We start from the raw sequence: 57671 nt of genomic DNA, 5'->3' as shown, positions 1-57671 counted from the left end.
AGGAGGAGAGATTTGAACTCTCGAGGAGCTATTAACCCCTGCTGGTTTTCAAGACCAGTGCATTCGGCCACTCTGCCACCCCTCCGCAGCAATGAAGCGTATAATAGAGATATGATTGAGTGTTGTAAATATCTAGAAGCTAAAAAAACACCTCCAACGACCTAACCGTTTACTTTTTACCCGCTTCGCGCTGTAATCCAACAAAGAGAGAGTTCGAATTGATATGGATAAAAATAAATAAACGTTATGTTAGCGAAACGGATCAATATGCGAGTAAAACAATAAATTAGGCTAAACCAAGCTCGTGAGGATATTACTGTCAAAATGAGATAGATGATGGAGACTAAAATGCAAGAAAGGCGCTATCTTTTCAGATAGCGCCTTTCTCTATATAGATGGCGGAGGAGGAGAGATTTGAACTCTCGAGGAGCTATTAACCCCTGCTGGTTTTCAAGACCAGTGCATTCGGCCACTCTGCCACCCCTCCGCAGCAATGAGCGTATAATACAGAGTTAAAAAAAAAGATAAAGTGTTTTACAGAATTAATCACATTTTTCAGTCAAAAGGCTTGTTTTTAACTTATTTGGCTATAAATTAACTACATCGTCATATTATGTCGGAACTTTAGGGTATACTAAGGCTCTAACTGGCAGTGTTTATTATTTAAGGAACAGACACAATGCAACAACGTACGATTCAGACTCAGTCGCAAGCAAGCGTACTCGCGACGAATAAGGTACTTAAAAATACCTATATGCTATTAGCGATGACACTGGCGTTTTCAGCGTTAGTTGCTGGTGCAGTGGTTACATTAAACTTACCTTCTCCAGGTTTCATCATTACCCTAGTCGGTGTGTATGGTTTAATGTACCTAACAGAAAAAAACCGTAACAACTCAATGGGTATTCTATTTGTATTCTTGTTCACTGGTTTCTTAGGTTATACCGTTGGCCCATTAATTAACCGATACATAGGTGCCGGTATGGGTGACATTGTGGTAATGGCATTTGCTGGTACTGCATTTACTTTCTTTGCTCTGTCTGCATATGTGCTAACAACAAAGAAGGATATGTCTTTCCTTAATGGCATGATGATGGCCGGTTTTGTGGTACTTATCGTGGCTATGATTGGTAACTTCTTCCTACAAATTCCAGCGCTTAGCCTCGCAATCAGTGCAATGTTCATTCTGTTTTCATCTGCTGCGATCTTGATGCAAACAAGCTCAATCATTCATGGTGGTGAAACAAGCTACATCTCAGCGACGGTCACTATCTTTCTATCACTGTATAATATCTTTGTTAGTTTATTACAAATTTTAGGTATTATGAGTAGCGACGACTAATCTCGTTGTTGCTAAATAGTGAAAAGCCTCGTTTGACGAGGCTTTTTTGTTTTCCCTCTACGGTTAGTTTAAAGCTATGTTAATTATCAACGAACAAGAGATCGCCACCGACAAACAAGGTTATTTACTTAACTCTGATGATTGGAGTGAAGCACTTGCGCCGCTACTTGCAGAACAAGAAAGTATCAGCTTAAGCCCGGCCCATTGGGAAGTTGTTCACTTCGTGCGTAACTTTTATCTCGAATACAATACTTCACCGGCTATTCGCGCATTAGTTAAAGCAATGGCGAAGAAACTCGGTGCAGATAAAGGCAACAGTATCTATTTATATAAACTGTTCCCTAAAGGCCCCGCGAAGCAAGCAACCAAGATTGCTGGCTTGCCTAAACCGGCTAAATGCCTTTAATTGGTACGTTATAAATTGGTATTAGATTAACAAGTCTCCCATTACATTAAATGATTAATGACGGGATTTTGTTCAATCAGAAACCAAAAAGCCCCGCTGAGTTATTCGCATAACTCAGCGGGGCTTTTTATTTAACTGACTTTTTATTCGCCGTCAGATTAACCCATGTGCGTTAGACCGCCCATGTAACCTCGTAGTACTTCAGGCACTTCAACACGGCCATCTTCTAACTGGTAGTTCTCTAGAATCGCAACAAGTGTACGACCTACTGCTAAACCAGAACCGTTTAGTGTGTGTAGCAGTACTGGCTTCTTGCTGTCTTTAAGACGCGTACGCGCATGTAGACGACGAGCTTGGAAATCTTCACAGTTTGATATTGAAGAAATTTCACGGTACGTATTCTGTGCCGGAACCCATACTTCTAGATCATATGTTTTCGCTGCGCCAAAACCCATATCACCGGTACATAATGTAACGACACGGTATGGTAAGTTAAGCTTAATTAAGATGTTTTCAGCATGCTGACGCATTTCTTCAAGTGCTTCGTATGATTTTTCTGGGTGCGCCAGTTGCACCATTTCTACTTTATCAAACTGATGTTGACGAATCAGACCACGTGTATCACGACCATATGAACCAGCTTCACTACGGAAACAAGGTGTATGTGCAGTTAGACGTACAGGTAGATCAGCTTCGTCAGTGATAGTATCACGCGCTGTATTTGTTACCGGTACTTCAGCGGTCGGGATCAGGCTTAGACCTTGACCTTCTTCTGTTGCTGGTTTGGTGTGGAACAGGTCGTCACCAAATTTAGGTAATTGACCAGTACCGTATAACGAATCAGTATTAACAAGGTAAGGCACATACAATTCTGTATAACCGTGTTCTTCTGTATGCGTATCAAGCATGAATTGCGCAATAGCACGGTGCATACGTGCGACTTGACCACGCATAACGATGAAACGTGAACCGGTAATTTTGACTGCATTTTTAAAATCGAGCCCGTTAAGCGCTTCGCCTACATCAACGTGATCTTTAATTTCAAAATTAAATTCTTTTGGTTGACCCCAACGCTTTAATTCTACATTGTCATCTTCATCTTTACCTTGTGGTACCGATGGATGTGGTAGGTTTGGTAGCGACAGTGCAATATCTTCAATTTTAGTCAGTAACTCAGCGAGTTCAGCTTTAGCCGCATCAAGCTCTTCGCCTAATTTTCCAACTTCAGCCAATAGTGGTTGAATATCTTCACCACTTGCTTTTGCTTTACCAATGGATTTCGAACGTACGTTACGATCATTCTGTAATTGTTCTGTACGGATCTGTAATGCTTTACGCTGTTCTTCTAATGATTTGATTGTATCAACGTCTAGTTCAAAACCACGGCTCGCTAAACGCTGTTTAGCTTCTTCTAAGTCTGCTCGAAGAAATTTAGGATCTAACATTCTTTACCTACTCTGCTTGTTTTATTTCGACCTGAGTACTATTTCCTTGCACTGGGTCAGAAAAATCTGTTGGTATTATTAACACGTATTATTTTAACGTGAATTTACACTTTCATCACGGTATTTATACTTAAATTACGGGTCTTTATGCTCGAAATACTAAGCGCATACCTAAATATGCAACAAAAATACACACTGTCACGTTTAAAGATACATTTAGCGCTGCTTTTAACCACTCACCTTGCTGCAATAACAACAACGAATCCATCGAAAATGTCGAAAACGTCGTCAATGCACCTAAGAAGCCTAAGCCGATAAGTTGGCGCCAAGGTTCAGCTGCAATAATGTTGTCATCAAGTAAGGAAAATAATACGCCCATCAATAACGACCCCAGAATATTGACAATTAACGTGCCATAAGGAAAGCCCTTACCCAGCACAGCGGTTGCAGTTTGGGCAATGAACGTTCTCAACATTGCGCCACTGGCACCACCAAGTGCAACAAAACCGTATAATGCTAAATTATTCATTGATAGTACCCTGCTTCATTTATTCGTTGATCGTACCGTTAATGATTAATAGCGTTTTCGAAGGCTATCGAGATCAAGTTGATGGAGATAATCGAGTTTTTGCTTAATTTGCTTTTCAACACCACGATCAACAGGATGATATAACTTAGTACCTTGTAATGCTTCCGGCATATAACATTCACCGGGTGCATACGCCCCCACTTCATCATGGGCATAACGATAGCCATCACCGTAACCCAGATCGGACATCAGCTTAGTCGGCGCATTGCGTAAGTGCATCGGTACATCAAAGTCTGGTTGTTCTTGTACTAACATTTTTGCTTGTGAGAATGCAGTATACACAGCATTACTTTTTGCCGCCGATGCCAGATATACAATGGCTTGGGCTATTGCTCGCTCGCCTTCATAAGCACCAACACGACTAAAACAATCCCATGCCGATACGGCAACTTGCATTGCTCTTGGGTCAGCATTACCTATATCTTCTGAGGCTATAGCCAGCAAACGGCGCGCCACATGTAGTGGATCACAGCCACCAGCGAGCATACGTGCAAACCAATACAAGGCAGCATCCGGTGATGAACCACGGATTGATTTATGCAATGCTGACATCAAATCATAATAAAGCTCACCTTTATTATCAAAACTATTTACTTTACGACCCACGACAGACATCAGCCTTTCAAGGGTGATTAATTTGCCTTGCCCTTCGTCTTCCGCCATATCATTTAATAGCTCGAGATAATTAAGGCTCTTTCTGGCATCGCCATCCGCTAACTCACAGAGTTTTTCTTTAACATCTGGCGCAAAATTAAATTTAACCTTGGCTAAACCACGTGTATCCGCTAATGCTTGATCGATAACTTGTTGGATCTCGTCAGCGGTTAACTTTTTCAGTACATACACACGGGCACGTGATAGCAATGCATTGTTTAATTCAAATGACGGATTTTCGGTCGTCGCGCCGATAAAGATAATGGTGCCATCTTCGATATGCGGTAAAAATGCATCTTGTTGGCTTTTATTAAAGCGATGCACTTCATCGACAAATAAAATGGTACGGAAACCTTGAATGGCATTATCTTTGGCTTTTTCTATCGCTAAACGAATATCTTTAATACCCGATGTAACGGCATGTACTCGCTCAACTTTGGCATCACAGTAATGCGCGATCATCTCTGCGATCGTGGTTTTGCCCGTACCAGGTGGTCCCCATAAAATCATCGAGTGCGCATGGCCAGCTAATAATGCACGATGTAAGGGTTTTCCTTCACCGAGAATATGGGTTTGGCCAATATATTGCGACATTTTTTCTGGTCGCATTCTGGCCGCTAGCGGTTGGAAATCAGGACTAAAATCAAGTGACATCGTATTATTCATTAGCGTTGGTCATCTATATCTGTATCTTCCGGGATATTAAAATTAAACAACGCAGGATCCATCTTGTTCATTGTCTTATGATTGGTTAAAGAAAATTGGCTATGTTGACCTTGCTGCTCTTGTACCGAGAATTGGGCGATTGCACCTTGCTTAAACTGTAAAGTAAATACCGCTGCGGTAGGATCATTTGGCGTGATCACGGTATAGACACCAGCTTGTTTTGTTACTCGATAACTTTCCCAAGCCGTTTGCTCTGATCCCGCAATAAGCATGAAGGGGGTATTAGCAATGGCATCTTTAAGTGAGTAAATACTAACTTGTTCAACAAACGGATTATACAACCATATACTTTCACCATCAGAAACAATTAACTGTTCGTCTGGTGACACGGTTTCCCAGCGAAATTGATTGGGACGCTGCAATTGCATCAAGCCCTGTGCAGTCGAAAGGTTATCTCCCTCAGCCGACGTTACTATTTGAGTAAAGTCAGCACTGAATGGCTTTAACTGAGCAAGTTGGTCTTGTAATTCTTGTTTTACACTTTGCGCATTCGTTAGCATAGACGCCGTCATTAATACTGCGGTTACTAAGATTTTTTTTAATGACATTTTATTTCTCATCCATTAATCCTTTGGTGGCGGTGGTGCCAGTACTTCTCGATTACCATTATTCCCTGGAGAACTGACGATACCTTGCACTTCCATCTCTTCGACAATACGGGCGGCACGGTTATAACCGATTTTGAATTTACGTTGTACGCCTGATACGGAACCTCGACGCGTTTGTGTTACATGGTATACAGCTTGGTCAAATAACTCATCCACATCGGATGAACCTTCAGCGACTTCACCCGGTAATAAGGTATCAGCCGTCTCTTCACCATTTAAAATTTCATCAATATAATTCGGTTCACCACGTAGTTTCCAATCTGCGACCACACGGTGTACTTCATGGTCATCGACAAATGCACCATGAACACGGATTGGTACACTGCTACCCGCTGGCTGATACAACATATCACCCATACCTAATAGTGTCTCTGCACCGCCTTGATCAAGAATGGTTCGTGAGTCAATCTTACTTGATACTTGGAACGCAATACGGCTTGGGATATTAGCTTTAATTAAACCGGTGATAACATCTACAGAAGGACGTTGCGTTGCTAAGATTAAATGGATACCAGCGGCACGGGCTTTTTGGGCAATACGTGCAATTAACTCTTCAACTTTTTTACCGACAATCATCATCATATCGGCAAACTCATCGACAATAACCACAATCGAAGGCAGTTTAATCAATGCTGGCGCGGTCTCGTCCATACTATCGCCCGGTTTCCATAATGGGTCGAGTATTGGCTGGCCAGCATCAATCGCTTGTTGTATTTTAGTATTAAAGCCAGCCAGGTTACGAACACCAACAGCTGACAATAACTTATAACGTCTTTCCATTTCACCCACACACCAACGCAACGAATTTGCAGCATCTTTCATGTCAGTAACAACTTCGGTTAATAAATGTGGGATACCTTCATACACAGAAAGTTCCAACATTTTTGGATCAATCATGATCATACGCACTTCTTCTGGCGATGCTTTGTACAGCAAACTCATGATCATCACGTTCACACCCACCGACTTACCCGAGCCAGTGGTACCCGCAACCAGTAGATGCGGCATTTTAGCTAAATCGACCACCACGGCATCACCCGCAATATCATGACCTAACACCACGGATGTTTTTGACTTGGCGTTAATAAATGATGGGCTAGACATCACATCAGATAGATAAACTGTTTCTCTATACTTGTTCGGTAACTCCAGACCAATAACCGATTTACCTGGGATCACTTCCACAATACGCACACTCATCGCTGATAATGAACGGGCTAAATCTTTCGATAATGCCGAGATCTTACTGACTTTAATACCTGGTGCTAAATCTAATTCGAAACGGGTAATAACGGGCCCAGGATGCACATCGACCACTTTCGCTTTAATATTAAATTCTAATAATTTCTCTTCGACTAAGCGCGCGACATGATCAAGCTCGGCTTGCGATATCGGATTGGCTTTTTTATTGGGTTTGTCTAATAACTCTAATCCCGGTAGTAAAGTAACTGGTTTTTCTTTAAATTGCAGTGGATTAGTTGATACGACTTGGTCACCAATAATTTCAAAACCATTATCAGTGCCGTTATTATTAATCTGGAATACCGGCGCTAGTGCTGGTTCCATCTGGTCTAACTCTAATTGTTGCTCGACAATAATAACTTCGTCAGCGCTGTCGTTATCAACATTTTGTCGATCAATGTTATCGGCGGCAATCATATTGTCACGAGTAAATTGATCATCATCATTAGGCTCAACATCTGATACGTCAAATGCTGATAGTGATGGTTCTTGTCGGGCAGCCGTAAATGACATATTCGTTACGTCATCAAGTTCATCTGCCGGTTGAACATTTACTGGCGGCGCAGCAATTTTTGACACGCTCAGATCATCGTGTTCTGTATCAACCACGGTTTCATTGACCTCGACTGGCGCTTGTCGATTGCTTAACGCGGTCACTTTATCAACGCTATATTGGCAAACATTAATCACCCCAGCGCCAAGCATATCAACGATTGTTAACCACGATATACCCGTTAACAGCGTAAAACCAATCGCGACAAAACTCAGTAAAATAAGCGTTGAACCTAATACTCCAAATAGCTCACTGATTGCCTGTTCAACGACATCACCAATTAAACCACCCGATGAAAAATAATACAGATCATCAAAGTTAACGGATGCCAATCCACACACACCGATAAGTAATAATAATGCGCCGATCATACGCAGACCAACGGTAAAAAAGTCTATTTCATCAAGCTGTCTTGGACGCCAAAATATAAACCAGGCTAATGACACAAATGCCACTGGTATTGCATACGCATAAAGGCCAAAGGTAAAAAACAGCACATCCCCGATCCAGGCACCGAATGAACCGGCGGCATTTTTAACGGGACCTTCCCAACTGGTTTGCGACCATGATGGATCGGCGGGATCAAAGCTCACTAATGCGACCATGGCATAACAAGCTATAAAGGTAGACAGGATAAATCCAACTTCAAAGACACGCTGGATACCGGATAGTGGCGCAAGATATTTGGATGGAATAGCTAAATTAAATTTGTTCATCTTGATTTATGACTCTTAAAGGCGACGATGTTACGTTATCTACTATACCCAACTTACTTCAAGATACGATATCAGCAAACCGAATTAAGGTAACTTGGGTATATGAGCTATCAACTTTAAATAAATGCTAGAAACAAAACAAGCGGCAATATGCCGCTTGTTGATTATTTATCACTTTATTTGCGTTAATCTAGGATTACGCTAAAAGATTATGTATAAACAGTGAAATTAACGCGTTTTAATAACTAAACGGTTACTTTGTTTAACTTCTTCCATAACAACATAGGTACGTGTGTCATTAACACCCGGTAAACGTAATAGCGTTTCACCAAGTAAACGACGATAAGCTGACATATCAGATACACGTGTTTTTAATAAATAATCGAAATCGCCAGATACTAAATGACATTCTTGAATTTCTTCAAGTTCTTGAACAGCTTTGTTGAATTGCTCGAACACATCAGCAGCACCACGATTTAAGGTGATTTCAACAAAAACAAGCAATGAAGCATCCAGAAATTGTGGATTTAGAATTGCGGTATAACCTGTAATATATCCTTGGCGTTCTAAGCGACGTACGCGCTCTAAACATGGCGTAGGACTCAAGCCTACACGTTTCGACAACTCTACATTGGAAATTCGACCGTCTTTTTGTAATTCATTAAGAATATTACGGTCGATTCGATCTAGTTCCTTCATTGGTCGAGTTTTTACTTCCATCATTATTGTTTCCACCCTTTTACATCCCAGTAAAACTTAGTTTTTCAAATAATCCATTCATTTGAATACGCCATAGTTAGAACCAACTTAAAGTGCTAGCTAAATTCTAACCAAGATTATAATAGCCTACAATAATTCAATTTACGAGGCTTATGTTACGTTTCCCCTTGTATAGAAAAACATAATATCTACAAAGCCGCTACCTGCATAACAATAGGCTAACATCGATGTTTTATATAAGAACCAGCGAAATAGACGTTTCGTTGGTCTAAGCAGACATTAACAGAACATTAATTCCATTGAAAGGGTGGATATGCAAAATATATAGCTGAATCGCGGTTTTCATTATTTTTGCATTATTATGCATTTTAAAAATATATTTTTACTCACCTATTTACCCCGCGCCACAAAGTTTTTACAATTGACCACAATTATTGGTATTAAAGGAATCATAATGAGTAATACAAAACACTGCCGTCTACTTATATTAGGCTCAGGTCCAGCAGGATACACCGCAGCAGTTTATGCTGCTCGTGCTAATCTAAACCCAGTATTAATCACAGGTATACAGCAAGGTGGTCAATTAACAACGACAACTGAAGTTGAAAACTGGCCGGGTGATGCAGAAGGGCTAACAGGTCCTGCACTAATGGAGCGAATGAAAGTACACGCTGAGCGCTTTGAAACTGAGATCATTTTTGATCATATCAACGATGTTGATTTATCAGCACGCCCATTTAAGTTAAAAGGTAACGATGTTGAATACACATGTGATGCATTAATCATTTGTACTGGCGCATCAGCAAAATACCTTGGTCTACCGTCAGAAGAAGCATTCAAAGGCCGTGGTGTATCAGCATGTGCAACATGTGATGGTTTCTTCTATCGTAACCAAAAAGTAGCTGTAGTTGGTGGTGGTAATACCGCGGTTGAAGAAGCGCTTTACCTATCAAACATCGCATCTGAAGTACATTTAATTCACCGTCGTGAAGAATTCCGTAGTGAGAAGATCTTAACTAAGCGCTTACAAGAAAAAGTAGCGAACGGTAATATTACATTACACCTAAACAAAACACTTGATGAAGTATTAGGTGATGATATGGGCGTAACGGGTGTACGCATACGTGATACACGTACTGACGAAGCAACTGAATTTGATGTAATGGGTACCTTTATTGCGATTGGTCACCAACCAAATACAGACTTATTCATCGATCAGTTAGACATGAAAGATGGTTACTTAAAAGTGAATTCGGGCACAGAAGGCAACGCAACGCAAACCACTGTCCCTGGTGTATTTGCTGCAGGCGACGTCTCTGACCACATTTATCGTCAAGCAATTACGTCAGCAGGAACAGGCTGTATGGCTGCATTAGATGCAGAACGTTTTCTTGATGGATTAGGCGATTAATCCGTTTATTCTGCTAAGGTGATACCCTAGGTATCACCTTTTTCAAGGCACTTTTTTCAAAACCTAACCTTTTTCAAGACCTCACCTATATGCCAATCTATTTACCAGAACTGAATGACGACTTAAGTTACTTCCCAGCAGTTAATACTGCGTTAGCTGAGCCCGATGGCTTACTCGCTATGGGTGGCGATCTCAATCCAGAACGGCTTGTACATGCTTATCGAAAAGGTATTTTCCCTTGGTTTGAAGACGATCAGCCTATTCTATGGTGGTCACCAAGTCAGCGTATGGTGTTAGCACCCGGTAAGATGCATATATCACGTAGCTTACGTAAGTCTTTACGTCGTCAAAGTTTTACCTTTTCGATCAATAATGCATTTGCAGAGGTGATTGAATCTTGCGCTGAACCACGTGATTACTCGAGTAATACTTGGATCACCGATACCATGCAAGATGCCTATTTACAACTGCATGAAATGGGCTTTGCACACTCTATTGAAGTATGGCAAAAGGGGCAACTCGTCGGCGGATTATATGGCTTGTATATTGGCGATATTTTCTGTGGTGAATCGATGTTTCATACCGTCACTGACGCCTCTAAAATCACCTTTATCGCGCTGCAACAACATCTGCTGAGTATTGGCTGTAAATTGATTGATTGCCAATTACACAATGAACACCTCGCATCATTAGGCGCAATTGAAATTAGCCGCGAAACGTTCATCAACCAACTCAGTAATAACAATAATAACAACACGACAGTCCAACAACAGCTATGGCAGCCTCAAGCGCTTGTATTAGACTTAATAGATAAGGCCAATACCTAGGAATCACAATATGATTAAAGTCGCCTTAACCCCACCAGTGCCTTGCAGCTACCTAAATGATCAACAAGAGCAAATCCTCGTTGTTCAAGATGAAGAATTACATGATCAAGCCGGTTATGAAGTTTTACTGCTTAACGGTTTTCGTCGCAGTGGTAATGATGTCTACCGACCGCATTGCCAAACTTGCCAAGCATGTCAATCAATCCGCGTTGATAGTCAGTTATTTAAACCAAGTAAAAGTCAGAAACGCTTACTCAACAAAAACAAGCACATTGAAATGCGGGTTAGCCACCAGCCACAATCAGATTATTATCCATTATACGAGCGTTACATAAATACCCTGCACAGTGATGGCGCTATGTATCCCGCCAGTCAGTCTCAGTATTATGGTTTTATTACTAGCGCCTGGTTAACACCAACGTTTATCGAGTTTTACCTTGATGACGTCCTCGTCGCCGTCGCTGTCACCGATGTGATGACAGATAGCATGAGTGCCATGTATTGCTTTTATGACCCTAAGTTCCTGACCTACTCCTTAGGTACCTATGCAATTTTACAACAACTAATTTTAGCAAAGAACACCGGCAAGAAATGGCTGTATTTAGGCTATCAAGTAGATCAATGTAGCAAGATGAATTACAAGGTTAACTTTAACCCACATCAGCGCTTAATCGCAGGCAAGTGGCAGGGCTAATATCGCCGAAGAGTCAATAATAAAGCGTTTTAAAAATAAAACGTAAATAACTTACCTATAATATATACAGACCAGTGTAAATCTGGCATCATCTTGCGGTCAAATATAGCTATTATAATTAAATTTTAAGAGGACTCATGGCAAAAGAAGACAGCATTGAATTACAAGGTACAGTTCTAGATACACTTCCTAACACAATGTTTCGTGTTGAATTAGAAAACGGCCACGTTGTTACTGCGCATATCTCTGGTAAAATGCGTAAAAACTACATTCGAATTCTTACTGGTGATAAAGTAACTGTAGCACTAACACCTTACGATTTATCTAAAGGTCGTATCGTCTTCCGTGCCCGTTAATCACGAGCCTCTAAAAAAACCAGCGTAAGGCTGGTTTTTTTAGGTCTACGATTTAATATCTTATAATCCACAGCCCAATATCTTGATTACAAGTCTTTATCGATCATTCAACATCAACGCGTAAAATTTCTTCTTCCTGCGCCGCTTTTTTCTCTCTGAATTGTTGCTTTAACACTGATTTTTTAAGCATGGCTATTTCACCATCAGTACCAATTGTAAAATGTTCAGGTTCGGTATTGAATCGTGACTGATACAGCATTACAGCTTGCAGTGAGCTATCTTTTTGTGCTGGAGTCAATACCACACCACTTTCCCATTTACCGAGCTCTACAGCCGTTTTAAGCTTTTCATATACTTCTGGTGTCATACTTTCAAGTAACTTATCAACTGACATCTTTACGTCCTTGGTTAATGCTCAGGGGCATCCCCTGCTATACTGCAACCCTACTATAAATACGCACACATTTAAACTACAACATCGTGCGTACATTGCTCGTTTAACAGAAACGAGTCGCTTGCTATAAACAAAAAAAGGAAGCCAATTGGCTTCCTTAATAACACAGTCTTAATCTTAATACACAGTTTGCTTATGCAAATTCGTGCATGTTGATACCAGCCATTTTTTGCATTACGCGCAATACTTGGCAGCTATAACCAAACTCATTATCATACCAAACGTATAATATAGCGCGGTTACCTTCAGCAATCGTTGCTAATGAATCAACAATACCAGAGAAACGGCTACCAACCATGTCTGTTGATACTAATTCTTTAGATGTACTGAAATCAATTTGATTGTGTAATGGCGAACTTAACGACATTTCTTGTAAGTAGCTGTTTAGAGATTCTCTTTCAACTTCTTTCTCAAGGTTTAAGTTAATGATTGCCATTGATACGTTTGGCGTAGGTACACGAATTGCGTTACCAGTCAGCTTACCTTTTAGTTCAGGTAGTGCTTTTGCTACAGCCGATGCTGCGCCAGTTGACGTTAATACCATGTTCATTGCAGCGCCACGGCCACGACGATCACCTTTATGGTAGTTATCAATCAAGTTTTGATCATTGGTATATGAATGCACAGTTTCAACGTGACCGTTCGCAATACCATATCTATCTTGGATTGTTTTCAGTACAGGTGTGATTGCATTCGTGGTACAGCTTGCTGCTGATACAATGTTATCTTCAGGTAAAATATCCATATGGTTAACACCATACACAATATTTTTAATGTCACCTTTACCCGGTGCTGTTAATAATACTTTTGCAGCACCAGGTGCTTTTAAATGCAGACCCAAGCCGTCAGTATCACGCCAGATACCCGTATTATCGACTATTAGTGCATTGTGAATACCGTGTGCTGCGTAATCGATTTGATCTGGACCATTTGAATAAAGGATCTTGATATAAGTACCGTTAGCAATGATTGCATTGTTTTCTTCATCAATATCAATCGTGCCATTAAACTGGCCATGTACCGAGTCACGACGTAATAAAGAAGCACGCTTCTCGATATCGCCAGGACCACCACGTACAACAATAGCACGTAAACGTAATAAGTTGCTTTCACCTGTTTTATCAACAAGTAAACGCGCAAGTAAACGACCAATACGGCCAAAACCGTATAGAACAACATCACGAGGTTCAGGCTGAGTATCGTTATTTAATGCCGGTGCTAATTCAGCACGTAAAAATGCGTCGATACCAGTAGAATCTTCATTATCAGCCCAATAGCGTACGGCCAAACGACCGATATCAATTTGAGAATTGCTAATTGGTAGTTCACTGATAATTTTCAGTAATGGGAAAGTTTCAGTAAAAGGTAAAATACGACCTTCATGACGTTTAACTACGCGGTGTGCTTTTTGGAGATCAATTGCTGTTGCATTTTGTAATGGGCGACCGTAAATTAATACTTCAACGCCCTTATTACGATATAGCTTTCCTAACAACGGTAGCATAGATTCTGCGAGTTCTTGGCTCTCTTGCCAGTCCAATAAATGACTTTCAAATGGCATCTTTTTTCCCTTTTAATCACAACTACATGTAAGAAACATTAAAACAACAGTCATATAACTATCGACTGACATTTAATCAATTTGATAGCGTAATCATACAAAAATAACCATTAATTTACCAATTAATCATGTCAATTAGGTCTTTTTTTACTTTTTAGCTTTCATTCAAAACACAAATATTTAACAATGAAATAGAAACGGCTTTACTTTTTCCGCTTGTTCACTTTGTAACCGAGCTGATGACCGTGGCGCTGAGCCCTTTTACTAATTTAAATCCCTCATTAGACAGTATGCGTTAATCTATGGTAGGGTTTCGTAATCACCTATTTTAGTGTTAGTTTTATGCATCGTTTACGCTCTATTAGTCGTTTAATTCCAGCGATTATTATTACTGGTTTATTAACATCATGTAGCGACCCTTACGATGCTGTAGCAATATGCGAAAACGATGGCGCTATTTGCGCCGATTTAAATACCGATAAATGGTGTCAAACAGAAAGAAATGACCTCATTGCCAGCCGTTTTGAGGCGCAGACAAATGCCAGCGTGCAAGCAAAATACGCGTTATTAACGGCGCTTAGCGATTACCAAGAGTGTATCAAGATAGCCGCGCTAATCGAGCCAAGAAAACACCCGGAATTAAAAACCCAGCGTGTATCAGCCATGTTAAGTACCTACGATGAGCTTATCGCATTAGAAAAACAGACGCGCAGTAGTAATAACCCCTATATACTCAATTATCATTGGGTATCGCATAATAACGAAGATGCAAAACAACGCTTTATCGCCTTGTCCAAGCAGCAAAGCTTCGATGATCCCGCGCTGTATTTCGCTATTGCTAACATTTATAACAACAATAGCGACAAAGCTATCGCTAATTTATTGAAAGGTATTGCTCTACTTGACGATAATGCGCAATTTAACAGCTCTCAATTAGACAACGCTCAATTAGGCAATTCTCGATTAGACAATAGCGCCATGACCACCAAACTGCTGTATGCCATTATCACGGCATACATGCATAAAAGAAATTACCAACTGGCTTATCTGTGGTCACAGGTGGCGCTAATCTCCGACATTAAAAATATAAACCTAAGTATTTTTAATAAGCATAAAATAACGACCAGCGAACAGCGTCGTTTAGATAAGCTAGCAGCAAAAATTGCAGAGCAAATAGAAGATAAGACATTTACTGCTAAAAGCTATGAGTATACGCTGTCAGCAATCGGGCTTTAACCTGGCGATTAAAACCCGTTTATAGTGATTATTAAGACAGTGATAATTGCTGAACACCACGAGCATCAAAGTAAGCCATTAGCTCTGCTGGTAGTTCATCATCCGCTTGATAATAACAAGCACACGCATGACGCTCACAGCTCAATAGAATAATACTGAGCAATTCAGTGAATTCATGATTCAGCCAAACGCCAGCATCCCCCACAGTTAACCACTGCTGCATGATAGATAGCGGTTGGTTAAGCACTAATCCTGTCGATTGCATCGCAGTAAAATCTATCAGAGCACGAAATGCCGCATAATTATCTTGGCGTAACTTATAGCTGTTAATGCCTTTGGCAACGATACCGTCGGTATTTTCTAATAGACAATGCGCTAACTGATAGTCTGCTAATAACCAAGCCGTAAATGAATCGTCATTGGCAGTGCTACTAGAAAAATCAACATGGCGTAATAATACGTCTGTAGGCTGGACATTATTCGCCGTGACGACTAACCATAAATAAAACGCATAATTATCACAATGCACATCTTGCCATTCTACGGTCTGCGTTTCTACTCGCGTCGCTGTCACACCATCAGCAACATAAGCTGCTAAATATTGTGCTAAATGCAGTTGATACAAAGCCGCAGTTGCGGTAATACTTTTCAGCGTTAAGGCAAATTCATCTTGTTTTTTTTCAGTATTAAACTGCTGTTGTAATTGTGTAAGTCGCGCTGATAAAGCAAGTGCGGCGTCAGCCTTATCAATGGTCACAGTAGACAAGCTAGACTGCGCGTGAGTCAATAATTGACTCAGCACCACATCTGTTGTCGGTAATGCAGTAACTGTTGTAGGCTTAATTACATTTGTCGGCGTTAAAACCGACGGAGGATTAAATATCCAGCTTTCGCCCAACGGTTCTTCACTGCCTTGATCCAAAATCATCAATTGATAAGCGCCAACAGCAAGCGGCTGCTCTAAACTTATCTGATAACTTTGCATTTCCATATCGTGTAAATGATAAATACCATTTAACGACCATTCGATTGGCGTAAACTCACCTGTTTCAACAACAACTTGATTCAATCTTACTTCCCAAATTAAATCTTCAGTCACGAATTCGATAGGTAAATGCAGATCAAATTGGATCATTGCAGATTGATCTGTAATGATCACAGGAGGCAATGCACGTAACCAAAATTGCTTAATTTCTTCTTCTAGTTTTACGTCTAATTCATCGGCAAAACCAAAATCAGCCAATGCTTGCGTAATTAGCGCTGTTGGTAACGCTTGTTCATCGCCATTGGCATTTAATTCAGTACAGCTAAGACCAAGCATTTGACCTAATTGCAGAATATGTTGTGCTGTCATTTGACACCTTAAATAGTGAACCTAGCGCTATTATACCCAATCAATATCAAGATGCGAGATCACCCGGTATCACAATAATATTGTTTCATGGTTTTTTACACGTTGTCGATACTCCACTCTTGTCTATACTCCACTAAAGCGAATATTTGTAGTATTCAAAAAAATGCTGCTTATTTAATTTCATATTTTAAAAAGACGATATAAATAAGACACTTAGTCAGAATATTGAATGAATTCAAATGAAACTAAATAAGGTTACAGGGAAATAATCATGCCAATAAAGCAACTAAGCATCTTAGTTTGTGATCTAGATTATTTAGTTTTTGTAAAAAGCTGTAATAAATAGAACAAAAAAATAGTCTAAATTGACATAAATCAGTTTATTTTCGTAAATTTGCAACAAATTGTGATTCACCGCATACATTTTAGTATTTATTCTTGTCTTTTCATCAAAATCTTGTAAATTTACAACCAAGCAGGATTATTAATTCAAACTTACATTTAATTTAATGGATACAAGTTATGACAATTAAAGTAGCAATCAATGGTTATGGTCGAATCGGCAGAAACGTACTTCGTGCATTCTACGAAGGTGGTAAAGAACAAGATCTAGAAATCGTTGCAATCAACGACCTAGGTGATTCAAAAATCAACGCTCACCTAACTAAATATGATACTGCACATGGTCGTTTCCCTGGTACTGTTGATTTTGATGCTGAAGCACTAATCATTAACGGCGACCGTATCAAGACTTTCTCAGAACGCAATCCAAAAGATTTACCTTGGGCTGAACTAGAAGTTGACGTAGTACTAGAATGTACTGGTATCTTCGCAAGTAAAGACGCATGTCAAGTACACCTTGATGCCGGCGCTAAGAAAGTTCTTATCTCTGCTCCTGGTAAAAACGTTGATGCTACAATCGTTTACGGCGTTAACCACGACATAATCACTGCTGACATGACAGTTGTTTCAAACGCATCTTGTACTACTAACTGTCTCGCACCAATTGCTAAACTATTAAATGATACTGTTGGTATCGTTAACGGCATGATGACTACTATCCATGCTTACACAAATGACCAACGTCTATCTGATGTGTATCACACAGATCTATATCGTGCTCGTGCTGCGGCAATGAACATGATCCCAACAAGCACTGGTGCTGCTGCTGCTGTTGGTCTAGTAGTTCCTGAACTACAAGGCAAATTCCAAGGTATGGCGGTACGTGTACCAACTATCAACGTATCTCTTGTTGACCTTACTTTCGAAGCTGGTCGTGATACGACGCCTGAAGAAATCAACCAAATCATCACTGATGCAGTAGCTGCGGATCCAATCCTAGCGCGTGCACTAGCTGTAAACAACGAACCACTAGTTTCTATCGACTTCAACCATGATGCACACACATCTAACTTTGATGCGACACAAACTAAAGTTCAAGGCAAACTAGTTAAAGTTATGTCTTGGTACGACAATGAGTGGGGCTTCTCTAACCGTATGTTAGATAATGCGGTTCTACTTATGAGCGCTAAATAATCAAACTTGATTAATAATTCAACGTTAATTGAATTATAATGCTAAAGGCGACCACTAGGTCGCCTTTTCTATGTTGGGGACTTTATGTCATATCGCAATACAATCACGGATCAAATTAAGTTAACTGAGCACATTAATTTAATCACCAGTAATGGTCTCAAATACCTTCATATTGCTCACCCAAAAGCCAATACCCGTATCAGCTTATTTGGCGCGCATCTGCTTAGCTTCACACCTGCAAATTCAGCGCCTGTTATATGGATGAGTGAGAGTGCTATTTTTAATGGTGTAAAAGCGATCCGTGGTGGTGTACCAATCTGCTGGCCTTGGTTTGGTCCTGCAAAGCAGAGCCCGACTGTACAGCCCCTAGCACAAACTAAAAATTTCCCCGCTCACGGTTTTGCCCGAAATAACCATTGGCAATTACTCGATAGCCACAGTGACGACGATACTTGCAAAGTGCGTTTACAGCTAACACCAAACCCTGAAATGAAACGATTGTGGCCACATGATTTTAATCTTATTGCTGAGTTTATTATCAGCGATACATTAACACTCAATCTAACCACTCTAAATACCGGTAGTGCTAGCTTTGATTATGGCGGCGCATTACACAGCTACTTCCAAATTTCACAGCCTGACGCAGTACAAATACATGGCTTAGATAAAAATAATCAAACATCACGTAAACTAGATAATAATGTCGATATTATTTGTGAAGATCCAGCGGCGACAATTACGTTAGCTGATGAACAGCTGCAGCATAAGATTATTATCGAGAATGAAGGTAATAATGCGATGGTAGTTTGGAACCCTTGGCAAATGGGTGCACAAGCATTGACAGATATGCCAGATGACGGTTATCAAACCATGTTTTGTTTAGAACCAGCTATCATTGGCAAAAAAGCGGTCACCGTAGCACCAGGAGCCAGCCATACACTCACCACAAAATTAAGTGTAACAGCCCTCTAGTAGCAGCAATATCAAGATGAGCACATAGCCTATCCACTAAGTGCTCAGCTTAAAATACTAGACATCATGTCACGCCACCATTATCGTTGCGCTAAGGGTATATCGATACTTTCATCCACCAACGAACGCGCAGCAAAAATAAGATTATCCACTTGTTGAGAAATACTGTACCTACTCATATCCTGCCCCGTTAACAAACGACCTAGCTCGGCAAGTTGACGACGTAAATGTTGGTCACTAAGCTCTTTTTCTTTATCATGTAGTGATATTTTCGATGCGACAGCATCTTTTATGCCACGAACCTGAGATTGAAAATCCAATGCAGTTAACTCTTCTGTGCCTAAATAGCTATTTAATGAGTTTAAATGATCGCGGTAATTTATCACTACGCGTTCCGCTGATGTTTCAATTCTTGATTTAACCCAAACAACTTCTTTAGCAATGCTAGCCGCTTGCTTTATCTGACGATAACTCGCATTTAACTGTTGTTGGATCACAGTATTATCACGCGGATCCTTTTCAATTAAACGTTCTAAACTGTATAATCCATTTAATGCTTTGTTATAGCTTTCAGGTACAAGTTCCTGATCGAGTAAATTAAACTCAGACGTAGGTAAACGTAATACTTTACGTTTTATCATATCGACCTCAAGGCTATTATAATCACGCTCTAGTTTGATTTTTTGGTGTTCTAAACCTAACCCAGTACCCCGACTCTCAATTAACCCAGCAAACTGGGTTGTCGAATCACGCAGTTTATCAAAACGTGCTTCAAAACCATCAACATCGATACTTTGAATAAATTCATCATGGTCACGAACGATGGATAATAACGGTTCAGTAATCAGTTTAGCTTGAAAAGCTTTATTCATACGTTGAACAAATAACGCTGATTCAGTTTCAATCTCTTCACTGCCCGAATTCGAAAACCAATTACCGCCATTCGGCGTATAGTCTTCATACATACTCAATAACGCTTCGCGTTTTTTAAGGGCTAGCTCAAAATTATTCGGGGCATAATAAGCAAGGTCCTGTTTATTACCTCGTTGATATAATATCTCTACGGCATTCATTGCAGCATTAACAGCATTCATTTCTTCAGACGCCGCTGCAGACATAGTAAAACTATCTCCACCGTCGGTAAAATCGGCCAACGAGACGCAACCAGAAAATAGACTCGTTACGAGTATAAGACTAGAGAGTTTGATCGATAATTTGACTTGTCGGTGCTTTAGTAATTGTCGTAGACTTGGTAATTGGCGTTTGATTGGTAATGTAGTGAGCATGAACATCATCCTTTTGTTCGAGACAGACTTGAATTAACAAGAACAGCATACGCTGCCAATATCAAAATTTGCGGTCTAACGAGGGATGAATGTGACAAGACGTTGTAAAACAGCACTTAGCTCAATACTAAGCAGGAAAGACGTATGAGCAGCATGTTCTACATATCTAATGCTACTCATACTTAACAATGATTAAACTAACGCATTCAGTAACGCTTTAATAGGATGGTTAAGTCGTATTTTATCGATTCGCTTCACCTGACTACGACAAGAATAACCAGTTGCCAAACAACGCGAAGCATCACGCTGTGATAACGCATGTTTCCAGCTTTGACCATAGATAGATTTTGATGCCGTTACATGCTTAGCATCATGCCCATAACTACCCGCCATACCACAACAACCCGTTGCCACCGTTTCTAACGCTAAGCCGAAGCCGTTAAATACCTGTTGCCACTCTTGTTCTGCCGTTGGCTTATTGGTCTTTTCAGTACAATGGGCGAACAGGTAATAGGATTCTGCTTTAGCATCTTGCCCATTACTCGCTTGACACTTAATCGCCTCACCCAAATGTACTTGCGCACTCTCCGTTAACAACCATTCTTGAATAAGCAGGACGCTAAAATCACCGCGTTTATCCGCTAATATTTGATTATATTCGTCACGATAACAAAGCACCAACGCCGGTTCAATACCCACCATCGGCATACCCAGATCATGCAAGGCATTCAAAAATTCAGCGGCTGTTTCTGCCGTTTTGGCAAACTTAGCTAAAAAGCCTTTTACATGTTGCGGTTTACCATTGGGCTTGAACGGTAAGATCACTGGCTTCAAGCCGAGTTTCTCAACTAAGGTAACGAATGTCTGCACTAATTCAGCTTCATAAAAACTAGTAAATGGGTCCTGAACAATTAAGACGTGTTTCGCTTTATCTTCAACGCTTAAACGCTGTAAAAATGCCAAGTCAAAACTTTGTGCATAATGCCCACGTAACGACTCTGATAAAGTTGGAGTGCTTAATAACGGAATATCTACCATGCCTATCGTATGTTTGGTTGCAGCTTGCAGCCAATTTTGATTTAACCAGAAATTAAAGAACTTCGGCATCGTTGCCATCATCGGCGTATAGCTTTCAGAATAGCCAACCGCAAAATCTTTAATCGGCCGTAAATAACGACTATGGTATTGATCAATAAAGCGCGATCTAAACTCTGGCACATCGACTTTAACCGGACACTGGATCGTACATGCTTTACACGCTAAGCAACCTTGCATCGCATCCATCACTTCATGCGAAAAGTCATAACGGCCGCGCGCTTTATTCCAACTGTTCTTTAAACGGGTGCTAAAAGTAGTTAGCCCCACCTTTTGTATCGTTAATTGTTGACCCAATTCCTGTTCAGTCATCTCATGACAAGACAGTTGACGTAACCATTCTCGCATCAGGGCGGCACGCCCTTTTGGCGAATGACGACGATCCCCGGTATGCTTAAATGACGGGCACATCGGACTTTTGGTATCATAGTTAAAACATAAACCATTACCGTTACAATCTATCGGCTGGGGAAAGTCTTCCCTCACCGAAACCGGAATTTGGCGATCAAATGCCCCGCGCTTTTTCGCATCCACAGACACGAGCTTGGCATCACTGTTAATCGGCGTACAGATCTTGCCTGGATTTAAGCGGTTATCAGGGTCAAAGGCGGCTTTAATTTTACGTAACTCGGTAAATAGCTCATCTCCGAAAAATTCGGGGCCATATTCAGAGCGGAAACCTCTGCCGTGTTCGCCCCACATCAAGCCTTTATATTTAGCTGTTAACGCCACGACTTTATCAGATATTTCACGTAAAATGACCTCTTGCTGAGGGTCGAGCATATCTAACGCAGGACGCACATGTAGCACCCCCGCATCAACGTGACCAAACATACCATAATGTAAGTTATAGCTGTCTAACAAGGCTCTGAATTCAACAATATAATCCGCTAAGTGTTCAGGCGGAACCGCGGTATCTTCAGCGAAGGCTAATGGTTTAGCTTGACCTTTGGTTGCACCTAACAGACCAACGGCTTTCTTACGCATGCCGTATATTTTCAATACGTCACTTAATTGATCACAAATCTGATAACCAATCACCCCTGCTTCACCCGCAGCCATTAGGCGGTCAAGCTCAGCAGTTAAATGTGCAATTTTTTGTTGCTGAATCTCACCATCATCTTCGGCAAATTCAACAAAGTTAATACCTTGCATGTCTTTATTTGGTATATCAGTGATCAGTGACTTTACTGAGTGCCAAACGATGTCTTGCTTGGCTAAATTTAATACCACCGAATCAACGGTTTCGACCGACAGTGCATCAGCTTTAATTAAAAATGGCGCATTACGCAGAGCAGAGTCAAAGCTGTCATATTTGACATTAACCAAACAGCGGTATTTTGGAATAGGGGTTAAATTAAGTTTCGCTTCACTAATAAAGGCCAGTGACCCTTCAGAACCACACAAGATCCGCCCGAGATCAAATTCATCCGTGCTTTTATCATAAAGGTGGACTAAATCATAACCGGTAAGAAAACGGTTTAATGGCGGAAAGGTGTCTGCAATTTTTTGCTGCTTATGCGCGATCGTATCAATAACTTGATGGCAAACCTTACCCAAATAATTGTTACTCTGAGCTTGCGCCTGCACTTGTTCAGCAGACTGGCTTGTTGTCACCAATTCGGTGCCATCCATTAATACTGCCGAAACAGACAGTACATGGTCACTGGTTTTTCCGTATTTTAATGACCCTTGGCCAGAAGCATCCGTGTTAATCATGCCACCAATAGTCGCGCGATTACTGGTCGATAAATCAGGAGAGAAAAAGAAACCATAGGGTTTAAGAAATTCGTTCAGTTGATCTTTAACAACACCCGTTTGAACTTGTACCCAGCCCTCTTCAACATTGATATCAATAATATTATTCATATGTCGAGACATATCAACAATAATACCGTCAGTGAGTGACTGGCCATTTGTACCGGTACCACCACCACGTGGAGAGAAGGTAATCGTTTTAAATTCGACCTGTAATGACAACGTCGTCATGATAACTAAATCTTGATGATTACGAGGTAATATAACGGCTTGTGGTAGTAACTGATAAATACTGTTATCGGTAGCAACCGCTAATCGACTGGCATACGACTTTTCAATATCGCCACTAAATTTACTTTGCGCTAACGCAGCCAAAAAAGCGAGATATTCTGATTTTACTGCATCCTGATAACTTAATTCGGGGATCATCATCCATTCCCTTGTGACAATTTTCAACTAAATACAGTGTAACATGAGTGAATTAATTACTCTCCCATAGATAAAGGCTAAATTCATCTCTCTATATAACGACTCTCCATTAGGCAAGGTATTCACCTAAAATTAACGATTTTAATGCCAACATACGTTTTATATAACATAATAGTAACATCAACTATTGTTTAGCTTGTGGTTTAAACCTTGAAAAATGCCATAAACGACATTTGCTACATAGCTTATACGTTGATCAAATCTGAGCTTAAATGAGGGTTACTTCATTGTCATCTCAGACAAAATCATTAGGAAATATTCAAAATGCGTGTTGCTTTAATAGCCCTTGCAGTGAGTTGTATTCTAATTAGTAGTGCAACCCAAGCCACTGAAACAGAACAGAAAAATAACACAGTCGTTAATCTACAGATAGCTCTTAAAAGTGTGCAATCTGAATATGACGTATTCAACGAATTACTCGCAGTGATAAATGATGATATAGCTATCGAGAAAAGCAAATTAACAAACATAAGAATGCAAAAAAAAATGCTTTCTCGGCAAACAGAAAAAGCCTTGGCCCAAATGAATGCCCAATATCAATTAATGATTGATAACCCAATGCAAGATATCACGACATCACAAAATAACTATCGCGCCGCAATTCAGCAGCAGGAACAAAATAATCTACTCATTAAAGGGGCAGTTACAGCCCTAGCGCAACTCAGCAAACAGCTATCCGAAAAGAATATTGAACGCATTAGACTACTAAATCAACGTGAAACAATCAGTGAAGAGATAAACATTGCACGTATTCATCGTTTGAAAAATGAGATACAAGAAACTCAATCAAAAAACATTAGCCAAAGCGTTAATTGTGATCTACAAGATTCATTCATAAAATGTATTGATCGTAGTAACCTATTGAGTAAGAAAGAGGTTTCGAATACGCATTTAAATACAGTATTTAACTCAGTAACAGAATCTAAGCTAGTCAGTGAATATAAAGCCAACTCCAGCGCGCATGTAAAACTGATAAGCCACAAAATATTAACAGGCGAATTCAGTGGGCAAGGTACTTATAGCTCGACTATACGGGTAACAATGCAAGGAGTATTACCAAAAAATGAAGCGTGTAAGCTATTAAATATTGCAATTCGTTATTGCGCGGCTCAAGCATCACAAATGGTACTACCCGCCATCAAAAAAGATCTAAAAGATAAGAAAGACATGTTATATCAACTCACTATTCGCTCTAACAAATACGATGATGAAGTGTTCATTAATGGCGTTAGGTATGGTTCTACTAAGCTTTCGGTAATGCTGTCGCCAGGTGTCCACCATGTCGTAATCAAAAAATCGAACTACATAGATTTTGAACAAAATGTTGAACTAAAAAACAACATGATGGTAAGAGCTAAGCTGTTAAAAGAAATAGTTTTACTGAAAGATGGTCAAGCAGTACAAGACTTATTAGCTTCTGGTGAACGCGGTCCAGAATTAATTTCGGTACCAGCAGGCCAATTAACAATATCGGTTGATAACACTAATAATCAAACAATCAAGGCCTTCTCTGTCGGTAAAAATCCGATCACTGTCGCTGATTTTAAACGTTTTGTTAACACCAGCAATTATATTACAACCGCAGAATCAGGCAGTGGTTGTGTGGAGTATGTTTACGGCAAAGAAACATATAATGTCAATTTAAACTGGCGTCAACCCGGTTTTGCGCAGACCGACGAGCATCCAGTTGTCTGTATCAGCTCTGCCGATACCAATGCATACTTAGCTTGGTTATCAAAAGCCACAGGTCAAAAATACCGTTTACCGAATAACGGCGAATGGGAATACGTAGCGCGTGCAGGCAGTAACGACAACTACTGGTGGGGTAACGATGCTGGTAACTCAAAAGCTAATTGCGCTTACTGTGGTAGCCAATGGTCGAATAAAAGCACCGCACCAGTACAATCATTTAAAGCCAATAAATTTGGCCTATATGATACCGTCGGGAACGTTTGGGAACTAACGAGTGGAAATGATTTAGTCGCAAGAGGCGGCTCTTGGAACTTCGCCCCAAAATTGTCACAAATTGATGTGCGCTTAGCATTAAAACCCGATTTCCGAGCTAATTACGTTGGCTTTAGAGCGCTACGCGAAAACTAAAATCAACTAAATAACAAACCTTGAAAGATATTGATTCAGATATAACTTAAACGCCCCCGTAGACAAAACCTAAATTAATATCCCTTATAACCACTCCCCATTTTAGGGAATTAAAGTCATACTTTCACAATTTAGGTGCATGATTACCGCTATATAGGCTAATTTGCCTACTTACACGCTGGTACTATACTTGCTTAAGTATATACAACCCTAGATGGATATAAGGTATGCAATATGAACTCACTATCAACCGTCCTACTCACTGGAACACTCATTCTTTGCACCTTGATTGGCTTATGTTTCCTCTTACTGCAAATGCAGCAACAGCAACATAAACGCCAGCAGTTACAACTCGACGGTTTAATTAAGCTCAATATCATACGTAAATTATTAACACGTATGCAGCAACATCGTGGCCTATCGAATGGAATTTTACACGGCGAAGTGGATCTAAAGCCGCGTTTAGGAACGGTAACAGAACAGATAAATCAATTAAATATAGAAATCATCGATATGTATCCTGATTTATTAGAAAATGAACGCTGGCAAGCCATGGCTGACCATTGGCAACGTTTAGCCATCGATTACTTCAACTTAAATACTCGGAATAATCTCGAACAACACAATAAGTTAGTGTTGAATTTACTCTACCTTATCAACGATGTTGCGTTTGATAATCAGCTACATCAACTCAATAATGATAAAAGCGAGTCAATCCAATTCTTATGGCAAGAGTTACTGTTTACCGCAGAAAGCATTGCGCAGATACGTGCGCTAGGCACAGGGATTGCGGCAGCCAAAGTATGTACACGCGCAGAGCGAATTCGACTTAGCTATCTTTGCCAATCGTTAGAACAAAGTATTAATATTCAAAACAATCCAGACTACTTATTAAAAATATCTCATTTGCTCAAAGTGATTAAGAGTGAAATTATGATTAGTCGACCAACAATAAAAGCGGATCGGTTTTTTAATATCGCGACCGAGTCCATCGATATGATTTTAGCCAACTTTGACAATCAACTTAACAATGTCGAATATCAACTGCACACATCGACAAGCATAAATAAGTACGTGGCATAACCAATAAAAAAGCCCCAAACCAGTACTAATGAACACTGATTTTGGGCTTTTCTCTATATCAAACTAAACTGGTTTAGACGCGCTTAATTTATTTAGCGTGTTTATCCGCTAGATATAACCAAGTACTTAATACTGTATCAGGGTTTAACGATACGCTGTCAATTCCTTGTTCAACTAACCAAGCAGCGAAGTCGTCATGATCCGATGGACCTTGACCACAAATACCCACGTATTTACCCGCTTTCTTAGCCGCTTTAATTGCCATTGACAACAATACTTTCACCGCGTCATTACGTTCATCAAACAAATGAGAGATGATACCAGAGTCGCGATCTAGGCCTAATGTTAATTGGGTTAAATCATTTGAACCAATCGAGAAACCATCGAAGTACTGTAGGAACTTATCAGCCAATAATGCATTTGAAGGGAGTTCACACATCATGATAACGCGTAAACCGTTCTCACCACGTTTCAGGTCATGCTCTGCGAGTAAATCAATCACTGATGCCGCTTCGCTTAATGTACGCACGAATGGGATCATGATTTCAACATTGGTTAGATCCATGTCGTTACGCACGCGTTTAATTGCTTCTGTTTCTAGCGCGAAACAATCACGGAAGTCTTCAGAGATATAACGAGATGCGCCACGGAAACCTAACATTGGGTTTTCTTCTTCAGGTTCAAAGAATTCGCCGCCCACTAAGTTAGCGTATTCGTTAGACTTAAAGTCAGACATACGCACAATTACTTTTTTCGGGTAGAACGCTGCAGCTAGCGTTGAAATACCTTCTTGTAACTTAGCAATGTAGAATTCAACCGGTGATGCATAACCTGCAATCATCTCATTGATTTCAGCTTGTAGCGCTGGCGATTGCTTATCAAAGTTAAGCAGTGCTTTCGGGTGAATACCGATCATACGGTTGATGATGAACTCAAGACGCGCTAGACCAACACCTTCGTTTGGTAATGCCGCGAAATCAAATGCACGATCAGGATTACCCACGTTCATCATTACTTTTACCGGAATCTCCGGTAAATTAGCCACTACTGATGAGGTTTCACGGAATGGTAAGATACCTTCGTAGATAAAACCAGTGTCACCTTCAGCACAAGATACTGTTAGCTCTTGACCATTTTTAATCAAGTCTGTCGCGTTACCACAACCAACAACAGCAGGAATACCCATTTCACGTGCAATGATTGCAGCATGACAAGTACGGCCACCACGGTTAGTGACGATTGCAGAAGCACGTTTCATGATAGGTTCCCAATCTGGGTCTGTCATGTCAGTAACTAATACGTCGCCTTCTTTCACTTCATCCATTTGAGAAATTGATGAAATAACTTTAGCAGGTCCAGCACCTATCTTACCGCCAATTGCACGGCCTTCTGTAACCACGGCTGATTTAGCGTCTAAGTGGAAACGCACCATGACTTGCTTATCTTCACGACTACGTACTGTTTCAGGACGTGCTTGAACGATATAAATCTTGCCATCAATTGCATCTTTCGCCCATTCGATATCCATCGCATGGCCGTAATGTTTTTCGATGATCACAGCTTGTTTCGCTAGTTCCATTACTTCTTCGTCAGTAATAGAGAACTGACGTGACTTGCTTGCTTCAACATCAACGATTTGTACTTGTTTGCCATGTCCTTCGTCAGCAGAGTAGATCATTTGGATCAGTTTGCTACCAATATTACGACGTACTACAGCAGGTTTGCCTTTAGCAAGTGTTGGTTTGTGTACATAGAATTCATCAGGGTTAACTGCGCCCTGTACAACCATTTCACCAAGACCGTATGAAGAAGTAATAAATACCACATCTTCAAAGCCAGATTCAGTATCAATAGAGAACATCACACCAGATGATGCTTCATCACTTCGCACCATGCGTTGAATACCCGCAGATAATGCCACGCCACGGTGGTCATAACCAGAATGCACGCGGTAAGAAATAGCACGGTCGTTAAAGAGTGATGCGAATACGTGTTTAATTGCAACAATGATGTTGTCATAACCACGTACGTTTAAGAATGTTTCTTGCTGACCAGCAAATGATGCATCAGGCATATCTTCAGCGGTTGCCGAAGAACGTACTGCAAATGACGCTTGCTCGCCTGCTTCACCAGCTAGTACTTCATAGCTTTGGGCAATAGCGGCTTCTAATTCAGGTTGGAAAGGTGTGTCGATGACCCATTGGCGAATAGTCGCGCCAGCTTTTGTTAACGCAGCGATGTCATCAACATTGAGATCGTCTAGTAATGCATAAATTTTATCGTTTACGCCACTTTGCTCTAAAAACTGATTAAACGCATCAGCGGTAGTCGCGTAACCACCAGGAACTTGCACGCCTGCGCCAGCTAAGTTACTGATCATCTCACCTAGAGATGCATTTTTGCCGCCAACTCGTTCTACGTCGTTCATTCCAAGTTTTTCGTACCCAATTACGTACTCTATCACGGCAGTTCTCCAGATTTAATCTATCTCAAAAATGATTTTAAGTGTGGGCGATATTCGATATTGCTCACATATTGTCAATGCAAAATAATCATCTTGCTTTCCTTAGTGTTTTTAATCATACACAGCTATTAATTTCAATGTAAGATACTTACTTAGAAAATTTCATCTGTTTATGAAAAGGATAGAGTCAATGCAAACTGTTTTTTATGTCTCTGATGGCACTGCGATCACCGCTGAAGTCTTTGGTCACGCGCTTCTAAGCCAATTCCCAATCGAATTTGACCAGCATACTTTCCCCTTTATTGAGACCGAAGAAAAAGCAAAATACGTTACTCAAAAAATCAACGAACACGTAGCGAAAACAGGACAAAAGCCACTCGTGTTTCATTCGATAGTTTCATCTGAAATAAGGACAATAATCGAATCAAATGAAGGCTATTCTCACGATTTTTTGAGTACATTTGTGGCACCGCTTTCTGAGCAATTAAATATCAAAGCAGAGCCGAAATCACACCGTACTCACAGCCTTAAAATTGATACTTATGATGCCCGTATTGAGGCAGTGAATTATGCCCTCGCCAACGATGACGGTATTAGCTGTAAAGATTACGACGATGCTGACTTAATCTTAGTCGGTGTATCACGTAGTGGCAAAACACCAACCAGTTTATACCTCGCATTACAGTTTGGGATCAAGACCGCCAACTACCCGTTTATTGCCGATGACATGGATGAGTTAAAGCTGCCAAAAGAATTAAAACGTAATAAACATAAAATATTTGGTCTCACCATTGATGTGAAACGTCTGCAGGGCATCCGTAGTGAACGCCTTGCTAACAGCACTTATGCGTCATTACGTCAATGTAAGTTAGAGATTGCGGAAGTTGAATACTTATACCGTAGCGAAAAAATCCCTTTCATTAACAGTACGTCATTTTCGGTTGAAGAGATCGCGACTAAGATCTTGGATAAGAAAGGCTTGAAACGTCGTATTTTCTAATTACGACGCCATTTTACTACACGCTTTATCATTTGACTAAGCGTGTAGGACTTGTCGTAACACACATCAATACTCAAATCTGGCTTCATAATACGTTTAACAGGCACCAGTTCCATAACTGAATTAGTAATAAAAACTTCATCTGCAGCAAGCACATCTGCAACAGTGTAATCTCCTGATTCAAGCGTCAATCCCAGACTATGCAACAAGTTTAAAATGTGTATTTTCATCACCCCTTCAACACCACTGCGTTTCGTGCTCGGGGTATAGACTTTACCAGCTGTCACCCAAAATACATTAGCAACAGAGGTTTCGATAACATAACCTTCAGTCGAACACACCAACCCATCTGCCATGTTATGGGCATCAAGTTCTTGCTTGATCATCACCTGATCCAATCGGTTTAAGGTTTTTAATCCCGCCAATGCTGGATTAACCGTTTGCTGGTAGTCACAAAGCATTAATTCAATGCCCGACTTCGCCAATTCACTGTAAGAGGGTGGCATAGGACGATTTTGTATATACCAATTAGCACTTGAGCAGCCCGTAGTACCGTAACCCCGACCGCCCTCGCCTCGAGTGATCGTGACTTTTAACACGCCGTCTTGTAATTCCAATGCTTGCTGAGTGATAGCAGCGACTAATTCATCCCATTGGTCAAACGTTATCGCTAATACCGCACACGCTTGTTGTAAGCGTGCTAGGTGTAAATCCAATAGTAGGGCTTGCCCGGCGGCCATTTTTATCGTGGTAAAGTGCCCATCACCAAAATTAAACCCTCGGTCGGAAATCGCCACATCTTGACTGCGAGAGCCATTAATAATCATGATTTATGCATCCAAGTTACGTTTTCCATTCAAGTTACAGTATGCTATTAAAGTTTAAGCTCTGATTGTATGTTCACTCTGGCTTGGCTGGCAATTAATTTCGATAACAAGGCGGAAATTGCGGTGAAATATCAGAGAAAATACCCGTTACCCCCCAATTATATAATTGGTTAGCGCGTGCCAAACTATTAACTGTCCACACGTTAACGCTATAACCGGCATCGGTCATGGCTTTGACTTGCTGTTCGGTCAAGCCTTTGTCATGAGGGTGAATAAAATCGGCACCGACATATTGCATCGAAGTTAGCCAATCATTAGGCAAGGGGGTTTTAAACAAACACCCTAAGCTTATTTCTGGCGCTCGGCGTTTCACTTCAGCTAATAACAAATGATTACGACTCGAGATCAGCAATTGCTGCCCTCCTTGCCAGTGATGATTAATATCGCGAATAATACCGTCAATGAGTCGATCAGTAACGGCTTTATCATTGCCTGATTTAATTTCTAAATTCAGGTTCATACCCGTCTCATTGGTGAACAATATTAATTCAACCAGCGTCGGAATACGTTCACCAACGAAATCCAGTGAAAACCATGCGCCAGCATCAATATTGTCCAGATCCGTGACTATTTTATCGCGTAATAAGCCATTATGATCACTACAGCGCTCGAGAGTTGCATCGTGACAAATAACCACCGTGCCATCACCTAACATATCCGCATCCGCTTCAATCCACGATACATTGTGGTATTCGGCTAATTGAAATGCCGCTAGGGTATTTTCCGGTGCAATGGATGACGCACCACGATGCCCAATCACCATTTTACCGGCATTTTCACTGGCGGATGGATGGAACTGAAATGTATTCGCTGTTATTTCAGAAATGTTATTTGTCATAAGGAAACCCTATTTAATTTTGACGAGTAATGACACACGTTGCGGTACAGTGGGCATAAAGCTTGCCTTCTGCATCTCGAATATCACCTTCCGAGATAACAACTGTTTTTGATACATTTAATACCTTACCTTTGGCGTGTAATACGGTATTTTTAGGAATAGGACGCACCATTTTCACATTCAAATCGACCGTACCGTAACTCTCACCAGCAACCAGTGTTGTGTGTGTCGCGCAACCCGTAACCGAATCAAGTACCGTGGCCGCAAAACCACCGTGTACTCCACCCATCGGGTTTAAATGACGATCATCAGCCTGCACACTAAAATGAACCTGCCCTTCACTTACATCTACACATTGCATTGGCATCGTGTCGCAAATCGACGGATGAGGGAACACACCTTCTGCCATTGCTTGTAGTATCTCTAATCCACTCATTTTTGCTGGGTTTAATTGCTGACTCATGCTCTTTCCTTCTCTATTTAACTATCGATGAACTATGTATTTAACTGCTGTATTACAACAATAATCTCACAAAACTACCGTAATTTGGTAACCATTACCAATAATGTTACCCCGAAGCTTACAAATCAACAATGACGCAACAATAAATCGACCTGAACGTCAAATATCACTTCCAACAATCCCATATATACGTTACTTTTATGACAGAAAGATAAACAATAAACATATTTACAGCGTTGGAGCCGGGATGTACTCAATAGAAAAATCTCATAAGTTAGATAACGTATGTTATGACATACGTGGACCAGTATTAAAAGAAGCGAATCGCTTAGAAGAAGAAGGTCATCGAGTAATCAAATTAAACATCGGGAATCCCGCCCCATTTGGTTTTGAAGCCCCAGAAGAAATTGTAAAAGACGTTATTCATAATCTGCCATCGAGCCAAGGTTATTGTGACTCAAAAGGACTATATTCTGCACGCAAAGCCGTGATGCAACATTATCAACAGAAAGGTCTATTGGACGTCTCTATTGACAATATTTATCTGGGTAATGGCGTATCAGAATTAATCATGATGTCGATGCAGGCATTACTTAATAATGGTGATGAAGTGTTAGTTCCATCTCCCGATTATCCATTATGGACAGCGGCAATTACCCTTTCGGGTGGTAAAGCAACACACTATATATGTGATGAAGAATCGGATTGGTATCCTGATCTGGATGACATTAAAGCCAAGATCACACCGAATACCAAAGGCATTGTATTAATCAATCCGAACAACCCAACAGGGGCGGTATATAGCAAAGAATTCTTGCTAGACGTAATTGAAGTGGCTCGTCAACACCACCTGATCATTTTTGCAGATGAGATCTATGACAAGATCCTATATGACGGTGTTGAGCATGTGCCTATGTGTATACTGGCGCAAGATATTCTGATTGTGACCTTCAATGGTTTGTCGAAAGCTTATCGTATTGCGGGTTTCCGCTCTGGTTGGTTAGTACTTAGCGGTGCAACCCATCTCGCTAAAGACTATATTGCCGGATTGGACATGCTTGCCTCTATGCGTCTGTGTTCGAATGTACCGATGCAGCATGCGATACAAACGGCACTGGGTGGTTATCAAAGTATTAATGAATTGATTTTACCCGGTGGTCGTTTACTGGAACAACGTGATTTAGCCTGGAAGATGTTAAATGATATTCCGGGTATCACTTGTGTGAAACCAAAAGGTGCACTGTATCTGTTCCCTAAAATTGATATTGAAATGTTCAATATCAAAGACGATCAGAAATTTGCATTAGATCTGTTGCAACAAGAAAAGCTATTAATTGTGCAAGGTACCGGTTTTAACTGGAGCCGCCCTGATCACTTCCGTGTGGTATTCTTACCGCGTGTTGAAGAGCTGACGATTGCGATTAATAAACTAGCGAACTTCTTGAAGACTTACCGTCAGGATTAGTTTGTAAGTAATACCGTTGTAGATTGTAGATATTAGAAAGGCGTCGTAATGACGCCTTTTTTTGTTTTTATTGACGCCTTATTAAGAGGCTAAATATTGTGGACAAAAGTGGAGCAGATCGAATAGTCCACTATATCTAATATTTTGAATGTCCTGTTATTTTTTTAATTTAACCGCAGTGCCAAAAACCATAATTTCAGATGAGCCATCCATAATTGCACTTGTGGTAAAACGGATCCCGACAATAGCATCAGCGCCCTTTTCATTCGCATTTTCAATTAGACGTTTAACCGCTATGTCCCTAGCCTCTGTTAACATTTCTGTATAACCGCGTATTTCACCACCGACAATACTTTTTAAGCTCGCCATAATGTCACGTCCAATATGCTTTGCTTGAACGACGTTACCAGTAACAACACCGACTATCTCTTCGATTTCTTTGCCGGGAATTGATTCTGTAGTTGAATAGATCATAAAGATTTCCTTGAATAAACAGTTTAAGCAATAAATAGTTGAGACAACAATTTCGGCACTAGGTTGCCATCATCCATAAATTTAATACCGACACTGATCTCACCGTTTTCATTTCTACGATTACAAATCTGAGCCATAATTTTTATTTCGCCATCAACAGGATGTTAAGTCACACTGCGAACAGAAGAACTAAAGGCGAAACACTTGTCTTTATCACCTTCCAGTAAATAACGTACAATCACGTCATTACCTTCAATGAGTACATCGTTATACTCTGAATTATTTGCGACTCGGGGATATTTTAATATGATATATCGACCAATATCATAACCAACAAGGGATGATTTTAGGCGTACAGGTAGTGGGTTATTTATTTGCATTAGATCTGTTACAGCAAGAAAAGCTATTGATTGTGCAAGGTACATGGTTTAACTGGAGCCGTCCTGATCACTTCCGCGTGATACTCTACCGCATGTTGAAGAGCTGACTATTGCGATTAATAAACTAGCGAACTTCTTATCAACTTACCGTCAGGATTAGTTTGTAGGTAATACATTGATAGATATTGAAAAGGCGTCGTAATGACGCCTTTTTTAATAAGAAATCTAATCTCGATGCTTTTTATTAGCTATTTTAAACGTGCTTGTTATATCTTTTTTGCAAAATAAGCCATAATTTCAGCTTTGGTCATTTCTTTCGTTTCGTTTGAAAAGCAATAATAGTCAGGTCGCTGATCACTAAAGTATTGCATATCCATTTCTAATCCGTTCAAATCTTTAAATATGCCCACTGGCATATTGTAATCACCACTGTCATTAAATTTAAAAAATAAATGAGTTCCACAATCAGTGCAAAAACCACGAGATGCCCAAGATGATGAATTATACGTCTTCACTTTATCCAAGCCTGTAATGCTTATATTCGTTCCACATTGAACAGCAAAAAATGGAGCGCCACCCCATCCTCTGCATGAGTCACAGTGGCAGACAGTAAATCTAGGATTAATTTCGTTTGCGGTAATTTCAACTGCACCACAAAGGCAGCTTGCTTTTGAATGTAACATTTATATATTCCCCTTAGTTTATAACCATAGATGTGTTTCATTTAACAAACCAACAAAATACTGTATGTAATAACAGTACCCCAAGGCGGTATTAATGTCGATTAAATCTATTCCTGACAACGGTAAAATCAATTATTGCTCTCTAAATCGAAAGGTAAACTATATTGATGTGAAACGAAAAAAGCCCGACTCCAGAGTATTCTGAAATCAGGCTTTATTTTACGTGTGCTTTATCTTATGAAGCACGAACCTCAGTCTTTACAACCAAAGGTTGCAGCAATAAATGAAACAGTACGCCAGATACAAACAAGGTAATGACGATGCTTGCTCCACTGGGTAAATCATAGTGAGCTGACATCGCGATACCAGACAAAATCCCAGTCACGCCAATACCCATGCTCGCGATAAAAAACCGTGTACCTTTTAACGCGGATGCACAAAGTGCTGGAATAACCAATAACGCAAATTCAAGGTAGATACCCGTCAACTTGACCGTTATCGGCATTAATATCGCGAAAATAATGTAAAAACCACTGCCACGCATGAACTCAGGTTTCATCGTCACCAAAGCCACCATCGCGGCGGTGATAATCGCCAACGGCCAAACATCATTCCATGTTGCCCATAACAGCTGACCATTTAAGATACCTTGGATAAAGTCGGCACCGTGCGGGTCCTTACTTGCCAGTAAAATAGCCAATGAAGCAGACACCACAAACAAGCTGCCGATCATAGGTTCAAGGTGTTGTTTATAATGCTTTTCCATCACAGCAATTAAACCGCACAGCATCAGCGACAATACCCAAGGACCGATCATTTGCTCTAACCAAGTCTTGGGTAATACATCAAAATTACTTAACCAATACTGACTAAATGCAGCGCCTAATGCGGCAACTTGTGCGACGGCTAAATCAATAAAAATGATTTTACGCTGTAGCACTTGTTGCCCCAATATCACATTACCCACCAGCGCAATCAGGCCACACAACACCGCGGGGGCGAGCCAAAGATAATCAATTAGCATAGCTTAGCGCTTCGCTGGTTGCGCAAGCACATCGAGCAAATCATCTAATATACCATCATACAATTCGTCGAGGCTTTGCCCTTCCGATACCGTTAGTGGTAATTGAATCACTGGCTTTTGTGTTTGCTGATGCAGCCAATTGGCCGGACGTTGATTCTGATGAGAAGAATAAATAATCGCATCAAACGACGCCGGATCTAACTTCGTTAACGATTGCAAATGCGCAGTCGTCGGCGAGATCCCCGGTTTAGGCTCAAGATCTGCAACCTGCCCCATCTTTAACCAATCAAACAGATAACGATAGGTCGCGTGATAACTCACCACTTGCATACCTCGCAGCGGTTCAGCACGTTGTTCCCATTCAACTAACTTGTGCCGCCAGTTTTCACGGAACGCTTCACCATTACGCTGGTATGCCAGTGCATTATCAGGATCGATACTTCCTAACCGCTTGGCCACGACTCGAGAAAGCTGGAGCATATCGTTAGCGGCAAACTGCACATGCGGATTACCATGGGCATGAATATCACCCATGCTGCGGTCAACATGGTCATGCGTATCCAACATGCTGACAATCTCTGACGCATACAACATGCTCTGGGTATTGTTCTGCACCGCAGGATTACTGCTTCGCGCTTGCAACATCGGTAACCAACCGATTTCCAATTCAGCGCCAGAGCACATGGCCATATCGGCTTGGCGCATCTTCGCAATTAAAGACGGCCTCGCTTGCACGTAATGTGGGTCTTGCAGTGCCGTAGTCGCAGAATAGATGGTCGCTTCTGGCGCATGTGCGGCCAATAGCGCTTTCCACTCAGGCTCACAGACGAAGATATTTAACGCCATCGTAGGTGCAGACAAGATGGCGGCACTCACGGTCACAAATAATGTGCTTTTCTTAAAACGCATGTGCACCGTGCGCACCAAACGTCATTACATATTGCAGTGTGAATACGTTATCCGTTTCTTTAGATTGGTTTTCAACACGCGAATATTGGGCGCGAACGGTACCAAAATGAGAAGAGTTCCACGCCAGCATCGCATCAAATTCACGGTCTTTTAGAGAGGTCAAATGTACATGATCGCCATGTGCATGCCCGTCATAGCTTTCAGCTTCACCGTAGCGCAGACCTGTCGACCAACTAGGAGTAAAACGGTATACACCCGATACGTAATACGCGGCTAAATTATCAGGTGCATTTTCTGCACCCTTATATTTACTGTCCAGAATATTGTTTAACAACATGTATTCAGCTGACAAAGTTAAATTACGGTATTTATAGTTGCCATCTGGTGCCCACTTCCACACAAAGTCAGCGCCGTATAGATTCGAGCCTGTCACTGCCGATGCGTGGCTGTGATCATGGTCGTGATCGTGATCGGAATCATCACTATGGTCATGCTCTTCAAAGCTTTTCGTTTTACCGTTGTCATTACGCAGATAACTTAAACCAAACTGCCAACTAGACGATGCTGAAAAATCATCACCCACTTTTAATGTCGTGGTATAAACACCCACTTCAGCGCCATCTTCCACAGCAGACATCTTACTGCCACTCAATGCCTCGAACCCCAATTTCACATACATATCCGTTGGTAGTACTAGGTTTACACGCAAACCATCATCATAATAATGAGAACCTAAGAAAGTACGGTAAGCGATTGGACGCTCAACAAAACTATCGGTATGCACATGCTGGTTGTTCAAATAACCAAAGTCTGATAAGAATCGTCCAGCTCGAATATTAAGACCATAAGGCATTGCCAATGTTTCAACAAACACCTCTTCTAAAAGAAGCTCGGTTTCATCACCATGCGCCTCTAATACTGTCGTCAATACACCGTGAAACTTGTCATCAATATTAGCGGACATACTAATTTCAGTGTGCCCAAGTCCGAAACCCTCGCCACGTTCAGAGTTATTACGCTCACCATTTTGGTAATAACCATCGAGTACCACGCCAATTTGTGGATTTGATAACGTATTAGCAAAAGCAGGCGATACCAAGATGCTACCAATCGCGAGAGAAACCAATTTCTTTTTCACAACTATTTTTCCTTAATCGTTATAATATAACACTAATATTTTGTTATGTTATAACATAACAGTTTAACTGCAAAGCGATAAATCTAACTATTTGAAATTTTGAGAGTATGCAAAGAGGTGCTACAGTAATAAAAACGATGACTTACGTGCATCTAGCCTTTGTTGTCATCCAATACTTAGTTATTTTCAGAACGTTATCAGGAGAAGATCATGAGCCATTTTTTTGCCCACCTTGCCCGTATGAAGTTAATTTACCGTTGGCCGCTGATGCGTAACGTCACCCATGAAAATATAGCCGAGCACAGTTTACAGGTTGCTATGGTTGCCCATGCACTTGCGCTGATCGGGAATACTTATTACGGCAAAAGCTATGAACCTGACAAAGCAGCGTCGATGGCACTGTTTCACGATACCACCGAAGTGCTCACCGGCGACTTACCAACCCCAGTGAAATATTACAACAAAGCCATTATTCGTGAATATAACAAGATTGAATTGGCGGCTGAGAAGACCCTATTGGATATGCTGCCAGCAGAATTACGTGACGCGTATAAGCCATTATTATCGACACCCGATCTTGATCCTGTCTATAAAACCTTAGTCAAAGATGCGGATATTCTCTGTGCGCATATGAAGTGTATTGAAGAAGAAAGTTGCGGCAATCATGAATTTGCGAAAGCCAAATTACGCTGCCAAAACGCATTAGACGAGCGCATGACTGATGAAATTCGTTATTTCATCGATGTATTCTTACCAAGTATTGGTCAGCCGTTTGATGATATGGACTAAATTGGCGTACGACAAACACTCTGACTTTATTCGGCTGGCGTAGTAGCATCAACCTCAGGCGACATATAAGCGTCTAAGAGTGTTAACCAGTTATTTGTCATGCGCTCATAATCACCAATACACAGTTCAGCGCGTTCATCAGAAAACCCAGTCTCTTCTAACAAGTAGGCGTATTGAGCATCATCACTGCCATAAACATAGCAAAGGGTGGCATAGTAACGCTGTAAATCGAGGCTGTGTTCATCCCAGAAATCCGCCTCTTCAAATTCGACTATCTCATCACCTTCCAAATAAAACAGGTCTGCTGCGCTAATTGCTATTTCAGCCCCATTTTCAAAATATTCAATTGATAATACTGCGGCTAAATTATCTGCCGCATCTTCTTCTTTACCCACAATCGGTAATTCATACGTCGCAATCAAAGCATGAGCAAGTTCGTGGAATAACGTATGTATAACCACATCCATCACCGCCTGACCTAGATTTTCTGGATTAGCCTTACCTTGATTATCACCCGCGTAATTAACAGCCTTGAAGCGCTGATCTACTTCGTCTAAAAAAATATAGGGGATGAGAATGTCATTAACCACGGGATCGTATAACGGGCCGTCATCACTACCAAAGACGATAGTTAACGGTTTAGGAAAGATAAACTCGTCATTCATTAAACTAATTGCATCTTGAATACTGCTGTCTGACTGCAATTTTTTAGTGATAAGCTGTAACTTAATATCATTTGTCGGCAGATAACGCACAATGACATTATCAGCAGCAATACTCATACTAGAGAAAAGTAACATTACGGCGAATAACCACCTGCGTTGATAATATCTCATTCCTTTCCTACCTATCGTTTATGACTAAGACACATTAATTGTTAACAATAGGCGTCCAATTAAACTCGGCGTTATAACTCGAGCAGTCAAACAGATCGGCATTAGCATTGGCAAGGTAGACTTGTTTCTTTGCTGAGCTTGGATAATCAAGATAATCTGAGCACGTCGCACTTTGACCAGTGCCAATCACCACTTTCGCTCCTACTTTTAAACTGCACAAGGTGAGTTTATCTAACGGTGACCATTGATAGCATATTTGATAATCACTGCGGTATTGCGCAATTTGGCCACGGGGACTCTTTAATGCCCACCACTCACCGAACTCACTCGCTGGGTTGCTAGCATTCCAACCACGAAATAACATAACTTGGGTGTTCTGTTTGGCAACATAGACCTGACCCTGACAAAGTTTGCCTTCATTCGCTTCACCGATAGATTGCGCCAACAGTTCAGGATCTGATACTGCAGTAAATTTACGACTCAACTCGACGGGTAACTCCATATCACCAGCACATTCTGCGGCGGAGATTGCCGTTGCTGTTGGCATTAATAATACTGGGACGTCTGCATCCGCAGGATCAATGACTGGTGGTATTGGATCTTTTTTTTCTAATAAAACACAGCCAGAACAACTTAAAATAAGCATGCCCGTTATCGTATTTTTCAACATAAACTCCCCTTAGTCTCATGTCGTATTATGGGTCTACATGATGAACAGTTAAAATGATTAAAACAGGAAGTGTGAACCCTGCCCATCTTTGAGTAAATTAGCTAGCGATACAACACCTTGCTGGAAGCGTTGCTCGTCATCTATCGCCATTAATGATAAACGGATATGGTTACTTTTATCACTCTGTTGCGAGAAATAACCACCGCTACTCACCAATAATTGCTGGTTTTTCGCTTCCATCACAAAATGTTCTTGTCGCCAATGCGCCGGTAATGCCACCCAAATATGGTAACTTGTCGGTTGACTCGAGCAAGCTAAGAACCCAAGTTGCTCGGTCACAAACTGTTGTCGTTGCGCCGCCAATAATTTTTGTTGATGCGCCATCGCAAAGGCTTCACCAGAATTAATCAACTGCGCTGCAACCGCGAAGTTAAGCGGTGACGCCAGCCAAATAGACGTACGAATACACGCCCCTACTTTGCGAATCTCACTTTTTGGCGCTTTGATAAATGCACAGCGCAACGCCGGACTAATCGCCTTCGACAGACTGGTAATATGAAAGCTTTTTTCCGGTATATAATTGGTAATAGCAGGGATCGTCACTGGGTTCAAGAAGCCGTAAATGTCATCTTCTAATAACCAAACATCCCCTTCTGCAATCACCTTAGCAATGGCTTCTCTGCGCGCTTGCGGCATAGTCACGCCCGTCGGATTTTGATGTGACGGCACAATCACAACCAATTTCGGCTTATCGTTAAGAATAGTATCTTTAAGTGCAATCGGGCACATGCCTTCACTATCCATCTCGACGTCAACAATACGGCGACCCAATAAATTGGCAATAGAGAGAATGCCAGGGTACGTAAATGCTTCGACAGCAATGCAATCGCCGGGATTGGTATAGGTCTGGATCAATATTTCCAGCGCATTCTGCGCGCCACTGGCGAGTAATATGTCGTTAGGGTCTGAAACCGACAAACCAAATTCCGCCGCCCACTTCACACCCGCTTCTCGGTGGGATAAATGCCCGCTATGTTCGATATAGCCTAATAACTCACTCGGCAACGCCGCATAGGTTTGTTGAAAAGCCGCCTGCAAGGGTAAGACATTATATTTTAAGCAAGGCTGTAAAATCGAAAAATTGTAATCAGCATCATCATCAGAGGCTTGGATCACGGTTTCCAATTCAGAATTACCACAGACAAACGTGCCTCGCCCAACAAAGGATTCAACTTTATTTTTCTCTGCCAATAATTTATAGGCTTTGGACACCGTTGTCGGCGTAGTCTCAAGCTCATCAGCGAGCACCCGATGTGGCGGTAATTTGGTATTCGGTTGATACACACCAGTATTAATTCTAGTTTCAATGGTTTCGGCGATTTGACGAAACTTAATATCACTCATTAACTTGCCTCTAATGAACACTGCAAAAACATAATCTTAATTGCCCTTAGTTTACCTCGCTGAAATAAAACATACAGCGCTAGAACCATTACATTTACCTATTTATACAATTATATTTGTTAATTAATTGTATAAATAAATTGACTTACCACAAGGTAATGCAATAAGTTATAAATACAAATTGACATATGTCATTGGTAAATTGGAGTATAAATATGAATTCTTTAAGCATTGCGTTTGTTGGTCTTGGGGTGATGGGCTACCCAATGGCGGGTTATTTAAAACATGCAGGATATAAGACAACGGTATTCAATCGCACCACCGAAAAAGCCATTAAATGGGTAAATGACTATCAAGGGGTGTTGGCTACGTCCCCTAAAGAAGCGGCAGAAAACGCAGATGTCGTGTTCATTTGTGTTGGTAACGATGACGATGTACGCAGCGTGGTATACGGTGAATCAGGCGTATTGGCCAGCCTCAAACCGGGCGCTATCTTAGTCGATCACACCACCACATCAGCACAGCTTGCCATCGAGTTAGCCGCAGCATGTGCAAACCATGATGTTGAATTTATGGATGCGCCCGTTTCAGGTGGGCAAGCAGGTGCCGAAAATGGCACGTTAACCGTCATGTGTGGCGGTAACACTGAGACCTTCACAACACTTCAACCTGTGCTTAACGCTTATGCCAAACAGGCCACGTTACTCGGCAATCACGGTCAGGGACAACGTTGTAAAATGGTAAATCAAATATGTATCGCAGGGGTTTTACAAGGTTTAAGTGAAGCATTAACGTTAGCGGAAAAGGCATCATTAGATGTAGCACTCGTAGTCGAGACGCTTAAGCATGGCGCAGCGGGATCATGGCAGATGGAAAACCGTGCAGAAACGATGGCAAACGATCAGTTTGATTTTGGCTTTGCGATCAACCTAATGAGGAAAGATCTAGGGATCTGCTTAGACGAAGCAAAACGCTATCAACTGCAATTACCTTTAACGAGTCAAGTCGATAGTGATTACGAGATATTACAGCAACACGGACTGGGGCATATGGACACCTCAATTCTCATCAAAGCGAACGCGATAAAATCAGTCTAAAAATAACAACGTAGGAGAATATTAAAATGGAAATTTTTGGTGCAGATATCACGTTATGGATACTACTGGCGTTAATGGCATCCGCTTTCGCAGCGGGCTTTATTGACAGTGTCGCAGGCGGGGGCGGCTTAATACTCGTGCCCTCCTTTATACTTGCAGGGTTACCTCCACAGGTCGCGTTGGGGCAAGAAAAGATAGTCAGTACACTGGGCACAATTGCAGCGATACGCAATTTTGTCAAAAACAAAAAGGTTATTTGGACTGCGGTGGCATCCGGGATCCCCGCTGGATTAATGGGTGCCTACATAGGTGCTGAATCGATCCTGTACTTTGATCCTGATACTGTCGGTAAAATAATCCTTGGCATGTTGCCCATCGGTATCCTTGTCTCTTTTATTCCCAAGCAAGATAACCAGCACAGTGAACAGGCTGTTAATACCAAGGTCATCTATTTTGGCGTGCCACTGGCGGTGTTCGTGATTGGTTTTTATGATGGCTTCTTTGGTCCAGGTACCGGCAGCTTCTTGATCTTAGTGCTGCACTACTTGTTAAAGTTTGATTTAGTGTCAGCATCGGCAACCTCTAAGCTATTCAACTTTTCGTCAAATATCGGTGCGCTAATTGCATTTATGCTGGCAGGGAAATTACTGTACATGTTGGCCCTGCCTTTAGTGGTGATGAACCTGATTGGTAATCACCTAGGTAGTACATCGGCAATGAAATTTGGCCCTGACTTTGTGCGTAAAACATTATCCGTGTCCTTGATGTTACTGATGGCCTCATTAGGTTATAAGTTTCTTCTGATATAGCTGTTTTCAACTATAGTAATAAGGTGGTTACTATGTTAAACCCTTAGGACATCATCATGTATACGAGGTAGATAACGCGCTGAAGAAAGGCTTAATTAAGAGTGGTGATATCGGCGCAGCGATTGGTATTGTGCTGGCGGTCACCATCTTATTACTGACTTATTTTCAAGGCTGGTATAATAGCCCTCTGGGTGGCATGCCGATTATTATGTTCGCCTTGGTGGTACTGGTTTTTTGCACTTGGGAAGGTGAGCACATGGGTATTCAGCTACCTAATATTAATAGCCAAGCATTCAAACAATCCCTCGAAAATGGCAAAACCATATTATTTATCGACATCGAACAACAACAAGAATTAACCATTAATAAAATGATGGTATCCCACCCCTCTTTAAAACCAGAGGGAATGACAACAACAACAACAACGCCTGAATGGCTGATTCGCCAGCAAAAAAATTACAAGGTTTACTGAAGTAGTCGCAAGAGATTGTTATACTTTCTGCCCACAGCACTATAACGGTCTCATCTTTAATGCCACACACTGCCGCATTTTTCAGTCAGCAACTTACCTTCAGCTCGCATAACGACTTTCCAGTCAGTGCAGATGCCGGTATTGATATTTACTTGTTTAACAGTAACAACATTGATAGCGAACAGATCACCGCACTGGCTGCGCAGTATTTACACCCACAAGAACAGGCCGTATTTGCAAAACGTAAACAGCAACAAGCAAAGCAAGAATACCTCGCGAGTCGCGTTATCATTAAAACCTATGCGAGCCAATGTTTAGGCTATGATTTTGATTCACTGACTGTGCTGTTCGATGATAAGGATGCTTGCTTAAAGGTATATCAGCATGACAAGGTTATCGCGCTACACTGTTGTATTTCTCACTCTCATGGCCAAGTGCTGGTTGCCCTCGTACCGGTAAAGCATGCTGCGATGCAAGCACTAACAATAAAACCAATGCAACTGGGTGTGGATTTAGAATGGATCTCGACCAAGCGTTCGCTCGAAAAAGTCGCCAAGCATTACTATCATAGTGAAGAATTACGCGCCTGCATGGCCCAAGCTGACGCGGTTACCGAAGAGATGATTAAAGCTGTGCACGCCAAGGCGTTGTATCGAATATGGACGTTAAAAGAAGCGCTAGCCAAAGCAATTAAACAACCTATCGCCAAATTACTGCGTGATAACGTCTTTGAGCATTGCCTGCAATTGCATGTACTCTCGGGTTGTTATGAAGCGTTCGAGCAAGCGTTTGACATCAGTATTATCAGCAACGTTGAAGTCACTGACAATACATCGATTAATACCGATAGCAATACTCATGTCGGTATCGATATTAAGGTATTAACGGCGATCTTTAATCACGATTTACGTAGCGTTAAATAAATAAAATACAAACTAGCGACAAACCACAGACCGCCCCACATAAAGGTAGCTCCGCCCATTTCATTGGCTAACATACGCGCATCAGATAAGGATCCGCTATGAATGATGGTATCTTGCCAAATATCGATAGGTACATAAATCATGCTGGCACTGGCAAACACTAATAACACGGTTTGCTTGATACCCGCACTAGCGTACTTTAATAGCACCATGATCACCAAGGCGATGACGGCGGAAAAACCTATGGTATACAAGGTACCACCAAAAAAAACGGCCACGAGTAACATGGTGATGGCCAATAACGCTAAGCTAATATCGGTGGTTTTACGACGACTGCTGGCCGCATAAAACAACAAGCCAAACAGTAACGAGCCCAAATAGCCTGCACTAAGAATAATAAACCGCGAGCCACCCGCCGAGATAACATGGCCACTTTGATAGGCCGAGACCACAAACTCCACAACCTTACCACCGGTTAACCAAGTCGCCAGCGCATGGCTAAGCTCGTGCAAAAATACCACTAAGATTTTGAGCGGAGCGATTAACGTGCTTTGCCACATAAAAACGAGAACCGTAAACACCAATATAAATAGAATTCGCCTATCTCTCGCTTGCATGATTAATTCCCAGGGTAACAGATGCCACTGCCGCCTATGCCGCAATAGCCTTGTGGATTTTTAGCAAGGTACTGCTGGTGATCCGCCTCGGCATAATAAAATGGTGCCGCCAAGTCGATTTCAGTGGTAATGGTGTCATCACTGCCGCCATCCACTAATGCTTGCTGATAATGCACAGCAGAAGCTTTTGCTTCAGATAATTGTTGCGCAGAAGTACAGTACAACGCAGAACGGTATTGTGTGCCTTGATCAGCACCCTGTCGCATACCTTGGGTTGATTGATGGTTTTCCCAAAACAAGATAAGGAGTTCTGCATAGCTAATCACTTCCGGATCGAAAACCACTAACACAGACTCGGTATGGCCAGTTTGGCCCGTGCACACTTGTTGATAATGCGGATGCACAGTATAACCACCTTGATAACCGACCGCGGTTGTCACGACGCCCGGTACCGACCAAAATAATCGTTCAGCGCCCCAGAAGCAGCCCATCGCGAAATAACATACTTGATGTTGGGCTACAAAAGGCGGCACCATATTAGTGGCTGACACATAATGTAACGCATCAACTGGGATTGCCGTTGGGTTATCAGGCAACGCATCCAATTTGCTAACCATGGTTGACTTATTTTTTGCAAAAAACATAGTGAACTCCAGCGTTAATGAGTCAAAAAACCTTAGTTACTTAAACATGTTATCGCCGACTTGGTCGATGAATAACTTACATTTTTGTAACGTGATTTGTTCCGCTTGCGGCTTGCTCATGCAAACATCAGAACGAATAAATTCGTGCTTTAAATTATCAACTTCTTCGTCGCCTACAACCGGCTTTTCAATTAAACCCGCGACACGGTATTGACCCGCCTCTTCCTTCGGCATCACAAAGATAAGGTAGCCATTGTAATCGATGGGTTCAACAGTCGGTGTATTGTCGACAGGTTTAACATCTAATTGAGCATCCGAGTCAGAAAAAAATCGTTTTAAAAATCCGAACATTATATCACGGCCAATTTAATTGTTTGATAGTTAACCAGAGTATAATCAGCAAGCTAGAACAGAGCAATAGTCTTTATTAAAAATGAAACTAATTTACTTGCTATCAGGATAGCAAGCAGGGTCTGGTCGTTAAAACGACAAAGGCTTGTTACCGAAACAGTAACAAGCCTTTGTTATCATCATTAAGCGTGAAGAATCGCTATATTATAGAATACGTTTGAGTAACATATCCAAGCGTGTAGTTTTAATACGGCGCATAAATTTCTGCACTGGTGCTGGATAGTCCGCCATACTTTCTAAATCAGAAAGGTGTTTAATGCGACGGGTGTTTTTCAGCACATGCTCTTGCTCTGCTTGCAGGGTATCTTTTAATAACTGTTTAGTATCATGAATTAGAATACCATTCTCTAGATCTAAACCCCATGCGCGAGGGTTTAAGTTATTACCTGTTAATAGGTGATACTTATAATCACAGCATAAACCTTTAAGATGGAAGCTATTGCCTTCATCGTTCCATAAGCGCACATTAAGCAAGCCTTTATCGATATAAGGCTGGCAAGTTTTGACAAATTTATACAGGTACGTTTCATAAATATAAGGCAGTGCTGATATCACCTTAAACGGTTCTGACGGTGGAATGTAGAAATCGTTTGCGGTTTTATCCCCGATCACCAAGGTTACTTTCACATTACGTTTTAACAGGCGTTTAATATCTTTTGATATTGATAACGGCAAATTAAAATACGGGGTAAAAATAGTGATTTCGCTTTCTACAGCACGTAATAAGTTAGTGATGGTTTGATTTAACTTGTTGCCATGACGACCAAAACCAGAAATAGGCGTGATACCAACTTCGTTACTTTCTGGGGTGGTATTAATATAGTGGTATTGTGCACTGCGTAACGTTTGTTTGAACTGACGAATATCTTGTTTCAAGGCTTTGCTTGACGGGATCACATCTTCATCAAGTCGAGTCACTGCGCTCTGGCTAACAAAGTAATCTTCTAAATACGCGGTCATTGAATCCGCTAACGCAGGGTTGTAAAGCACATGATAACGATCACAACGATATTTATCCGCTTGATGTAGATAGATGTCATTAATACTCGCGCCACTGTAAAGCACATTATCATCAAAGATAAAGCCTTTAAGATGCAAGACCCCAAGCACTTCTTTGCCTTTAACCGGTACGCCTAAGATAGTTACTTTATCACCTAATTTTTGGCGCATTTCTCTATAAAGTTCGGCATTACCGCCATGATCTTTCTGACCAATAAGTCCACGCTGTGCACGATGAAAATCAACGAACACTTTAATCACTAACCCTGGATTATTTACCCGAGCCAGGTAAAGCGCATTAAGTATCTCTTTACCTGCATCATCATCTTGAAGATATAAAGTCGAAAGGTAAATGCGTTTCGAAGATGAAGCAATTAAGTCTAACATTTTTGCTTTAAAATCACGCGCTGAAAATAAAACATCAATATGCCCTGCCGACATCGGCAGTTGCTTTAAGTTGGTAATCGTAGATTGATAAAACTCTAATGATTTCATATGTCGTTTCAAGCTGATTTATAAAAGTTAATCGATAATTATTACTGATTCCAATCCTGATTGCTATTTATCTCTGTAATTATTCGAACTTGGCGCTGAAAATTTACATTTCTTAACAGAAGTCATACTGATAATGTTACATTCGTCATCAATAGTTAATTCCTATCAATTATTATTAAATAAACAATTTCATTTTATTTCAGAAAAACATATTATGTACGCACTAACTCACTAGCAACTGGTACTGACACTAAAGTACGTATATAGTGCTAACCAATTTTATTTACGCGGAGTATTTATATTATGTTTACAGTTATCTTTGGTCGTCCTGGTTGCCCTTACTGTGTTCGTGCAAAACAAATTGCAGAAACATTAAAAGCTGAGCATGAAGATTTTGATTTTAATTACATCGATATGCTTGCAGAAGGTATCAGCAAAGCTGACCTAGAAAAATCTGCAGGCGTACCAGTTAACACCGTTCCACAAATCTTTATCGATGAGAAACACGTGGGTGGTTGTACTGAATTTGAACAATTCGCAAAAGAAAACTTAGGGCTATACGCATAAGGCTGAGCAATGTCTTTATTAACTAAGATCCGTTGTGCATTTACCCTGGGGCAAGGCGTATTAATCGACTTGCCCGACCTTGATCCCAGTGTTGATCCGTTTGATCAGTTCCAGAATTGGTTTAAAGCGGCGCAAGACTGCGGCATCGTCTTACCAGAATCCATGACAGTGTCGACTGTTGATGCCCATGGTTACCCTTCTTGTCGTGTGGTACTACTGAAAGAGTTAAGCAAAGAAGGTTTTGTTTTCTTTACTAATTACGACAGTAGAAAAGGCCAAGAGTTAGCACAGAATCCACATATCGCGTTAACATTCCACTGGAATATTTTACAGCGTCAAGTGCGTATTCAAGGTGTAGTCGAAAAACTCTCAGCCGAAGATTCTAATACCTACTTCCAGTCTCGTGGACGTGGTAGCCGAATCGGTGCATGGGCATCAGAACAAAGTGCAGTGATCACCTCTCGCAAAATCCTAGAACAACAAGTTAAGCAGTTCACCGACAAATTTGCGAATAAAGAAGTGCCATTACCTGAATTTTGGGGCGGCTATGTGGTAAAACCAACCAGTATTGAGTTTTGGCAAGGTAAAGCAGATCGCTTACATGATCGCTTTAGTTATGTAAAAGAAGGTGATAATTGGCGCGTTGATCGCCTCGCGCCTTAATAGGCCATTATTCTGAATATTGACAGGTTTAACCATTGTATAAGCAAGCAGGTAATCCCAATTACCTGCTTGCTATTGTTAAGCAACTGGTTTTATCCGCTCTAAATCCTGCGTTTTATAACCAATCCAATTTCTCGAACATATCCGCGACACGGTTTAGCTCAGCATCCAAACTAACCGCGTGATCATCGGCGTCACCCTCCCAGCCTAAATTCGTTAAAAACTGATTAATAAAACCTTTATTATTAAATAACCCATGTAAATAACAGCCGTAGACATTACCCTGTTGCCAGCCTAAATCTGTCTCAATAAAACTTTTGCAAGTAGTCGTTTGCGCGTCACCCTTCAAGCTCATCTTGGTGTGGCCGTGATGAATTTCATAACCTGACAGTTTAAAGCCCTGCCAGTCAATTTCACGTTGTCGTGTGGTTTTAGTCTGGGCATGTGCAGTGATAATAGGCAACAGTCCTAAGCCTTGTTCATCGCCACTTTCAATATGATGCGGATCAAGAATATGTTCGCCCAATAATTGCATGCCACCACAAATACCTAAAATTGGCTGACCACGCTGCGCAGCCTTGCTGATTTCATTGGCGAGTCCAGACTCACGTAGATGCAATAAACTTGCGGCTGTATTCTTGCTGCCTGGTAATATAATGGCATCAAAATCGACCAAGGATTGGCCATCACGTAACGGTACAACACTGACATTATCTTGATGAATAAGATTATCAAATTCATCCATATTCGCCGCATACGGATAAGCGATTAAGGCGATATTGATGTGCCCACGTTGATAGACAGCACGATGATGTAAGGTATCTTCTTCAGGTAAACGATGCGGAAAGTAATGAATATTAGCGACGGTCGGCACGCCGGTTTTATCTGCTAACCAATCCATCGCATTACCGAGTAACAGCGGATCACCACGAAATTTGTTTAATACAAAACCTTTAATCAGTTGCTGTTCTTCTTTGGCAAGGCACATAAATGTGCCGAGTAGATGAGCAAATGCACCCCCCTTATCAATATCAGCAACCAAATAGACATCCGCATTACAAGCCAGTGCAACACTCATATTGACAATATCACCCGCACGTAGATTCACTTCAGCGGGACTACCGGCGCCCTCAATAATGATTTGTTGGTATTCTTGCTGTAAATCTGCGAGCGCTTTTTCAACGTGCGTAAACAAATAAGCTTTACGCTCCATCCACGGTATCTCACTCAACTCCGGCGCTGGTTTACCATTCAAAATAAGTTGGCTTTGGGTATCCGCACTTGGTTTTAATAATACCGGGTTCATCCGCACATCAGGGGTGACTTTAGCGGCAATGGCTTGTAAATATTGGGCTCGACCAATCTCTTCACCGTTGGCGGTAACCGCAGCATTATTACTCATGTTCTGAGCTTTAAATGGCGCGACATGAACACCTCGGTTAGCAAACATACGGCATAAACCCGCAACAACGAAACTTTTACCAGCGTCGCTAGTACACCCCATGATCATGATTGGCTTGGTCATTTTATATCTATCTGATGGCAACTGAATATCAGCAGTGTAACGGTTAGCCTGGCGAGGGTAAACAAGTGATAAAGGTTATTGGAAAGACAGATCCGATAATGTTAAATAACCCCAACGTTTACCTTTTTTATATACTTCAATTTTAGCCAGTTGATAATCCAGTTTGGGAATAAACCAGAAATAAGAAATGCGGTTCTTCTTGGTTACTTGCTTGAGTTTAACCGCTTGCATGTCACCAAATATGGTATTGATCGATTCTTCGGTTAGATATTCAAACTCAATGGCTTCGACTTTATCTTCAAATACCCATTGGTAATTGAACGCTTGTTTACCTAATTTAAGATCATTTTGCAGCAAAATAGTCATTGCACCAATATCTATCACATGCGATTGCAGCTTTAATTTCACCTGATTGTCATCATAATCCATCACAATATCGCCCTGTTCATCAAAGATACCAGATGACACTGAACTAAAACCGATAACCGTTGTTTCATGCTTATAACGCTGCGCAGTTAGCAGACCATTTTGTAATTTAAACCAAGAGTTATTTTCATAGCTGCCTGAACCCAGTAATACTGATGCTGTACTGGTTAATTTATATTCAAAATTATTTAAACGGCGCAATGAACGTTCACAATGACCAAATTTTACATCTTTGTAATACATCGAGTATTGCGCTTGAAAAGGGTATAACTCAGCCTGTGCAGCAGATGCGGTCATGGCATAAGTTCCTATACTTAATACGATAGTGTAAAAAAATGTGAAAAAAACGTTCATCAAAACAGACTCCCTTCAGCAGTAGCTCGCACAAGCGAGATGCGAGCTATAATGACTTTAACCTATAAAACCATGACTATATTGATCTATAAAATCTAGTCTATAAATACGTTATTAGCTTATAAATACGCGAGCGACTAATTTCTATTTTTTAGTGATTTTATAATCGCGTAACTTGTTGGCAATGGCAGTATGCGATACACCTAAGCGCTTCGCTAATTGTCGTGTACTTGGATAAGACGGGTATAAACGCTGTAATAATAATTTTTCAAAACGTTTACAGGCTTCATCCAATGACCCATCAAACAAGGCTTCATCATAAGTTTCAGTCGTTGTTGCTGATAAGTTCAAGTCACACGGATTTAATACATCCCCTTCTAACAAGGACAACGCATGATATAACACATTACGCAATTCACGTACGTTACCCGGCCAAGGATAAGATTGTAATAACTCTAATACATTACGACTTAACTGAGGTTTGGTACGTTGTAATTCATGACTAAATACACTGCAGAACGAATGGCAAAGCGGAATAATATCTTCTTTACGATCACGTAGCGCAGGCACAGTCATCGATAAAACATTTAAGCGATAATATAAATCTTGGCGGAATTTACCTTCACTGATCAACTTAGCTAGATCATTTTGAGTGGTACAAATAATACGCACATCAACCCGTACTTCTTGCTCATCACCTACGCGTCGGAAGCAACCGGTTTCCAATAAACGTAAAAATTTGGTTTGCAAGTACGGTGACATATCACCAATTTCATCCAACAGTACTGAACCTTCATTGGCGAGTTCAAAAATGCCACGCTTAGTTTCGCCGTCATCAGTAACAACACCAAACAATTCAGATTCAGCGACAGCATCAGGTACCGCGGCACAGTTTAGTGCTAAAAACTGATGTTGTGAGCGCCCACTTGCTTGGTGACAGGCTTTAGCTATCAATTCTTTACCCGCACCAGTCTCACCTAAAATCATTAACGGCGCATCGAGTATGGCAAACTTTTTAGCGGTATTGATTAACTTATTCATTTTATCGCTTTTGGCGAGAATCTCATCAAATGCCGCAAACTGGAAAGTACGTAAGAAGTTAAACTGTTTACCAATACGGTCAACCGATTTAAGTATGATCACTGCGCCAACGAGTTCGTGTGGTTTTACGCTGACGGCGGCTTTGGACAACGTCACTTGATTAACATCACTGCTAATACTGAGGGGCAGAATATCACCAAAAAAATCTTCATCTAGTAAGGTGAGCTTTTGTGTTTGCGCGCAGACTTCCTCTGATTCTAGCCACTTAGAAATTGAAAATCCTTTGACAAAATTGCTGATACAATGCCCTTTCACTTGCGACTCCAAAAGTCCAAGCGCAGTCAATGCAGGTGTATTAACCAAAGACACTAAACCTTTTACATCAACCGAAAATACAATATCAGGTAAGTTAGTCATCAAGGTTTGTATTTCTTGATGCTCAAGTTCAGAAGGTAAATAGCTGACTGTTTTAACATCACACACGCCGCTAATGCGGCGAAGATTCGCCATCAACGCCTGCAAGTCAGAAAACTCTAGGTTCGGTGATTTAATAAATATCCGGTCAGGTTGTTGGATCTCAATCGCCGATAAATTAATATCTTGCGTTAAAAAACAATCAAGGATCTCTCGACTAATACCCACTCTATCTTCACAAACTAATTCCAAACGCATTACTGTACCACCATAAAATACTATGCGCCTATAATAGCATGTAAACGGCTGTATCAACGCCACTAAAAATGTATCAGACCATATTATGACAAGCGAAATAGATGCTGCTAATCATCGCCTGATAATTTTGCTAAATAATACCCTGTTGCAGAAAAACAGGCTGATATGAATCGACTTTTATCTCATATATCAATAAATTTAACTATTATGGTGTAAAATACGCAGATTAGCTTGGTTGAACATTGTCTTAATGATAAATTAGCAAGGTGAGTAATCGTGATAAAACAATATGCATATTCTAAATTTGATTAAATATATACAGCCTCTAACCATACTCTTGTTGTTAACAGCGTGTGGTGAGCAAACCCAAATTAAACAGAACGGTCTGGCTTATTGCACAGAGGGAAGCCCCAGTTCATTTAACCCGCAAACTGCCACATCCAATGTGACCCTTGATGCAACGACGAGCCAGCTATACAATCGTCTGCTCTTTACTGATCCAAATACTCAGCAATTCAAAGCTGGATTAGCCATCAATTGGGAAATATCTGAAGATCGCCTCTCTTACCGCTTTTTTTTACGGAAAAACGTTCGTTTTCATCAAACTGATTATTTTACCCCAACACGACCGTTTAATGCCGATGATGTCATTTTCAGCTTTGCACGAATATTAGATAATAAACATCCTTATCATGACGTCTCAGCTAATGGTTATCCTTTTTTTGAGGGTATTGAACTCGATCAGCAGATCCAATCACTGGTAAAGATTGATGATTACACGATTGAATTTAAGCTGGTATTACCTGATTCTTCATTTATTGCCAATTTAGCCAGCGATTTTAGTGTTATTTTATCTGCTGAATATGGCAACACCTTAATTGCGTTAAACAAACAAGCTGATATAGATAACCTGCCGATTGGCACCGGTCCATTTAAATTTAAAGAATATCGCACTGATAATTTTATTCGCTATCTAAGACACGATGATTATTGGGGAGACAATGCCAAGATCGAACAATTGATTTTTGATATCACCCCAAATGCATCATCACGCTTAGCGAAGTTACTGACTCAAGAATGCGATATTATGGCTTATCCCGCAGCTAGCCAAGTTGAAATGATCAGTCAACACGACAGGGTTAAGATATCGGTAGAAACAGGGTTAAACGTGGCTTATTGGGCATTTAATTCTGAGCAGCCGCCGTTTGACAATCCCAAGATTCGCCGTGCGCTCGCCCATACTATTAACCAAGAAACCTTACTACAAACTGTTTATTACAATACAGGTGTCAATGCTAAGTCGATATTACCGCCGGTATCTTGGGCTTATAACCCATACCTAAAAAGCTATAAATACAACCTTGCTTATGCACGTCAATTAATCACTGAAGCTGGTTATCCAAATGGTTTTAAGATGAATATCTTGGCACTAAAATCATCTCAAGTTTATAATCCGGATGCGGTTAAAATGGCTGAGCTTATTCAAGCAGAGTTAGCACAAATCGGTATCGAAGCAAAAATCATTGAATATGAGTGGCAACTCATGGAAAAGAAATTACAACAGGGTGAATATGATAGTTACCTTTTGGGTTGGGTTGCAGATAATAATGATCCAGATAATTTCTTCCGTTTCCAATTAAGTTGCAACGCGATTAACACCGGCTCTAATTATACCCGTTGGTGTAATTCAGAGTTCGATGATTTGATTAACCAAGCGGTGACTGAAACAGAATACATTGAACGTGTAACACTCTATTATCGCGCCCAAGAAATTATCCAACAAGAATTACCCCTTATTCCACTGGCACATTCATTACGCTTACATGCTTATACCAGTGGTTTAAAAGGCGTTGAAACAACCGCTTTCGGTGGTATCAATTTCATTAATACAGAACGGCAATAACACATGTTTTTTTATATAATAAGACGGATTAATCTACTGGTCATTACCGTAATGGCATTAACCGTTATTGGTTTTTATCTACGTAGTCGTATTCCTGGTGACTTGCCCTTAGATGGCAATTTATTCAGTAATTATTTCGATTATTTGATGGCGATATCGCAAGGTGATTTAGGCATTACCAGTGGTACAGCTCAGCCTGTTATGGATGAGATATTAACCGTATTTCCCGCCACATTAGAACTGTGTTTCAGTGCCTTCATTCTATCAATTACGATTGGCGTGCCTATTGGTACAATTGCTGGTATGCGACGAGGCAGTTCACTTGATAGCACCATTATGGGCATCTCGCTGTTTATCTTTTCAATTCCCGTGTTCTGGTTAGCATCATTAGTGATGATGTACTTCGCGCTTAACTGGGATTGGCTGCCGGTAACAGGCCGACTGAATTTACTCTATGAGATTGATTCAGTTACCGGCTTTATGCTTATCGATACCCTTATTTCAGATAACCCACATAGCCAAGAAGCATTTTACGATGCACTTAAACACTTATTGCTGCCTACAATTGTCTTAGCGACGGTACCGACCACCGAAGTTATTCGTCAAATGCGTAATCACGTCAGTGATGTTATGAAGCAAAAATACATTAAAGCAGCAGCCAGTAAGGGCTTAAGTAAAACCGAAATTATTATGCGCCACGTGCTGCGTAATGCCATTCCCAACATGATCCCGCACCTCGGCCTGCAATTTAGTACGGTATTAACCACGGCAATGGTCACTGAAGCAGTGTTCTCATGGCCGGGTATTGGCCGTTGGTTGATTAACAGTATTTATCAACAAGACTATGCAGCCATCCAAGGTGGTATGTTAACTGTGGCAATTTTTGTGGTCACAGCAAATGTATTAACCGAAATATTAACGGTGGTCATTCATCCAATTCGCAGGAAAGAACTTTATGCCCAACATTAATATCTTTGCGGATGAACACATTCTGTCACCGACAGAGCAAACCTGGAAGCATTATTCATCACAGCAAATTGCGATGGCCGCATTATGGGCGCTTGGGTTATTGCTTTTCTTAATGGTTTTTGCACCTTTAATCGCCCCTCATGAGCCTGATATACGACAAGCGCATTTATTGTTGCAACCACCGTCATGGGATGATCAAGGTACCGTTGATTACTTCTTTGGTACCGATGATTTAGGCCGAGATGTGCTGTCTCGATTATTATATGGTTTGCGCTTAACCTTTGGCAACGCGCTAATCATTAGCTTTATCGCCTTGGTTATAGGGACAACAATTGGTATTACCGCTGCGATCAGCCGAGGCCTATTATCAAGTACCTTGCATCATATTATGGATACGGCGTTATCGATCCCGTCGCTATTATTAGCGATCATCTTTATTTCAGTGCT

Annotated in this window: 54 protein-coding genes, 2 tRNA genes and 1 pseudogene (2 of these 57 cut by a window edge); 24 read left to right on the top strand and 33 right to left on the bottom strand. The window is 41.0% G+C overall.

Going from position 1 to position 57671, the window contains the following annotated elements:
- Positions 1-85 (bottom strand) — tRNA-Ser (locus HRT96_RS02365); it reaches 6 nt to the left of the window's first position.
- A 311-nt stretch (positions 86-396) separates the two neighbouring features.
- Positions 397-487, bottom strand: a tRNA-Ser gene (locus HRT96_RS02360).
- Positions 488-679: 192 nt separating this feature from the next.
- Between HRT96_RS02360 and HRT96_RS02355 the strand changes: the two genes are divergently transcribed.
- Together HRT96_RS02355 and HRT96_RS02350 are read left to right on the top strand one after the other, a co-directional pair.
- Positions 680-1342 carry a Bax inhibitor-1/YccA family protein gene (locus HRT96_RS02355; protein WP_293151664.1) on the top strand — a complete coding sequence of 221 codons (663 nt, stop codon included), beginning with the start codon at positions 680-682 and terminating at the stop codon, positions 1340-1342.
- A 76-nt stretch (positions 1343-1418) separates the two neighbouring features.
- Entirely contained in the window at positions 1419-1748 is a 330-nt protein-coding gene (locus HRT96_RS02350) for a TusE/DsrC/DsvC family sulfur relay protein (protein WP_293151662.1), read from the top strand.
- Positions 1749-1906: 158 nt separating this feature from the next.
- Here the strand turns inward: HRT96_RS02350 and serS are convergent, their stop codons facing one another.
- The 6 genes from serS to lrp all read right to left on the bottom strand — a co-directional run bounded on the left by serS (position 1907) and on the right by lrp (position 9004).
- On the bottom strand, positions 1907-3193 hold the full coding sequence (gene serS / locus HRT96_RS02345; protein WP_293151660.1) for a serine--tRNA ligase: 1287 nt from the start codon (positions 3191-3193) through the stop codon (positions 1907-1909).
- A gap of 145 nt (positions 3194-3338) precedes the next feature.
- Complete coding sequence (crcB, locus tag HRT96_RS02340; protein WP_293151658.1) at positions 3339-3722, bottom strand: fluoride efflux transporter CrcB; 384 nt, start codon at positions 3720-3722, stop codon at positions 3339-3341.
- 45 nt (positions 3723-3767) lie between these two features.
- Complete coding sequence (locus HRT96_RS02335) at positions 3768-5102, bottom strand: replication-associated recombination protein A (protein ID WP_293151655.1); 1335 nt, start codon at positions 5100-5102, stop codon at positions 3768-3770.
- A complete protein-coding gene (gene lolA, locus HRT96_RS02330) occupies positions 5102-5722 on the bottom strand; it encodes an outer membrane lipoprotein chaperone LolA (protein WP_293151652.1) in 621 nt (206 codons plus the stop codon). The genes HRT96_RS02335 and lolA overlap by 1 nt, the downstream gene beginning before the upstream one ends.
- A 3-nt stretch (positions 5723-5725) precedes the next feature.
- Positions 5726-8281 carry a DNA translocase FtsK gene (locus tag HRT96_RS02325; protein WP_293151649.1) on the bottom strand — a complete coding sequence of 852 codons (2556 nt, stop codon included), beginning with the start codon at positions 8279-8281 and terminating at the stop codon, positions 5726-5728.
- Positions 8282-8509: 228 nt separating this feature from the next.
- Positions 8510-9004, bottom strand: coding sequence for a leucine-responsive transcriptional regulator Lrp (lrp, locus tag HRT96_RS02320; RefSeq protein WP_019440948.1), 495 nt, complete (start codon positions 9002-9004; stop codon positions 8510-8512).
- A 451-nt stretch (positions 9005-9455) separates the two neighbouring features.
- Here lrp and trxB point away from each other — a divergent pair, with 451 nt between their 5' ends.
- From trxB to infA, 4 genes are all read left to right on the top strand, one after another.
- Positions 9456-10412: a thioredoxin-disulfide reductase gene (trxB, locus tag HRT96_RS02315; protein WP_293137498.1), complete on the top strand. Its 957-nt coding sequence runs from the start codon at positions 9456-9458 to the stop codon at positions 10410-10412.
- A gap of 89 nt (positions 10413-10501) precedes the next feature.
- Positions 10502-11239, top strand: coding sequence for a leucyl/phenylalanyl-tRNA--protein transferase (aat, locus tag HRT96_RS02310; RefSeq protein WP_293151643.1), 738 nt, complete (start codon positions 10502-10504; stop codon positions 11237-11239).
- A gap of 10 nt (positions 11240-11249) precedes the next feature.
- Entirely contained in the window at positions 11250-11933 is a 684-nt protein-coding gene (locus HRT96_RS02305; RefSeq protein ID WP_293151640.1) for an arginyltransferase, read from the top strand.
- A gap of 137 nt (positions 11934-12070) precedes the next feature.
- The gene (gene infA / locus HRT96_RS02300) at positions 12071-12289 is read left to right on the top strand and encodes a translation initiation factor IF-1 (RefSeq protein ID WP_006032603.1); all 219 of its coding nucleotides are present in this window, start codon (positions 12071-12073) and stop codon (positions 12287-12289) included.
- A 103-nt stretch (positions 12290-12392) separates the two neighbouring features.
- On the opposite strand, the gene HRT96_RS02295 is transcribed toward infA, so the two are convergent.
- Both HRT96_RS02295 and HRT96_RS02290 read right to left on the bottom strand, forming a co-directional pair.
- Complete coding sequence (locus HRT96_RS02295) at positions 12393-12683, bottom strand: DUF1315 family protein (protein ID WP_112717965.1); 291 nt, start codon at positions 12681-12683, stop codon at positions 12393-12395.
- A gap of 193 nt (positions 12684-12876) precedes the next feature.
- Positions 12877-14304 carry a glyceraldehyde-3-phosphate dehydrogenase gene (locus tag HRT96_RS02290; RefSeq protein WP_293151637.1) on the bottom strand — a complete coding sequence of 476 codons (1428 nt, stop codon included), beginning with the start codon at positions 14302-14304 and terminating at the stop codon, positions 12877-12879.
- Positions 14305-14646: 342 nt separating this feature from the next.
- Here HRT96_RS02290 and HRT96_RS02285 point away from each other — a divergent pair, with 342 nt between their 5' ends.
- Positions 14647-15540, top strand: coding sequence for a DUF2989 domain-containing protein (locus tag HRT96_RS02285; protein ID WP_293151634.1), 894 nt, complete (start codon positions 14647-14649; stop codon positions 15538-15540).
- 31 nt (positions 15541-15571) lie between these two features.
- Here HRT96_RS02285 and HRT96_RS02280 read toward each other — a convergent pair whose 3' ends face one another.
- The gene (locus HRT96_RS02280; protein WP_293151631.1) at positions 15572-16894 is read right to left on the bottom strand and encodes a hypothetical protein; all 1323 of its coding nucleotides are present in this window, start codon (positions 16892-16894) and stop codon (positions 15572-15574) included.
- 522 nt (positions 16895-17416) lie between these two features.
- Here HRT96_RS02280 and gap point away from each other — a divergent pair.
- Complete coding sequence (gene gap, locus HRT96_RS02275; protein WP_293151628.1) at positions 17417-18430, top strand: type I glyceraldehyde-3-phosphate dehydrogenase; 1014 nt, start codon at positions 17417-17419, stop codon at positions 18428-18430.
- An 84-nt stretch (positions 18431-18514) separates the two neighbouring features.
- A complete protein-coding gene (locus HRT96_RS02270) occupies positions 18515-19402 on the top strand; it encodes a D-hexose-6-phosphate mutarotase (RefSeq protein ID WP_293151625.1) in 888 nt (295 codons plus the stop codon).
- Positions 19403-19482: 80 nt separating this feature from the next.
- On the opposite strand, the gene HRT96_RS02265 is transcribed toward HRT96_RS02270, so the two are convergent.
- The gene (locus HRT96_RS02265) at positions 19483-20688 is read right to left on the bottom strand and encodes a hypothetical protein (protein WP_293151622.1); all 1206 of its coding nucleotides are present in this window, start codon (positions 20686-20688) and stop codon (positions 19483-19485) included.
- A gap of 192 nt (positions 20689-20880) precedes the next feature.
- On the bottom strand, positions 20881-23970 hold the full coding sequence (locus HRT96_RS02260; protein ID WP_293151619.1) for an FAD-binding and (Fe-S)-binding domain-containing protein: 3090 nt from the start codon (positions 23968-23970) through the stop codon (positions 20881-20883).
- A 324-nt stretch (positions 23971-24294) separates the two neighbouring features.
- Between HRT96_RS02260 and HRT96_RS02255 the strand changes: the two genes are divergently transcribed.
- Together HRT96_RS02255 and HRT96_RS02250 are read left to right on the top strand one after the other, a co-directional pair.
- Positions 24295-26130 carry an SUMF1/EgtB/PvdO family nonheme iron enzyme gene (locus tag HRT96_RS02255; protein ID WP_293151616.1) on the top strand — a complete coding sequence of 612 codons (1836 nt, stop codon included), beginning with the start codon at positions 24295-24297 and terminating at the stop codon, positions 26128-26130.
- A gap of 234 nt (positions 26131-26364) precedes the next feature.
- Complete coding sequence (locus tag HRT96_RS02250) at positions 26365-27213, top strand: hypothetical protein (RefSeq protein WP_293151613.1); 849 nt, start codon at positions 26365-26367, stop codon at positions 27211-27213.
- Positions 27214-27301: 88 nt separating this feature from the next.
- Here the strand turns inward: HRT96_RS02250 and ppsA are convergent, their stop codons facing one another.
- Positions 27302-29677, bottom strand: coding sequence for a phosphoenolpyruvate synthase (gene ppsA / locus HRT96_RS02245; RefSeq protein WP_293151610.1), 2376 nt, complete (start codon positions 29675-29677; stop codon positions 27302-27304).
- Positions 29678-29867: 190 nt separating this feature from the next.
- Here ppsA and HRT96_RS02240 point away from each other — a divergent pair, with 190 nt between their 5' ends.
- Complete coding sequence (locus HRT96_RS02240) at positions 29868-30677, top strand: pyruvate, water dikinase regulatory protein (protein WP_293151608.1); 810 nt, start codon at positions 29868-29870, stop codon at positions 30675-30677.
- On the opposite strand, the gene pabC is transcribed toward HRT96_RS02240, so the two are convergent.
- The 3 genes from pabC to HRT96_RS02225 form a co-directional block, all read right to left on the bottom strand.
- Positions 30674-31504 carry an aminodeoxychorismate lyase gene (gene pabC, locus HRT96_RS02235; RefSeq protein WP_293151605.1) on the bottom strand — a complete coding sequence of 277 codons (831 nt, stop codon included), beginning with the start codon at positions 31502-31504 and terminating at the stop codon, positions 30674-30676. The two genes, HRT96_RS02240 and pabC, sit on opposite strands and share 4 nt — an antisense overlap.
- Positions 31505-31598: 94 nt before the next feature.
- Entirely contained in the window at positions 31599-32402 is an 804-nt protein-coding gene (locus HRT96_RS02230) for a glycerophosphoryl diester phosphodiesterase (protein WP_293151602.1), read from the bottom strand.
- A 13-nt stretch (positions 32403-32415) separates the two neighbouring features.
- A complete protein-coding gene (locus tag HRT96_RS02225) occupies positions 32416-32865 on the bottom strand; it encodes a PaaI family thioesterase (protein ID WP_293151599.1) in 450 nt (149 codons plus the stop codon).
- A 247-nt stretch (positions 32866-33112) separates the two neighbouring features.
- On the opposite strand from HRT96_RS02225, the gene HRT96_RS02220 reads away from it, so the two are divergent.
- Complete coding sequence (locus HRT96_RS02220; protein WP_293151596.1) at positions 33113-34330, top strand: pyridoxal phosphate-dependent aminotransferase; 1218 nt, start codon at positions 33113-33115, stop codon at positions 34328-34330.
- 156 nt (positions 34331-34486) lie between these two features.
- On the opposite strand, the gene HRT96_RS02215 is transcribed toward HRT96_RS02220, so the two are convergent.
- Together HRT96_RS02215 and HRT96_RS02210 are read right to left on the bottom strand one after the other, a co-directional pair.
- Complete coding sequence (locus tag HRT96_RS02215) at positions 34487-34804, bottom strand: heavy metal-binding domain-containing protein (RefSeq protein WP_293151593.1); 318 nt, start codon at positions 34802-34804, stop codon at positions 34487-34489.
- 164 nt (positions 34805-34968) lie between these two features.
- Positions 34969-35178: a flagellar brake domain-containing protein gene (locus HRT96_RS02210; protein WP_293152108.1), complete on the bottom strand. Its 210-nt coding sequence runs from the start codon at positions 35176-35178 to the stop codon at positions 34969-34971.
- Here HRT96_RS02210 and HRT96_RS02205 point away from each other — a divergent pair.
- A pseudogene (locus HRT96_RS02205) lies at positions 35178-35344 on the top strand (aminotransferase); the annotation flags it as partial. The gene HRT96_RS02210 and the pseudogene HRT96_RS02205 overlap by 1 nt on opposite strands.
- A gap of 106 nt (positions 35345-35450) precedes the next feature.
- On the opposite strand, the gene HRT96_RS02200 reads toward HRT96_RS02205, so the two are convergent.
- The 4 genes from HRT96_RS02200 to HRT96_RS02185 all read right to left on the bottom strand — a co-directional run bounded on the left by HRT96_RS02200 (position 35451) and on the right by HRT96_RS02185 (position 38938).
- A complete protein-coding gene (locus HRT96_RS02200; RefSeq protein ID WP_293151590.1) occupies positions 35451-35867 on the bottom strand; it encodes a GFA family protein in 417 nt (138 codons plus the stop codon).
- A 235-nt stretch (positions 35868-36102) separates the two neighbouring features.
- Positions 36103-36891, bottom strand: coding sequence for a metal ABC transporter permease (locus HRT96_RS02195; protein ID WP_293151587.1), 789 nt, complete (start codon positions 36889-36891; stop codon positions 36103-36105).
- Positions 36892-36894: 3 nt separating this feature from the next.
- Entirely contained in the window at positions 36895-37800 is a 906-nt protein-coding gene (locus tag HRT96_RS02190) for a zinc ABC transporter substrate-binding protein (RefSeq protein WP_293151584.1), read from the bottom strand.
- A complete protein-coding gene (locus HRT96_RS02185; RefSeq protein ID WP_293151581.1) occupies positions 37790-38938 on the bottom strand; it encodes a hypothetical protein in 1149 nt (382 codons plus the stop codon). Before HRT96_RS02185 ends, HRT96_RS02190 begins: the two co-directional genes overlap by 11 nt.
- Positions 38939-39148: 210 nt before the next feature.
- On the opposite strand from HRT96_RS02185, the gene yfbR reads away from it, so the two are divergent.
- Positions 39149-39727 carry a 5'-deoxynucleotidase gene (yfbR, locus tag HRT96_RS02180; protein ID WP_293151578.1) on the top strand — a complete coding sequence of 193 codons (579 nt, stop codon included), beginning with the start codon at positions 39149-39151 and terminating at the stop codon, positions 39725-39727.
- Between the two features lie 26 nt (positions 39728-39753).
- Here the strand turns inward: yfbR and HRT96_RS02175 are convergent, their stop codons facing one another.
- Genes HRT96_RS02175 through HRT96_RS02165 form a run of 3 tightly spaced genes read right to left on the bottom strand, consistent with a single transcriptional unit; the run spans position 39754 to position 42637 of the window.
- Positions 39754-40563, bottom strand: coding sequence for a DUF4344 domain-containing metallopeptidase (locus HRT96_RS02175; RefSeq protein ID WP_293151575.1), 810 nt, complete (start codon positions 40561-40563; stop codon positions 39754-39756).
- Between the two features lie 34 nt (positions 40564-40597).
- Entirely contained in the window at positions 40598-41233 is a 636-nt protein-coding gene (locus HRT96_RS02170) for a hypothetical protein (protein WP_293151573.1), read from the bottom strand.
- Positions 41234-41290: 57 nt separating this feature from the next.
- A complete protein-coding gene (locus tag HRT96_RS02165) occupies positions 41291-42637 on the bottom strand; it encodes a PLP-dependent aminotransferase family protein (RefSeq protein ID WP_293151571.1) in 1347 nt (448 codons plus the stop codon).
- Positions 42638-42852: 215 nt separating this feature from the next.
- On the opposite strand from HRT96_RS02165, the gene HRT96_RS02160 reads away from it, so the two are divergent.
- The 4 genes from HRT96_RS02160 (at position 42853) to HRT96_RS02145 (ending at position 45938) form a co-directional block, all read left to right on the top strand.
- Positions 42853-43734 (top strand): NAD(P)-dependent oxidoreductase, encoded by an 882-nt coding sequence (locus HRT96_RS02160; RefSeq protein WP_293151568.1) that lies wholly within the window; start codon positions 42853-42855, stop codon positions 43732-43734.
- 26 nt (positions 43735-43760) lie between these two features.
- A complete protein-coding gene (locus HRT96_RS02155) occupies positions 43761-44543 on the top strand; it encodes a TSUP family transporter (protein WP_293151566.1) in 783 nt (260 codons plus the stop codon).
- A gap of 130 nt (positions 44544-44673) precedes the next feature.
- Positions 44674-45015, top strand: coding sequence for a hypothetical protein (locus HRT96_RS02150; protein WP_293151563.1), 342 nt, complete (start codon positions 44674-44676; stop codon positions 45013-45015).
- A gap of 59 nt (positions 45016-45074) precedes the next feature.
- Positions 45075-45938: a 4'-phosphopantetheinyl transferase superfamily protein gene (locus HRT96_RS02145; protein ID WP_293151560.1), complete on the top strand. Its 864-nt coding sequence runs from the start codon at positions 45075-45077 to the stop codon at positions 45936-45938.
- Here HRT96_RS02145 and HRT96_RS02140 read toward each other — a convergent pair.
- The 4 genes from HRT96_RS02140 to pssA form a co-directional block, all read right to left on the bottom strand.
- A complete protein-coding gene (locus HRT96_RS02140; RefSeq protein ID WP_293151557.1) occupies positions 45914-46555 on the bottom strand; it encodes a M50 family metallopeptidase in 642 nt (213 codons plus the stop codon). The two genes, HRT96_RS02145 and HRT96_RS02140, sit on opposite strands and share 25 nt — an antisense overlap.
- A gap of 2 nt (positions 46556-46557) precedes the next feature.
- Positions 46558-47199 carry a peptide-methionine (S)-S-oxide reductase MsrA gene (gene msrA / locus HRT96_RS02135; RefSeq protein ID WP_293151554.1) on the bottom strand — a complete coding sequence of 214 codons (642 nt, stop codon included), beginning with the start codon at positions 47197-47199 and terminating at the stop codon, positions 46558-46560.
- Between the two features lie 36 nt (positions 47200-47235).
- Positions 47236-47550 (bottom strand): HlyU family transcriptional regulator, encoded by a 315-nt coding sequence (locus tag HRT96_RS02130; RefSeq protein ID WP_293151551.1) that lies wholly within the window; start codon positions 47548-47550, stop codon positions 47236-47238.
- A gap of 204 nt (positions 47551-47754) precedes the next feature.
- The gene (pssA, locus tag HRT96_RS02125) at positions 47755-49104 is read right to left on the bottom strand and encodes a CDP-diacylglycerol--serine O-phosphatidyltransferase (RefSeq protein WP_293151548.1); all 1350 of its coding nucleotides are present in this window, start codon (positions 49102-49104) and stop codon (positions 47755-47757) included.
- 303 nt (positions 49105-49407) lie between these two features.
- Here pssA and HRT96_RS02120 point away from each other — a divergent pair, with 303 nt between their 5' ends.
- Complete coding sequence (locus HRT96_RS02120; RefSeq protein ID WP_006032638.1) at positions 49408-49671, top strand: GrxA family glutaredoxin; 264 nt, start codon at positions 49408-49410, stop codon at positions 49669-49671.
- Between the two features lie 9 nt (positions 49672-49680).
- Positions 49681-50334, top strand: a complete 654-nt coding sequence (gene pdxH, locus HRT96_RS02115) for a pyridoxamine 5'-phosphate oxidase (protein WP_293151545.1) — start codon at positions 49681-49683, stop codon at positions 50332-50334.
- A 115-nt stretch (positions 50335-50449) separates the two neighbouring features.
- On the opposite strand, the gene HRT96_RS02110 is transcribed toward pdxH, so the two are convergent.
- The 3 genes from HRT96_RS02110 to tyrR all read right to left on the bottom strand — a co-directional run bounded on the left by HRT96_RS02110 (position 50450) and on the right by tyrR (position 54352).
- Complete coding sequence (locus HRT96_RS02110; RefSeq protein ID WP_293151542.1) at positions 50450-51859, bottom strand: cobyric acid synthase; 1410 nt, start codon at positions 51857-51859, stop codon at positions 50450-50452.
- A gap of 75 nt (positions 51860-51934) precedes the next feature.
- Positions 51935-52639, bottom strand: a complete 705-nt coding sequence (locus HRT96_RS02105) for a DUF3108 domain-containing protein (protein WP_293151539.1) — start codon at positions 52637-52639, stop codon at positions 51935-51937.
- 144 nt (positions 52640-52783) lie between these two features.
- Positions 52784-54352 (bottom strand): transcriptional regulator TyrR, encoded by a 1569-nt coding sequence (gene tyrR / locus HRT96_RS02100; protein ID WP_293151536.1) that lies wholly within the window; start codon positions 54350-54352, stop codon positions 52784-52786.
- 289 nt (positions 54353-54641) lie between these two features.
- On the opposite strand from tyrR, the gene sapA reads away from it, so the two are divergent.
- The 3 genes in view from sapA to HRT96_RS02085 are tightly spaced (at most 3 nt apart) and all read left to right on the top strand, a layout consistent with a single transcriptional unit that may run on beyond the window.
- Entirely contained in the window at positions 54642-56255 is a 1614-nt protein-coding gene (gene sapA, locus HRT96_RS02095) for an ABC transporter substrate-binding protein SapA (RefSeq protein ID WP_293151533.1), read from the top strand.
- Between the two features lie 3 nt (positions 56256-56258).
- Positions 56259-57224 carry an ABC transporter permease subunit gene (locus tag HRT96_RS02090; RefSeq protein ID WP_293151530.1) on the top strand — a complete coding sequence of 322 codons (966 nt, stop codon included), beginning with the start codon at positions 56259-56261 and terminating at the stop codon, positions 57222-57224.
- On the top strand, positions 57211-57671 hold the 5' portion of the coding sequence (locus tag HRT96_RS02085) for an ABC transporter permease subunit (RefSeq protein ID WP_293132525.1). Its footprint extends 430 nt past the window's final position; 461 of the gene's 891 nt are visible here — the first part of the coding sequence; the start codon lies at positions 57211-57213; its stop codon lies off the right edge, out of view. The genes HRT96_RS02090 and HRT96_RS02085 overlap by 14 nt, the downstream gene beginning before the upstream one ends.

Origin of the sequence: Moritella sp., assembly GCF_013215705.1 — a bacterium.
GTDB lineage: Bacteria > Pseudomonadota > Gammaproteobacteria > Enterobacterales > Moritellaceae > Moritella.
This window is presented reverse-complemented; position numbering and strand designations above follow the sequence as displayed.

Bases quoted from the DNA above. Each gene is read 5' to 3' on its own strand.
- HRT96_RS02200 (WP_293151590.1), bottom strand. From the start codon at position 35,867: ATGTTACATTCAAAAGCAAGCTGCCTTTGTGGTGCAGTTGAAATTACC.
- HRT96_RS02295 (WP_112717965.1), bottom strand. From the start codon at position 12,683: ATGTCAGTTGATAAGTTACTTGAAAGTATGACACCAGAAGTATATGAA.
- pabC (WP_293151605.1), bottom strand. From the start codon at position 31,504: ATGATTATTAATGGCTCTCGCAGTCAAGATGTGGCGATTTCCGACCGA.
- yfbR (WP_293151578.1), top strand. From the start codon at position 39,149: ATGAGCCATTTTTTTGCCCACCTTGCCCGTATGAAGTTAATTTACCGT.
- HRT96_RS02280 (WP_293151631.1), bottom strand. From the start codon at position 16,894: ATGACAGCACAACATATTCTGCAATTAGGTCAAATGCTTGGTCTTAGC.
- HRT96_RS02165 (WP_293151571.1), bottom strand. From the start codon at position 42,637: ATGAGTGATATTAAGTTTCGTCAAATCGCCGAAACCATTGAAACTAGA.
- pssA (WP_293151548.1), bottom strand. From the start codon at position 49,104: ATGAAATCATTAGAGTTTTATCAATCTACGATTACCAACTTAAAGCAA.
- HRT96_RS02175 (WP_293151575.1), bottom strand. From the start codon at position 40,563: ATGAGATATTATCAACGCAGGTGGTTATTCGCCGTAATGTTACTTTTC.
- HRT96_RS02355 (WP_293151664.1), top strand. From the start codon at position 680: ATGCAACAACGTACGATTCAGACTCAGTCGCAAGCAAGCGTACTCGCG.
- HRT96_RS02240 (WP_293151608.1), top strand. From the start codon at position 29,868: ATGCAAACTGTTTTTTATGTCTCTGATGGCACTGCGATCACCGCTGAA.
- HRT96_RS02260 (WP_293151619.1), bottom strand. From the start codon at position 23,970: ATGATCCCCGAATTAAGTTATCAGGATGCAGTAAAATCAGAATATCTC.
- HRT96_RS02105 (WP_293151539.1), bottom strand. From the start codon at position 52,639: ATGAACGTTTTTTTCACATTTTTTTACACTATCGTATTAAGTATAGGA.
- HRT96_RS02270 (WP_293151625.1), top strand. From the start codon at position 18,515: ATGTCATATCGCAATACAATCACGGATCAAATTAAGTTAACTGAGCAC.
- HRT96_RS02195 (WP_293151587.1), bottom strand. From the start codon at position 36,891: ATGCTAATTGATTATCTTTGGCTCGCCCCCGCGGTGTTGTGTGGCCTG.
- HRT96_RS02215 (WP_293151593.1), bottom strand. From the start codon at position 34,804: ATGATCTATTCAACTACAGAATCAATTCCCGGCAAAGAAATCGAAGAG.
- HRT96_RS02230 (WP_293151602.1), bottom strand. From the start codon at position 32,402: ATGACAAATAACATTTCTGAAATAACAGCGAATACATTTCAGTTCCAT.
- msrA (WP_293151554.1), bottom strand. From the start codon at position 47,199: ATGTTTTTTGCAAAAAATAAGTCAACCATGGTTAGCAAATTGGATGCG.
- sapA (WP_293151533.1), top strand. From the start codon at position 54,642: ATGCATATTCTAAATTTGATTAAATATATACAGCCTCTAACCATACTC.
- HRT96_RS02140 (WP_293151557.1), bottom strand. From the start codon at position 46,555: ATGCAAGCGAGAGATAGGCGAATTCTATTTATATTGGTGTTTACGGTT.
- tyrR (WP_293151536.1), bottom strand. From the start codon at position 54,352: ATGCGTTTGGAATTAGTTTGTGAAGATAGAGTGGGTATTAGTCGAGAG.
- lolA (WP_293151652.1), bottom strand. From the start codon at position 5,722: ATGAGAAATAAAATGTCATTAAAAAAAATCTTAGTAACCGCAGTATTA.
- HRT96_RS02145 (WP_293151560.1), top strand. From the start codon at position 45,075: ATGCCACACACTGCCGCATTTTTCAGTCAGCAACTTACCTTCAGCTCG.
- aat (WP_293151643.1), top strand. From the start codon at position 10,502: ATGCCAATCTATTTACCAGAACTGAATGACGACTTAAGTTACTTCCCA.
- HRT96_RS02160 (WP_293151568.1), top strand. From the start codon at position 42,853: ATGAATTCTTTAAGCATTGCGTTTGTTGGTCTTGGGGTGATGGGCTAC.
- HRT96_RS02335 (WP_293151655.1), bottom strand. From the start codon at position 5,102: ATGAATAATACGATGTCACTTGATTTTAGTCCTGATTTCCAACCGCTA.
- HRT96_RS02170 (WP_293151573.1), bottom strand. From the start codon at position 41,233: ATGTTGAAAAATACGATAACGGGCATGCTTATTTTAAGTTGTTCTGGC.
- HRT96_RS02325 (WP_293151649.1), bottom strand. From the start codon at position 8,281: ATGAACAAATTTAATTTAGCTATTCCATCCAAATATCTTGCGCCACTA.
- HRT96_RS02305 (WP_293151640.1), top strand. From the start codon at position 11,250: ATGATTAAAGTCGCCTTAACCCCACCAGTGCCTTGCAGCTACCTAAAT.
- HRT96_RS02225 (WP_293151599.1), bottom strand. From the start codon at position 32,865: ATGAGTCAGCAATTAAACCCAGCAAAAATGAGTGGATTAGAGATACTA.
- HRT96_RS02255 (WP_293151616.1), top strand. From the start codon at position 24,295: ATGCGTGTTGCTTTAATAGCCCTTGCAGTGAGTTGTATTCTAATTAGT.
- HRT96_RS02090 (WP_293151530.1), top strand. From the start codon at position 56,259: ATGTTTTTTTATATAATAAGACGGATTAATCTACTGGTCATTACCGTA.
- infA (WP_006032603.1), top strand. From the start codon at position 12,071: ATGGCAAAAGAAGACAGCATTGAATTACAAGGTACAGTTCTAGATACA.
- HRT96_RS02285 (WP_293151634.1), top strand. From the start codon at position 14,647: ATGCATCGTTTACGCTCTATTAGTCGTTTAATTCCAGCGATTATTATT.
- HRT96_RS02250 (WP_293151613.1), top strand. From the start codon at position 26,365: ATGAACTCACTATCAACCGTCCTACTCACTGGAACACTCATTCTTTGC.
- HRT96_RS02350 (WP_293151662.1), top strand. From the start codon at position 1,419: ATGTTAATTATCAACGAACAAGAGATCGCCACCGACAAACAAGGTTAT.
- serS (WP_293151660.1), bottom strand. From the start codon at position 3,193: ATGTTAGATCCTAAATTTCTTCGAGCAGACTTAGAAGAAGCTAAACAG.
- trxB (WP_293137498.1), top strand. From the start codon at position 9,456: ATGAGTAATACAAAACACTGCCGTCTACTTATATTAGGCTCAGGTCCA.
- pdxH (WP_293151545.1), top strand. From the start codon at position 49,681: ATGTCTTTATTAACTAAGATCCGTTGTGCATTTACCCTGGGGCAAGGC.
- gap (WP_293151628.1), top strand. From the start codon at position 17,417: ATGACAATTAAAGTAGCAATCAATGGTTATGGTCGAATCGGCAGAAAC.
- lrp (WP_019440948.1), bottom strand. From the start codon at position 9,004: ATGATGGAAGTAAAAACTCGACCAATGAAGGAACTAGATCGAATCGAC.
- HRT96_RS02155 (WP_293151566.1), top strand. From the start codon at position 43,761: ATGGAAATTTTTGGTGCAGATATCACGTTATGGATACTACTGGCGTTA.
- crcB (WP_293151658.1), bottom strand. From the start codon at position 3,722: ATGAATAATTTAGCATTATACGGTTTTGTTGCACTTGGTGGTGCCAGT.
- HRT96_RS02290 (WP_293151637.1), bottom strand. From the start codon at position 14,304: ATGCCATTTGAAAGTCATTTATTGGACTGGCAAGAGAGCCAAGAACTC.
- HRT96_RS02110 (WP_293151542.1), bottom strand. From the start codon at position 51,859: ATGACCAAGCCAATCATGATCATGGGGTGTACTAGCGACGCTGGTAAA.
- HRT96_RS02120 (WP_006032638.1), top strand. From the start codon at position 49,408: ATGTTTACAGTTATCTTTGGTCGTCCTGGTTGCCCTTACTGTGTTCGT.
- HRT96_RS02265 (WP_293151622.1), bottom strand. From the start codon at position 20,688: ATGCTCACTACATTACCAATCAAACGCCAATTACCAAGTCTACGACAA.
- HRT96_RS02220 (WP_293151596.1), top strand. From the start codon at position 33,113: ATGTACTCAATAGAAAAATCTCATAAGTTAGATAACGTATGTTATGAC.
- HRT96_RS02130 (WP_293151551.1), bottom strand. From the start codon at position 47,550: ATGTTCGGATTTTTAAAACGATTTTTTTCTGACTCGGATGCTCAATTA.
- HRT96_RS02190 (WP_293151584.1), bottom strand. From the start codon at position 37,800: ATGCGTTTTAAGAAAAGCACATTATTTGTGACCGTGAGTGCCGCCATC.